Source organism: Rheinheimera sp. NSM, assembly GCF_052380015.1.
Taxonomy (GTDB): Bacteria; Pseudomonadota; Gammaproteobacteria; order Enterobacterales; family Alteromonadaceae; genus Alishewanella.
Genome location: NZ_JBQTCI010000004.1, coordinates 345,312 through 402,982 on the forward strand (window position 1 = coordinate 345,312; position 57,671 = coordinate 402,982).

General features: G+C 51.4%; 50 protein-coding genes and 1 tRNA gene (2 of these 51 cut by a window edge). 32 read left to right on the forward strand and 19 right to left on the reverse strand.

Going from position 1 to position 57,671, the window contains the following annotated elements:
* The 3 genes from ACTZWV_RS13845 to ACTZWV_RS13855 all read left to right on the forward strand — a co-directional run.
* Positions 1–2,310, forward strand: the 3' portion of a protein-coding gene (locus tag ACTZWV_RS13845) for an efflux RND transporter permease subunit (protein ID WP_444787112.1). The gene continues 804 nt to the left of window position 1, outside the view; only the last 2,310 of its 3,114 coding nucleotides appear in the window; the start codon falls outside the window, past its left edge; it ends in the stop codon at positions 2,308–2,310.
* Positions 2,303–3,334 carry an efflux RND transporter periplasmic adaptor subunit gene (locus tag ACTZWV_RS13850; protein ID WP_444787113.1) on the forward strand — a complete coding sequence of 344 codons (1,032 nt, stop codon included), beginning with the start codon at positions 2,303–2,305 and terminating at the stop codon, positions 3,332–3,334. Before ACTZWV_RS13845 ends, ACTZWV_RS13850 begins: the two co-directional genes overlap by 8 nt.
* Positions 3,335–3,461: 127 nt before the next feature.
* The gene (locus ACTZWV_RS13855) at positions 3,462–4,184 is read left to right on the forward strand and encodes a DUF6795 domain-containing protein (protein WP_444787114.1); all 723 of its coding nucleotides are present in this window, start codon (positions 3,462–3,464) and stop codon (positions 4,182–4,184) included.
* Between the two features lie 69 nt (positions 4,185–4,253).
* On the opposite strand, the gene rraB is transcribed toward ACTZWV_RS13855, so the two are convergent.
* The 9 genes from rraB to nudF all read right to left on the reverse strand — a co-directional run bounded on the left by rraB (position 4,254) and on the right by nudF (position 13,621).
* Positions 4,254–4,625 (reverse strand): ribonuclease E inhibitor RraB, encoded by a 372-nt coding sequence (gene rraB, locus ACTZWV_RS13860; RefSeq protein ID WP_444787115.1) that lies wholly within the window; start codon positions 4,623–4,625, stop codon positions 4,254–4,256.
* 4 nt (positions 4,626–4,629) lie between these two features.
* Positions 4,630–5,376: a 1-acylglycerol-3-phosphate O-acyltransferase gene (locus ACTZWV_RS13865; protein ID WP_444787116.1), complete on the reverse strand. Its 747-nt coding sequence runs from the start codon at positions 5,374–5,376 to the stop codon at positions 4,630–4,632.
* A gap of 87 nt (positions 5,377–5,463) precedes the next feature.
* Positions 5,464–7,752: a DNA topoisomerase IV subunit A gene (parC, locus tag ACTZWV_RS13870; protein ID WP_444787117.1), complete on the reverse strand. Its 2,289-nt coding sequence runs from the start codon at positions 7,750–7,752 to the stop codon at positions 5,464–5,466.
* A 3-nt stretch (positions 7,753–7,755) separates the two neighbouring features.
* On the reverse strand, positions 7,756–9,210 hold the full coding sequence (locus ACTZWV_RS13875) for a tetratricopeptide repeat protein (protein ID WP_444787118.1): 1,455 nt from the start codon (positions 9,208–9,210) through the stop codon (positions 7,756–7,758).
* A gap of 30 nt (positions 9,211–9,240) precedes the next feature.
* Positions 9,241–11,136, reverse strand: coding sequence for a DNA topoisomerase IV subunit B (gene parE / locus ACTZWV_RS13880; protein ID WP_444787119.1), 1,896 nt, complete (start codon positions 11,134–11,136; stop codon positions 9,241–9,243).
* A 35-nt stretch (positions 11,137–11,171) separates the two neighbouring features.
* A complete protein-coding gene (locus ACTZWV_RS13885; protein ID WP_444787120.1) occupies positions 11,172–11,744 on the reverse strand; it encodes a YqiA/YcfP family alpha/beta fold hydrolase in 573 nt (190 codons plus the stop codon).
* Positions 11,744–12,544 (reverse strand): metallophosphoesterase family protein, encoded by an 801-nt coding sequence (locus ACTZWV_RS13890; RefSeq protein WP_444787121.1) that lies wholly within the window; start codon positions 12,542–12,544, stop codon positions 11,744–11,746. Before ACTZWV_RS13890 ends, ACTZWV_RS13885 begins: the two co-directional genes overlap by 1 nt.
* Positions 12,544–12,984: a DUF1249 domain-containing protein gene (locus tag ACTZWV_RS13895; protein WP_444787122.1), complete on the reverse strand. Its 441-nt coding sequence runs from the start codon at positions 12,982–12,984 to the stop codon at positions 12,544–12,546. Before ACTZWV_RS13895 ends, ACTZWV_RS13890 begins: the two co-directional genes overlap by 1 nt.
* A 1-nt stretch (position 12,985) precedes the next feature.
* Complete coding sequence (nudF, locus tag ACTZWV_RS13900) at positions 12,986–13,621, reverse strand: ADP-ribose diphosphatase (protein ID WP_444787123.1); 636 nt, start codon at positions 13,619–13,621, stop codon at positions 12,986–12,988.
* Positions 13,622–13,739: 118 nt separating this feature from the next.
* Between nudF and tolC the strand changes: the two genes are divergently transcribed.
* The 3 genes from tolC to ACTZWV_RS13915 all read left to right on the forward strand — a co-directional run bounded on the left by tolC (position 13,740) and on the right by ACTZWV_RS13915 (position 16,684).
* Complete coding sequence (gene tolC, locus ACTZWV_RS13905) at positions 13,740–15,035, forward strand: outer membrane channel protein TolC (RefSeq protein ID WP_444787124.1); 1,296 nt, start codon at positions 13,740–13,742, stop codon at positions 15,033–15,035.
* A gap of 119 nt (positions 15,036–15,154) precedes the next feature.
* Positions 15,155–16,087 carry an LpxL/LpxP family Kdo(2)-lipid IV(A) lauroyl/palmitoleoyl acyltransferase gene (gene lpxL, locus ACTZWV_RS13910; protein WP_444787125.1) on the forward strand — a complete coding sequence of 311 codons (933 nt, stop codon included), beginning with the start codon at positions 15,155–15,157 and terminating at the stop codon, positions 16,085–16,087.
* A 3-nt stretch (positions 16,088–16,090) separates the two neighbouring features.
* On the forward strand, positions 16,091–16,684 hold the full coding sequence (locus tag ACTZWV_RS13915) for a TcpQ domain-containing protein (RefSeq protein WP_444787126.1): 594 nt from the start codon (positions 16,091–16,093) through the stop codon (positions 16,682–16,684).
* 3 nt (positions 16,685–16,687) lie between these two features.
* Here the strand turns inward: ACTZWV_RS13915 and glnE are convergent, their stop codons facing one another.
* Positions 16,688–19,501, reverse strand: a complete 2,814-nt coding sequence (glnE, locus tag ACTZWV_RS13920; RefSeq protein ID WP_444787127.1) for a bifunctional [glutamate--ammonia ligase]-adenylyl-L-tyrosine phosphorylase/[glutamate--ammonia-ligase] adenylyltransferase — start codon at positions 19,499–19,501, stop codon at positions 16,688–16,690.
* Positions 19,502–19,514: 13 nt separating this feature from the next.
* A complete protein-coding gene (locus ACTZWV_RS13925) occupies positions 19,515–20,417 on the reverse strand; it encodes a CYTH domain-containing protein (RefSeq protein WP_444787128.1) in 903 nt (300 codons plus the stop codon).
* Between the two features lie 133 nt (positions 20,418–20,550).
* On the opposite strand from ACTZWV_RS13925, the gene ACTZWV_RS13930 reads away from it, so the two are divergent.
* Positions 20,551–21,156, forward strand: a complete 606-nt coding sequence (locus ACTZWV_RS13930) for a TIGR04211 family SH3 domain-containing protein (protein ID WP_444787129.1) — start codon at positions 20,551–20,553, stop codon at positions 21,154–21,156.
* 57 nt (positions 21,157–21,213) lie between these two features.
* Here the strand turns inward: ACTZWV_RS13930 and ACTZWV_RS13935 are convergent, their stop codons facing one another.
* Positions 21,214–21,714 (reverse strand): Lrp/AsnC ligand binding domain-containing protein, encoded by a 501-nt coding sequence (locus ACTZWV_RS13935; RefSeq protein WP_444787130.1) that lies wholly within the window; start codon positions 21,712–21,714, stop codon positions 21,214–21,216.
* A 132-nt stretch (positions 21,715–21,846) separates the two neighbouring features.
* Here ACTZWV_RS13935 and putA point away from each other — a divergent pair, with 132 nt between their 5' ends.
* The 3 genes from putA to ACTZWV_RS13950 all read left to right on the forward strand — a co-directional run bounded on the left by putA (position 21,847) and on the right by ACTZWV_RS13950 (position 28,273).
* A complete protein-coding gene (putA, locus tag ACTZWV_RS13940; RefSeq protein WP_444787131.1) occupies positions 21,847–25,623 on the forward strand; it encodes a bifunctional proline dehydrogenase/L-glutamate gamma-semialdehyde dehydrogenase PutA in 3,777 nt (1,258 codons plus the stop codon).
* 181 nt (positions 25,624–25,804) lie between these two features.
* The gene (locus ACTZWV_RS13945; protein ID WP_444787132.1) at positions 25,805–26,935 is read left to right on the forward strand and encodes an HD-GYP domain-containing protein; all 1,131 of its coding nucleotides are present in this window, start codon (positions 25,805–25,807) and stop codon (positions 26,933–26,935) included.
* 111 nt (positions 26,936–27,046) lie between these two features.
* The gene (locus tag ACTZWV_RS13950) at positions 27,047–28,273 is read left to right on the forward strand and encodes an HD-GYP domain-containing protein (RefSeq protein WP_444787133.1); all 1,227 of its coding nucleotides are present in this window, start codon (positions 27,047–27,049) and stop codon (positions 28,271–28,273) included.
* A 10-nt stretch (positions 28,274–28,283) separates the two neighbouring features.
* On the opposite strand, the gene ACTZWV_RS13955 is transcribed toward ACTZWV_RS13950, so the two are convergent.
* Together ACTZWV_RS13955 and ACTZWV_RS13960 are read right to left on the reverse strand one after the other, a co-directional pair.
* Entirely contained in the window at positions 28,284–29,045 is a 762-nt protein-coding gene (locus ACTZWV_RS13955; protein WP_444787134.1) for a general secretion pathway protein GspB, read from the reverse strand.
* A gap of 27 nt (positions 29,046–29,072) precedes the next feature.
* Positions 29,073–29,999 (reverse strand): ExeA family protein, encoded by a 927-nt coding sequence (locus tag ACTZWV_RS13960; RefSeq protein WP_444787135.1) that lies wholly within the window; start codon positions 29,997–29,999, stop codon positions 29,073–29,075.
* A gap of 97 nt (positions 30,000–30,096) precedes the next feature.
* Here ACTZWV_RS13960 and ACTZWV_RS13965 point away from each other — a divergent pair, with 97 nt between their 5' ends.
* Positions 30,097–31,323: a multifunctional CCA addition/repair protein gene (locus ACTZWV_RS13965; protein ID WP_444787136.1), complete on the forward strand. Its 1,227-nt coding sequence runs from the start codon at positions 30,097–30,099 to the stop codon at positions 31,321–31,323.
* Here ACTZWV_RS13965 and ACTZWV_RS13970 read toward each other — a convergent pair.
* Genes ACTZWV_RS13970 through folB form a run of 3 tightly spaced genes read right to left on the reverse strand, consistent with a single transcriptional unit; the run spans position 31,320 to position 32,976 of the window.
* Complete coding sequence (locus tag ACTZWV_RS13970) at positions 31,320–32,132, reverse strand: undecaprenyl-diphosphate phosphatase (protein WP_444787137.1); 813 nt, start codon at positions 32,130–32,132, stop codon at positions 31,320–31,322. The two genes, ACTZWV_RS13965 and ACTZWV_RS13970, sit on opposite strands and share 4 nt — an antisense overlap.
* Positions 32,129–32,623, reverse strand: coding sequence for a 2-amino-4-hydroxy-6-hydroxymethyldihydropteridine diphosphokinase (gene folK / locus ACTZWV_RS13975; protein WP_444787138.1), 495 nt, complete (start codon positions 32,621–32,623; stop codon positions 32,129–32,131). Before folK ends, ACTZWV_RS13970 begins: the two co-directional genes overlap by 4 nt.
* Positions 32,623–32,976 carry a dihydroneopterin aldolase gene (folB, locus tag ACTZWV_RS13980; protein ID WP_444787139.1) on the reverse strand — a complete coding sequence of 118 codons (354 nt, stop codon included), beginning with the start codon at positions 32,974–32,976 and terminating at the stop codon, positions 32,623–32,625. Before folB ends, folK begins: the two co-directional genes overlap by 1 nt.
* Positions 32,977–33,114: 138 nt before the next feature.
* Between folB and plsY the strand changes: the two genes are divergently transcribed.
* A complete protein-coding gene (gene plsY / locus ACTZWV_RS13985) occupies positions 33,115–33,720 on the forward strand; it encodes a glycerol-3-phosphate 1-O-acyltransferase PlsY (RefSeq protein ID WP_305555975.1) in 606 nt (201 codons plus the stop codon).
* On the opposite strand, the gene tsaD is transcribed toward plsY, so the two are convergent.
* Entirely contained in the window at positions 33,721–34,734 is a 1,014-nt protein-coding gene (gene tsaD / locus ACTZWV_RS13990) for a tRNA (adenosine(37)-N6)-threonylcarbamoyltransferase complex transferase subunit TsaD (RefSeq protein ID WP_444787140.1), read from the reverse strand.
* A 180-nt stretch (positions 34,735–34,914) separates the two neighbouring features.
* On the opposite strand from tsaD, the gene rpsU reads away from it, so the two are divergent.
* The 20 genes from rpsU (at position 34,915) to ACTZWV_RS14090 (ending at position 56,473) form a co-directional block, all read left to right on the forward strand.
* Positions 34,915–35,130, forward strand: coding sequence for a 30S ribosomal protein S21 (gene rpsU / locus ACTZWV_RS13995; protein ID WP_027671378.1), 216 nt, complete (start codon positions 34,915–34,917; stop codon positions 35,128–35,130).
* A gap of 174 nt (positions 35,131–35,304) precedes the next feature.
* Positions 35,305–37,059, forward strand: a complete 1,755-nt coding sequence (gene dnaG, locus ACTZWV_RS14000; protein ID WP_444787141.1) for a DNA primase — start codon at positions 35,305–35,307, stop codon at positions 37,057–37,059.
* Positions 37,060–37,143: 84 nt separating this feature from the next.
* Positions 37,144–38,985 (forward strand): RNA polymerase sigma factor RpoD, encoded by a 1,842-nt coding sequence (gene rpoD / locus ACTZWV_RS14005; protein WP_444787142.1) that lies wholly within the window; start codon positions 37,144–37,146, stop codon positions 38,983–38,985.
* A 161-nt stretch (positions 38,986–39,146) separates the two neighbouring features.
* Positions 39,147–39,223 (forward strand) — tRNA-Ile (locus ACTZWV_RS14010).
* 508 nt (positions 39,224–39,731) lie between these two features.
* Entirely contained in the window at positions 39,732–40,085 is a 354-nt protein-coding gene (locus tag ACTZWV_RS14015) for a VOC family protein (protein ID WP_444787143.1), read from the forward strand.
* A 40-nt stretch (positions 40,086–40,125) separates the two neighbouring features.
* Entirely contained in the window at positions 40,126–41,289 is a 1,164-nt protein-coding gene (locus tag ACTZWV_RS14020; protein WP_444787144.1) for a DegT/DnrJ/EryC1/StrS family aminotransferase, read from the forward strand.
* Positions 41,286–41,558: an acyl carrier protein gene (locus ACTZWV_RS14025; RefSeq protein WP_444787145.1), complete on the forward strand. Its 273-nt coding sequence runs from the start codon at positions 41,286–41,288 to the stop codon at positions 41,556–41,558. Before ACTZWV_RS14020 ends, ACTZWV_RS14025 begins: the two co-directional genes overlap by 4 nt.
* Positions 41,555–43,447, forward strand: coding sequence for a beta-ketoacyl-[acyl-carrier-protein] synthase family protein (locus tag ACTZWV_RS14030; RefSeq protein WP_444787146.1), 1,893 nt, complete (start codon positions 41,555–41,557; stop codon positions 43,445–43,447). Before ACTZWV_RS14025 ends, ACTZWV_RS14030 begins: the two co-directional genes overlap by 4 nt.
* A complete protein-coding gene (locus ACTZWV_RS14035) occupies positions 43,444–44,208 on the forward strand; it encodes an SDR family oxidoreductase (protein WP_444787147.1) in 765 nt (254 codons plus the stop codon). Before ACTZWV_RS14030 ends, ACTZWV_RS14035 begins: the two co-directional genes overlap by 4 nt.
* The gene (locus ACTZWV_RS14040) at positions 44,205–45,509 is read left to right on the forward strand and encodes a beta-ketoacyl synthase N-terminal-like domain-containing protein (RefSeq protein ID WP_444787148.1); all 1,305 of its coding nucleotides are present in this window, start codon (positions 44,205–44,207) and stop codon (positions 45,507–45,509) included. Before ACTZWV_RS14035 ends, ACTZWV_RS14040 begins: the two co-directional genes overlap by 4 nt.
* A gap of 9 nt (positions 45,510–45,518) precedes the next feature.
* Positions 45,519–47,210 (forward strand): NAD(P)-binding protein, encoded by a 1,692-nt coding sequence (locus ACTZWV_RS14045; RefSeq protein ID WP_444787149.1) that lies wholly within the window; start codon positions 45,519–45,521, stop codon positions 47,208–47,210.
* 17 nt (positions 47,211–47,227) lie between these two features.
* A complete protein-coding gene (locus tag ACTZWV_RS14050) occupies positions 47,228–48,421 on the forward strand; it encodes a glycosyltransferase (protein ID WP_444787150.1) in 1,194 nt (397 codons plus the stop codon).
* On the forward strand, positions 48,418–49,380 hold the full coding sequence (locus ACTZWV_RS14055; protein WP_444787151.1) for a DUF1702 family protein: 963 nt from the start codon (positions 48,418–48,420) through the stop codon (positions 49,378–49,380). Before ACTZWV_RS14050 ends, ACTZWV_RS14055 begins: the two co-directional genes overlap by 4 nt.
* A gap of 62 nt (positions 49,381–49,442) precedes the next feature.
* A complete protein-coding gene (locus ACTZWV_RS14060) occupies positions 49,443–50,021 on the forward strand; it encodes a LuxR C-terminal-related transcriptional regulator (protein WP_444787152.1) in 579 nt (192 codons plus the stop codon).
* Between the two features lie 28 nt (positions 50,022–50,049).
* The gene (locus ACTZWV_RS14065) at positions 50,050–51,909 is read left to right on the forward strand and encodes an FG-GAP repeat domain-containing protein (RefSeq protein ID WP_444787153.1); all 1,860 of its coding nucleotides are present in this window, start codon (positions 50,050–50,052) and stop codon (positions 51,907–51,909) included.
* Positions 51,882–52,901, forward strand: a complete 1,020-nt coding sequence (locus ACTZWV_RS14070; protein ID WP_444787154.1) for a hypothetical protein — start codon at positions 51,882–51,884, stop codon at positions 52,899–52,901. Before ACTZWV_RS14065 ends, ACTZWV_RS14070 begins: the two co-directional genes overlap by 28 nt.
* A gap of 60 nt (positions 52,902–52,961) precedes the next feature.
* Complete coding sequence (locus ACTZWV_RS14075) at positions 52,962–53,936, forward strand: L-histidine N(alpha)-methyltransferase (protein ID WP_444787155.1); 975 nt, start codon at positions 52,962–52,964, stop codon at positions 53,934–53,936.
* Positions 53,933–54,835, forward strand: a complete 903-nt coding sequence (locus ACTZWV_RS14080; RefSeq protein ID WP_444787156.1) for an NAD-dependent epimerase/dehydratase family protein — start codon at positions 53,933–53,935, stop codon at positions 54,833–54,835. The genes ACTZWV_RS14075 and ACTZWV_RS14080 overlap by 4 nt, the downstream gene beginning before the upstream one ends.
* Positions 54,836–54,881: 46 nt before the next feature.
* On the forward strand, positions 54,882–55,250 hold the full coding sequence (locus tag ACTZWV_RS14085) for a hypothetical protein (protein WP_444787157.1): 369 nt from the start codon (positions 54,882–54,884) through the stop codon (positions 55,248–55,250).
* A 293-nt stretch (positions 55,251–55,543) separates the two neighbouring features.
* Complete coding sequence (locus tag ACTZWV_RS14090) at positions 55,544–56,473, forward strand: sulfite exporter TauE/SafE family protein (protein ID WP_444787158.1); 930 nt, start codon at positions 55,544–55,546, stop codon at positions 56,471–56,473.
* Between the two features lie 86 nt (positions 56,474–56,559).
* On the opposite strand, the gene ACTZWV_RS14095 is transcribed toward ACTZWV_RS14090, so the two are convergent.
* A protein-coding gene (locus tag ACTZWV_RS14095; RefSeq protein WP_444787159.1) for an NDP-hexose 2,3-dehydratase family protein crosses the window boundary here: on the reverse strand, positions 56,560–57,671 show its 3' portion. It continues 211 nt past the right edge of the window; 1,112 of the gene's 1,323 nt are visible here — the last part of the coding sequence; the start codon falls outside the window, past its right edge — the gene reads right to left on this strand; it ends in the stop codon at positions 56,560–56,562.

A 57,671-nucleotide genomic window follows, 5' to 3' on the forward strand; every position in this document is an offset into this window, starting at 1 on the left:
GAGACCGGCTTTAGTGATCGTACCGGCTTTACGCTGCGTAACGGCGCCCACGCTTATTATATTACGGTGGCGCGCAATAACGACGCCAATACCGTTGCCCTGCTCGACGACATTAACCTGGCCATTAAAGAGCTGAACGAGGGCGCATTGCTGGAAGCCGGCCTGATGATGGATTTAAGCTTCGATGCCTCTGTACATATCCGCAATGCGCTGGCGCTGGTGAAAAGCAATTTAGGCCTTGGCGTACTGCTGGCACTGGCGCTGCTGTGGTTATTTATGCGCGGCTGGCGCGCTACCGCCATTATTGCACTAACGATTCCGCTGTCACTGGCTATTGCCCTGCTGGCGCTACAACTGCTGGGCCGCAGCCTTAACGTTATTTCACTGGCCGGGCTGGCGTTTGCGGTGGGTTTGGTGCTGGATGCCGCCATCATAGTGCAGGAAAATATCCTGCGTTTAAAAAGCGGCGGTATGGATGATAAAAAAGCCGCGCTGCGTGGCGCAGCACAGGTTAGCGGCGCCCTGCTGGCCTCTACCGCCACTACAGTGGCGATCTTTTTACCCATCTTGTTTATGGCCGGTATTGAAGGTCAGTTGTTTTCCGATTTGGCGCTGACCTTATCCGTCGCGGTGTGCAGCAGTTTTGTTGCTGCCATTACCGTAGTGCCGCTGGCCAGTCGCTACTGGCTGCCGGCACAGCAGCAAGCAGACCCTTTTGCCGTTTACTGGCAACGCCTGAGCCAGCTGATACTGCGCCTGACCAACAGCAGCAGTAAACGGCTGAGCTGGGTCGCCGGCTTGCTGGCCGGCTCTGTGGCGCTGACACTGCTATTGCTGCCGCGCACCGACTTTATGCCACGGGCACCGATAGACGGCTTTTTCTTCAATTTCAGTTTGCCGCCAGGCGGCAATATCGAGTTTATCGAGCAGGAGCTGGCTAACCGCGTAGTAGAGCGGCTGCAACCTTATTACAGCGGCGGCAAAACGCCGGGCATTAAAAGTTACAATTTTTACTCCTACGGCCCTAATGCCAGCGGCGGCTTTATTTACGCCGCCGACCCGACTCAGGTTGAGCAATTAATGGAGCTGGTACGCAATGAAGTGTTTGCCGGCATCCCCGATACGCAGGTGTTTTTGTTTCGCGGTTCGATGATTAACGTCTCCGGTGGCGGCGATGGCCGCAATATTGAACTGAACCTGCAGGGGCCTGAGCTGGCCGAGCTGATAAAAGCCGCCCGCATTGGCGTTAATGCCGTACAGCAACACTTGCCGGGCGGCAGTGCCCAACCGGTACCGGCACTGGATATGGCCGAACCGGAGTTGCAATTGCTGCCCAACGACAGAGCTATCAGCCAGGCCGGACTGAACCGCGCCGACATTGCCGGCTATGTGCAGGCCTTTACCAGCGGCTTGTTTGTGTCGGAGTATTTTGACGGCAATGATCGCATGAATGTAATTTTGCGCGCCCAAGCCTGGCAAACACCGGAGCAGCTGGCCGCTATGCCTGTGGTTACGCCGCGGGCCGGTAACCAAACGCTGTCTGATCTGGTTTATGTGCGCCAGACTGTGGGGCCATCACAGCTGCGCCGTATTGGCGGTAAGCGTACTATCAGCTTAATAGTACGGCCACCGGAGGGAATGTCGCTGGATGAAAGCATGGATATTCTGCAGCAGCATGTGCTGCCGCCAATGCAACAGGCCCTGCCGCAAGGTGCCAGCCTGCTGCTGAGCGGTAATGCCAGCCAAATGAATTCAGCCATCGATGAAATGCTGCTGAATTTTGCCATGGCACTGCTGATCCTGTTGTTATTAATGACAGCCCTGTTCAAATCCTTGCGTGACGCTCTGCTGGTGCTGTTGGTCATGCCGCTGGCGATTGCCGGTGGTGTCGCTGCTCTGGCGCTGGTGAATTTGTTTGCGGTGCAGTCACTCGACCTGTTGACGATGATTGGTTTTATTATTCTGCTTGGTCTGGTGGTAAACAACGCCATTTTATTAGTAGACCAAACCCGCAGCGGCGAGCGCGCAGGTTTAAGCCGGCACGATGCGGTGCAGCAGGCCATATTACTGCGTGCCCGCCCGGTGTATATGAGCACCCTGACCAGCTTATTCGGCATGCTGCCGTTAATGCTGATCCCGGGCGTTGGCGCCGAAATATACCGCGGTCTGGCAACCGTTATCGTTGGTGGCATGGCGGTCAGCGCCATTTTCACGCTGATTTTGCTGCCGGCCGTGTTACAAATGCAGCGCCCGGCAGCGCTACGCCGCGTCGTTACCCCCGTTTCAGCCCAAGGAGCGCATAATGCGTAATACTTTACTTATCCTCAGTTGGTTTTGCTCTGGCCTGGCATCGGCGCAAACCGCACCGGTTACCTCAGTGCAACTTAGCCAAAGCCGCTTATCCTATGAGGTACCCACCATAGACGTGGCCGGCACGGTGTACAGCCTGAACAACACAGAACTGACCGCCGGCATAGACGGCCGCCTGAGCTGGGTGGCGGAGGCCGGCACCCTGGTAAAAGCCGGCGATTTACTGGCACAACTGGACCCGTTGCCGCTGCAATTGCAAAAAGCCGAGCTGGATGCCCAGCATACACGGGCCAAATTGCAGGCCGGCTACTTTGAACGTGAGTACAACAGGTTGCAGGATTTGCAGCAAAGCCAGAGCATCTCGCTGTTACAGCTGGATAAAGCCCGCTCGGATGCGCAGCTGGCACAAGCCGATGCCGATATTATGGCGGCGCGCATTGCTCAGCTGAATGATCAGCTCAGCCGCACAGAAGTAAGAGCGCCTTTTGCCGGTGTGGTTGCCCAAAGGCTGCGCGAAGCCGGCGGCGATGTGTCACGCAGCACAGCGCTGCTACGCTTGCAGGATATTTATCAGCTGGAAGTACGGGCCTATGTGCCGCTGCATTACCTGCGCTTTGTCCGGCCCGGTGATACGCTTAGCATCAGCAGTGCGCAGCAGCAAGGCAGCGCTGCCGTTAGCGCGCTGATCCCGGCGGCAGATGCGCAAAGCCAGCGCGCCGAACTGCGACTAAAATTGGGTAACACCTCCGGCGATTGGCTGGCCGGTGAACTGGTGAACGTAAAAGTAGCAACCCGCGATGCTAAAGCGGCGGTTACCGTGCACCGTGATGCTCTGCTGCTGCGCAGCGACGGCACCTATGTGGTTACCGTAGACGAGAATAACGTTGCCCATCGCAAAGCGGTGAAAGTCAGCGATGGTAACGGCGAATGGGTAACCATTGATGAAGGCTTACAACCCGGTGAGAATGTGGTAACCCGCGGTGCTGAGCGGCTGCAGGATGGCCAGACAGTATCGCAAAGCTAAAGCGGCCGCTGCCACGCGGCCCTTTTTTAACCACAAATAAAATCATTTGTTTTACATTTAGTTTAAATTAATGCAAACTCAGGCCTACCTGTTTAATCGAAGCAATGCGTTGCTTAAAGGAACCGGTATGACTTTGGGTTGGACTATCTTCGCCTGCATCGGCACTTTCTTTCTGTCTTATGTGGTATTAGCCATCGGCTTTGTTACCGCCTTTGGCTTACAACAATATGGCAAGTTGCTGAATTACTATGTGGTTAGCGCCTGGGCCTGGCTGCCGGGTTCAGGTATTCTGGCTATTGTGCTGGGGATCGGTAATTACCGCAGTGGCGCCGGTGCCGACGGCTACTGGATTTTTGCCTTGCCGTTTGCCACCCTGGCGGCATATTTTGCCGGCTTACTGCTGCTGGATAAAAAGCGTGAGCATCTGCTGTCACCCGAAGTTAAAGGCCGGGTTACCCGCGGCGGTGCGCCCTATCAGGGTGCCTGTGTAGTGCGCGCTTTAACACACGGCGAGACACACTATGTCGACGAAGCGCTTACCGATGAGCAGGGCCGCTTTCAGTTTGCGCCGAAAAGTGTGATAACACGCGCCTGGTTTAAAAACCACTTTCGCCAGGAGGTTTACCTGAAAACCGACGGCGAAGCGCTGGCGCTGTGGTATATCAGCGCGGATCAGGCCTTAACCCACAAGAGTATCGATATTCTGCTGCAACAACTGCAATGCGAGCTGGATAACCCGGAACTGGCATACGAGCTGGTGAACTTTGAACAACCGGAACAACATCTGACTGCCATCAGCCGCAGTATCTTTAACCAGCCGGAACTGATTAAAAATACCGCGCCTTACTAAGTTAACCGGCCGCCGGAACCAAAACACAAAAAAGCCGCTATAGAGCGGCTTTTTTGTGTTCAGTAAGCATTATTCTTCGTCGTCATCCAGCTCTACTTCATCTTCGTCGCTTTCAAAATAGGTGCCCCAGCCGTCGTACTCTACTTTATGCTTGTGCGCCAGCTCTTCTAATTTGATTGCGTCGGCCACTATGCTGTCGGCATCCAGCGGTTGCTCACGAATGGCATCGAATACCCAGGCATTGCCACCGTCTTCAAACTCTACTTCTTCAGCGTCGGTGACTTCGTAACCCAGCTTAAACAGCTCAACTGCCAGCTTTTCCAGCTTGGCAAAGTCTTTGTCGTAGAAGTGATGTTCGATGGTGTAAAGCGCATCCGGATCGCTGCCATCTTCTAACAAGGCGGCGATGGTGTCTTCGGTAAATTCCTGCCAGTTTTCCATAAAATTACTCTTTAGCTGCAATATTACCGGCAGTGTAGTCGTTGCTCAGTTCGCTATCAAGTTCAGCGATTTTTGTCTGCATCTGAGCGTGCATGTTTTGTGCAAACTCACGGATATTCAACTGCTCTTTCGGCAGTTCTACCGGCGCCATCAGCTCAATAATCACCTTGCCGTTATTCCAACGGTTTAGCCTGAACTTGTCATGGGTGCTGCTCATACAGACCGGCACCAGCGCTACTTTTGCTTCCAGCGCTATATGAAAGGCGCCGGTTTTAAACGGTAACAGGCCACGGCCGTAGCTGCGGGTACCTTCGGGAAACATCCAAACCGAAATATTGTGCTTACTGATCCGCTCGGCCGCACCCAGCATAGTGCCCAGCGCGCGGCTTTTATTCTGCCGGTCGATTAAAATATTACCGCTGAGCCAATACAGCTGGCCAAAGAACGGAATGTACTTCAGGCTTTTCTTACCAATGGTGACGGTACGCGGCTGCACACCGTTACTGATGGTAAATAAATCGAGGTTATTCTGATGGTTGGCAATATAAACATAGGGGGTGGCCGGGTCGATATCGGCATGACGACGCACTTCCACGCTGAGGCCGAAAATACGCGATACCCAACCGTACCAATGCGAAAAGATATACACATTATTCGGGTGAAATGGCCGCACCAGACAAATCAGTAAGCCCGCCACAGTACTGATAAGAAAAAACAGCACCAATAAAATTAACCTGACTACCGCTATCACCGCATACTCCGCTTTGCCGTTTTGTCCCGGCTGTTGTCACTGGCGCAACACAAGGGCGCCGTAAAAAAGGCGCCCAGTATAACGGCTTTACTCTGTAGTGCTGGTTTGATCACTGGCGCTTTCTGCACTTTGATTCAGCAATATTTCGTCAATACGCTGCAAACCACGCGGTAACTTATTGCCGCGCCGGCCACGCTCACCGTGGTAGTGCGCCAGGTCGTCGGCTTTAAGGCCTAACTTACGTTTACCGGCCACTAAAGTAACGCTGCCATCTGCCGGCACTATCGCCAGCTGACAAACATATTCTTCCCGGCTGGCGGCGCGGGCTGAAGGGATAGACATCAGCTTATTACCCTTGCCTTTGCTAAGTTTCGGCAAATCTGCCACCGGGAACACCAGCATGCGGCCTTCGTTAGAGATACACAGCACTAAGTCGGTATCCGGCTGTTTTACCACTAACGGCGGCAACACTTTGGCAGCGGTTGGCAAACTCAGCACCGCTTTACCGGCCTTATTGCGGCTGAGTAAATCACTGTACTGTGCGACAAAACCATAACCGGCGTCAGAGGCCAACAACAGCGTTTGTTTATCATCGCCCAACAACACATGGTCGAACGACTCACCGGCCACTACAGCAAAACGGCCGCTTAGCGGCTCGCCCTGGCCGCGAGCAGATGGCAACTCGTGTGCTTCAGTGGCAAAACTGCGGCCGGAAGAATCAATAAATACCGCCAGCTGGTTCGAGCGGCCACTGGCCAGCGCCTTAAAGGCATCACCGGCTTTGTAACTTAATGCATTGCCATCGACATCATGGCCTTTGGCACAGCGCACCCAGCCTTTTTCCGACAGCACTACCGTGACTGGCTCGCTGGGTAGCAGCTCTTTCTCGCTAAGTGCTTTGGCTTCACCACGCTGCACCAGCGGGCTGCGCCTGTCATCGCCGTACTTTTGTGCATCAGCTAGCAGCTCATCGCGGATCAGCTTGGTCAGCTTTTTCTCTGAACCTAAAATACCGGCTAGCTTGTCACGCTCTTTGGCCAGCTCATCCTGCTCGCCGCGGATCTTGGTTTCTTCCAGTTTGGCTAAGTGGCGTAACTTTAACTCTAAAATAGCTTCGGCCTGGCGCTCGCTGATACCGAAAAAGGCAATCAGCTCCGGCTTGGGCTCATCAAAGGTGCGGATAATACGGATCACATCATCAATATTTAAAAAGGCGATTAATAAACCTTCTAATACGTGTAAGCGATCCAACACTTTATCTAAGCGATACTGCAAGCGCCGGCGCACCGTATCGCGGCGGAAGACTAACCATTCGCTGAGAATTTCCAGCAGGTTTTTCACCCGCGGCCGCTGATCCAGGCCAAGAATATTGATATTAACCCGATAGCTTTTTTCCAGATCGGTAGTAGCAAACAGATGCTGCATTAACTGTTCAACATCAATGCGGTTGGAGCGCGGCACTATCACAATCCGCGTCGGGTTTTCATGATCCGACTCGTCGCGTAAATCGCTAACCATCGGCAGTTTTTTCGCCTGCATCTGGGCGGCAATTTGCTCTAACACTTTAGAGCCGGACGTTTGATGCGGCAGTGCGGTAATAACAATGTCGCCGTCTTCCTGCATATAAACAGCACGCATTTTTACGCTGCCACGGCCGGTTTCATAAATAGCTGCCAGCTCAGCTGCCGGGCTGATAATCTCAGCATCGGTGGGGTAATCCGGGCCTTTTACGTACTGCATTAAATCCGCCACGCTACTGTGCGGGTTATCCAGTAAGGCGGCACAGGCATGCGCCACTTCACGGGCGTTATGCGGCGGAATATCGGTGGCCATACCTACAGCAATACCGGTAATACCGTTTAGCAATATATGCGGTAATCTGGCCGGTAATACCTTGGGCTCTTCCAGGGTGCCGTCAAAGTTTGGCAGCCAGTCGGTGGTGCCGGCGCCTAACTCCGACAATAACACTTCAGAAAAGCGCGATAGTTTGGCTTCGGTGTAACGCATGGCGGCGAAAGATTTCGGATCGTCCGGCGCACCCCAGTTGCCCTGGCCGTCGACCAGCGGGTAGCGGTAAGAGAACGGCTGCGCCATCAGTACCATGGCTTCATAACAGGCCGAATCGCCGTGCGGGTGAAATTTACCCAGCACGTCACCGACAGTACGGGCCGACTTTTTAAACTTGGCCAGATGCGACAAACCCAGCTCTGACATGGCATAGATAATACGCCGCTGTACCGGTTTTAACCCGTCGCCGATATGCGGCAGGGCGCGGTCCATAATGACGTACATTGAATAGTTTAAGTAGGCGTCTTCGGTAAAGCGGCGCAGTGGTAACTGCTCTACGCCATCATGAGATATTACGGTTTCTGTCATAGCTTATCCTGTCTGCACCGGGCTATCTGCGCCCGCTGCGGTGTTTTTACCAGTGCGCCGCGTCAGCTGCCACAGCAATAAAATCAGCAATACCAGGGTAGTGCAACCCAGAATGCCCAACCATAAAAATTGTAACTGCCGGTCCCGCCCGGCCTGTTCCAGCCGCAAGGCTTTTAATTCGTTATCCTGCTCCAGCAAGCGCTGTAATTGTAATTGGCGTTCGTGATCAAAGTTCAGCCGCATTTGCTCAATTGCCAGCTCGTTTTCTTTGTTGCGCTCTTCCTGAAAAGCAAAGACAAAATCGTGCAATTGCTGATAAGCACGTTGGTATTCGCCCTGATCGGCCAGCAACTGCGCCTTTAAATACCATACATTTAACCGCGTTGGGCTGTCGACGGCTATACCTTCACCGGTCAAGCTGCTTTCGTACAACATCACCTGTTGTAGTGCCAGCGAGGTTTGCTTCAGCTTGCGGTAGATCAGTGCCTTTTCATAGTAATGCGTAGACATATGCGAGCTGGATTGCAATTGCGGCAAATACTCTTCGGCTTTGCTGATATAGGATAACGCTGCATCAGAGCGGCCGCTGTCACTGCTGGTAATGGCCAGGCCTAAATAGGCGTGGTACAGGTTGACGAAGTCTTGCATCTGCAGGCTTTTTTGCAGCATTTTATTGTAGGTTTGCAACGACAACTCATAGCGCTGTAAAAAGCTGTAAGTACGGGCCAGGTTAAACAACACGGTGATCTGATTTTTCTGCCAACCCAATTGCTCATACAGGCTAAGCGCATTTTGCAGCAGTTCTACCGCTTCTTCTTCATACGCCAACGAGGCATACAACAAACCGAGCTCGCCGTTTATCTCTGCCGACAGCTCAGTATCATTTAACCGCATAGCGCGCTGATACACATCTTGCAGCAGGGCCAGCGCCTGCTGTTGCTGATTTTGCGCACTGAAAATAGCCGCCTGATTAATTTGCCCCATCAGCAGCTGTTTTTTATCTTCCAGCAAGGTTGCCAGCGCTATGCCCTGCTGATAATGCGCCAATGCCGCCTGATAATCGGTTTGCATTTCTCTGGCAAAGCCCAGCTCATACCACAACTTTACTTTTAGAGCCGATTGTTCTTCTCCCAGCAAAACCAGGCCCTGTTCAGCCGCTTGCTGTTGTTGCTGATGCCGGCCCAAGCCATCAAAAATCGCGGCCTGCAGGTAATAGTAATAAGCTTGCTGCTGCGGGTTCAAGCTGTCCAATTTATGTTGATGCTGCTGCAACAGCGCCAGCATTGCTTCCGGTTGCCGGCGCTTTTCTGCTGCCACCTGTTGCAGCCAATCCGGCAAATCTGTCGTTATTACTGTTGCCTGAGATGTCGCTTGCACGGCGTCCTGCGCAGTTGCCGCAACCGGCGCACCAAACAGCGTGCAGCAGCCTAACAGCGTCAGAGTAAAATATGTTTTCACGGTATTCAGGGCCTTGTTGTCCGGTGCGCGTTACACACTGATAGCGGCTTTATCGCCTTTTAATTCCAACCAGTCACGCCGGTCTGTCGCGCGTTTTTTTGCCAACAACATATCCATCAACTCCATTGTTTGCGCCACATCGTCTATGGTGAGCTGCACTAAACGTCTGGTATTCGGGTCCATGGTGGTTTCACGCAATTGTAGCGGGTTCATTTCGCCCAAGCCTTTAAAGCGCTGCACATTCACCTTGCCACGTTTTTTCTCCGCCTCTATCCGGTCGAGAATGCCGTTCTTCTCATCCTCATCCAGCGCATAATAGACTTCTTTACCGATATCAATACGGTACAGCGGCGGCATAGCCACATACACATGGCCGGCTTCCACCAGGCTGCGGAAATGGCGCATAAACAGCGCGCATAATAAGGTAGCAATGTGCAAACCGTCGGAGTCAGCATCGGCTAAAATACACAATTTGCCGTAACGTAAGCCGCTTAAGTCCTCACTGTCCGGGTCCATACCAATGGCAACAGAAATATCATGCACTTCCTGCGAGGCGAGGATTTGGCCTGACTCCACTTCCCAGGTATTAAGAATTTTACCGCGCAGCGGCATCACTGCCTGAAACTCACGATCGCGCGCTTGCTTGGCACTGCCACCGGCCGAGTCGCCCTCTACCAGAAACAGTTCAGTGCGGTTAAGATCCTGCGCCGAGCAGTCTGCCAGTTTACCGGGCAGGGCCGGGCCGGAGGTGATCTTTTTTCGCACTACCTTTTTTGCCGCTTTTAAGCGCTTTTGGGCGTTGTTAATGCAGAAGTCCGCCAGACTTTCCGCAATATCCGTGTGTTCGTTCAGCCATAAGCTAAAGGCATCTTTAACAATACCGGAGACAAAAGCCGAAGACTGGCGCGACGATAAACGCTCTTTGGTTTGGCCGGCAAACTGCGGGTCCTGCATTTTTAACGATAAAATATAAGAGCAACGGTCCCAGACATCTTCCGGCGATAATTTAATGCCGCGTGGCAGTAAGTTGCGGAATTCGCAAAATTCGCGCAGCGCTTCAAGCAAGCCCTGGCGTAAACCATTAACGTGAGTACCGCCCTGGGCGGTCGGAATTAAGTTCACGTAGCTTTCAGTGACCAGCTCGCCACCTTCCGGCAGCCATAACAGCGCCCACTCTACCGCTTCGGTACTGGCACTGAAGCTGCCGGGAAAGGGTTTTTCCGGCAAGCAAATATAGTCTTTAACTGACTCGGCCAGATAATCTTTAATACCGTTTTGATAACACCACTGATATTGCTGTTGGTTAACTTTATCGTCAAAGCTGACGGTTAAGCCAGGGCACAGTACCGCCTTGGCTTTGAGCACATGCAACATGCGGCTGACAGAGAACTTTGGCGAGTCAAAATAAGACGGCGTCGGCCAAAACCTTACCCGGGTGCCGGTATTACGCTTGCCTACAGTGCCGGTAATGGTCAGCTCAGCTACTTTATTGCCGTGTTCAAACGCCATTTCATAAATATTGCCGTCGCGGCGCACTGTCACATCAACGCGGCTGGATAAGGCGTTAACCACGGAAATACCCACGCCGTGCAAACCACCGGAGAATTGATAATTTTTATTGGAAAACTTACCGCCGGCGTGCAGGCGGCAGAAGATCAGCTCGACACCGGTGACGCCCTCTTCCGGGTGAATATCAACCGGCATGCCGCGGCCGTTATCAATCACTTCCAGCGATTGATCATCGTGCAAAATCACCTGCACAGTATCAGCGTGTCCGGCTAAGGCTTCATCCACACTGTTATCAATAACCTCCTGGCCTAAATGGTTAGGTCGGGTGGTATCGGTATACATTCCCGGGCGACGTTGCACCGGCTCTAATCCGGTTAGTACTTCAATCGAATCGGCATTGTATTGTTGTGCAGTCATAGTCTCGTCACTGGCTGATAGGATTAAGCGCGTTTTTACGCGAGTTGGCAAAAATTGGCAATAGTCTGCAATTGGCCGGCATAGCCGACGTAGCTGTGATCGCCACCTTCGCTCAGGTTTATGTTTGCGCCCTGATAGTAACTAAGCGCAAGACGGTAATCTAACACTTCATCGCCGCTTTGCAACAACAGCAGGTAATTCTCTGGCTGCAGCAGGCGCGGCGGCATTAATTGCGCTAATACGCCAATTTGTTCTGCGCTGACATCATAGTGTTGTTGCAGTACCGGATGGTAGTAGCGACCCAAATGTTGATTTAATACAGTATGTGGTGCCACGGCCGGATTAATCAGGCAGGCACGGCAGTTAATCTGCTCAGCGATACAGGTGGCCAAAAAGCCGCCCAGCGAACTGCCGATTAACGCCACATCACGCCGCGTGCCGATAAGCTGTTGCAATAGCTGCATTGCCAGAGCCGGATCATAGGGTAAATCCGGCGCACTAAAGTCAATATGCGGGTAATGCTGCAGGAAAAAATCGCGGGTTTGTACGGCTTTATCTGACTGCGATGAGCTGGCAAAACCATGTAAATACACTACTTTGTTATTCATTATTTATTCTTACTACTTAACTTTTTACTTAACTTTCTACTTAACTGCAGCCGGCGAAACTGCCAGCTGACACTGCCCGTGGCGGTAAAATACCAATCGCACCACTGTGGCCCCTCGTCTTTAGTTTGCCAGTCCGGCGTTGCTAAAAACTGCACCGAGCTGGCCGGGCAGCCGACAATAGTGACGCCCTGCTGCTGCGACTGATAAGCATAGTGCGCATGGCCATGGCCTATGCCGGCAATACGCGGCTCTGCCGCAATCGCTTGCCATAATGCAGCGGCATCCTGCTGACCGTGTTTATCAATAAAGCAGTGTAACGGTGCCGGATGATGATGGCAAAACAACCAGATAGCCGCCGCACTGCTGTGCCGGCACTGTGCCTGCAACCAGGCTTGCTCTGCCACAGGAAAAGCACCGGCAGGGGTATCGCCTTTGCTGTTAAGCAACAGTAATTGCCAGTTCCCCAGCTGTATATTGCGCGCTGGTTGAAACGGTGGCTGGCGACATAATTGCTCCAGCATGGCGATATCATCATGGTTGCCGGGCAAGCAAAATACCGGGCAGCTAAGCGGCGCCAATAGTTGCGCCAGCAGCTGATAAGACGCCGGCGTATGATCCTGAGTTAAGTCACCGGTTAGCAGCACCGCATCGGCTTGCTCAGTAACCAGGGTGGCGACAATGGCTGCCAAATGTGCTGCCGGTTGTACCTGCTTATATATACCTTCAGCGCTGGCCAGCAAATGACAATCGGTGATTTGCGCCAGCCGGTACTGCGCTTTGGCACTGAACGAATACTGCATCAACCGAATGCCAACTCCCGGTTAATATAGCCCTGACCGGCACACAGCTTTAACCAGTCACGCAGCAACAGGTTTATCTGGCGTTTTTCGTCCGGTAGCAGCATCCCGGGGTTGGGATAATCGTAACGCGCTTTAAAGCGGCTGATATGCTGACACGACAGCACTTCAGCAACCTGCGCATCATGATACAGGCGCACGACAAACCCGGGGCGAAAATAGTGCTCGCGCGCGTCGGTCAGTTCAATTTGTAAGGTGGTGGTAAAGCGTGCCACTTCCGTTACGCTGATACGGTAATGATGCTGCTCAGTAACGCGGATCACCGTAGTATGGCCAGGCACAGTATCGTCCGCCAGGTAGCGGTTCAGCTGGGCATAGTTACGCTCGCACAACGCCAGAAAATCCGGCAGCTTGGGTACATATTTCCGGCGTTTTAACCACACGTTACGCCCTCCAGGCCTGCTGTACTTTATCAAGGTTAAGTGCCAGCCATTGCAGCGCAATGACACTGGCGGCGTTATCTATCTTTTGTTCAGCCAACAACTGCATCGCCGCCGGCCGTGTAACCAGATGTACTTTAATATCTTCATGCTCGTCGGCCAGGCCAAAAATGCCGCTTTGTACCGGCCGGGTCAGCCGGCCTAAAAACAGTTGAATGCGCTCGGTAGTGCCGCCCGGGCTCGACAAGTAGCTAAGCATAGGCCAAAGTTCGCTGATTGTTAACCCTGCTTCTTCTTCAGCCTCGCGCTGCGCCACCTGCTCTGCCGTTTCGCCCGGCTCTATCATACCGGCTATCGCTTCAAGCAACCAGGGACTGTTGCTGCTAAAGGCCGCGCCAAGCCGCACTTGTTCTATCAGCACCACTTCGTCAGTTTCGGCGTTGTACGGTAACACCACAGCAGCATGGCCACGTTCGAAAATCTCCCGCTGCATTGGTTCACTCCAGCCACCGTTAAACAAACGATGCCGCAGCGTATAACGGTCTAAGCGGAAAAAACCTTGAAAAACCGTGCTTTTGTCGAGAATTTCCAGATCCGTCGCGCCAAATGATGGATACTGCTGCGCATTGATTTCAGACATAACTGCACTCACATTCTGTTACACTCTTGCGGGTAACTTTACGGTTTAATGATTACTTAGTTTACAGTATCAGAGTATTATTCGTGCAGTTCCTTTTAGCTGGCCAGGATTGGTAAAAATGAAAAAAACCTTATTAAGCACTTTGTTAGCCTCTTCTTTCGCGCTGTTAAGCTGGCAAGCCGCTGCAGCAGATCTGCAGGAAATCTATCAGTTAGCCACACAGAAAGACCCAACCGTATTACGTGCTGCCGCATCGCGTGATGCCGCGGCGCTGAGCATTGATGTGTCACGGGCGTCACTGTTACCAAATATTACCGCCAGCGCCGGCTTTGGCCGCGACGACAGAACCAGTAGCAGCTTTGATGCTCCTAACAGCACCTCCGCCGGCATAACGTTGCAGCAAAGCCTGTTTAACTGGGGCGACTGGGGCCGTTTATCCCGCGCCGAGCAGGTTGCACTGCAAGTGCAAACCGTTTACGACAGCGAAGTACAAAATTTAATTGTCCGCGTAACCCAATCTTACTTTAATGTGTTGGGTGCTATTGATGATCTGGGTTTTGCTCAGGCCGAAAAACGCGCCATTGAACGTCAGTTGGAACAAACCAAACAACGCTTTGCGGTAGGTTTAACGGCTATTACCGACGTGCATGAAGCCCAGGCACAATATGATAGCGCCGTGGCGCGTGAAATTGCGGCTGAGAACGAGTTGGAAAATGCCCGCGAGTTTTTACGTGAAATTACCGGCCAGTACCACGAAGATTTAGCCCTGCTAAACACCGATAAATTTGCTCCGGGCGCACCATCACCGGCTGCGGTGCAAGATTGGGTAAAATTAGCCCAGGATTACAATTTAGTATTAAAAAGCCAGCGCGTACTGTTGGATATTGCTGATAAAGATATCGACTTAGCCAAAGCCGGTCATTACCCGACTCTGGGGTTAACAGCGCGTATGGGTACCGCTAAAGTTTCCGGTGGTGAGCGCGGCGATACCAGCTCCATCGGTGTTGAACTGGCTGTGCCTATTTACAGCGGTGGTGGAGTATCTGCCGGGGTAGAAGTGGCGAAGGCTAACTATGTTGAAGTAGGCCAAACGCTGGAGCTGAATCACCGTGCGGTGATCCGCCAGGTACGCAGCTCATTTAACGGTGTGAATGCGCAAATTTCCTCTATCCGCGCCTTAGAGCAAGCCGTAGTATCCGCTGAAAGTGCATTAAACGCTACAGAAGCCGGCTTTGAAGTAGGTACCCGTACTATTGTAGACGTGCTGCAAAGCACTCGTAACCTGTTTGAGGCACGCCGTAATTTATCCAGCGCCCGTTACACCTATATTGTGACTATGCTGCAGTTGAAACAAGCCGCCGGTAGCTTATCAGAACAGGACTTAGCGGCCATTAACCAGGCCTTGACCAGCTAATTCAGTATTCACTACCTTCAGAGTTCACCGCAGTTGCGGTGAACCTCTTACCAGTTTTCACTATCGCCGCCGCCGATTTTCGTTACAATAGCGCATTATTTTTTTGCTGAGGATAGCGCGTGGTTCAGGCTCCGCAGTTTAGCTGGCGTTTTCTACTGCCAAAATATTGGTTATTGTGGCTCGGTGCCGCCTTACTCTGGTTAATCAGCTGGTTACCTTACCCTGTATTAATGTGGTTGGGCAGCGGCTTTGGCCGTTTGCTGCACCGCAGCTTAAAATCGCGCCGCAAGGTGGCTGCACGTAATATTGCCCTGTGCTTTCCTGATATGCCCGCCGCCGAACAGGCTGCATTGGTAAAACGCAATTTTGAAGAAACCGGCAAAGCGCTGTTTGATACTGTGATTGGCTGGTGGTGGCCGGACTGGCGCATTAAAAAACTGGCCCATTTCAACGGTTATCAGCATATTGAGGCTGCCGTAGCACAAGGTAAAGGCGTGCTGCTGCTGGCGGCACATTTTCTGCATCTGGAAGGGGCTTGCCGCGTATTTGGCTTAACCCACCCCAGCGTCGGCTTTTACCGGCCGCACAATAATCCGCTGATGGATTACCTGCAGTATCATGGCCGCAACAAAGCCAACAAATATATGGTCGGCAAACGCGATGTTAAAGGCCTGATTGGCGCGTTGAACCAACAGGAAGTGTGCTTTTACCTGCCCGATCAGGATTATGGCCGCAACCGTGCCGAGTTTGTGCCGTTTTTTGCCGTTAGTGAAACAGCCACTACCACAGGTACACTGTTGTTCGCTAACGCGGCTAACTGCGTGGTGATACCGGTCGTCACCAGCCGCTTACCCGGTAATAAGGGCTATCATATTGATGTATTGCCGCCGTTAACCCCCTTTCCAACCGGGGATAACAAGGCTGATGTCACCAGAGTTAATCAATGGGTAGAGCAGGCAGTACTGCGCCACCCTGAACAGTATATGTGGCTGCACCGCCGGTTTAAAACCCGACCGCAGGCAGATGCGCCTTCGTTGTATAAAGGAGATTAAAGTATGTGGTTTTGGCTGCGTAATCTGACAATATTGGTGGTACTGGGTGGTTTAGCCTATCTTATTCTGACAAAACCGGACTTTCTGATCCGTAAAGACTCTGCCAATGTGGCAGCAGAAGGTTTCAGCCAGTTTTACAGCAAAATTCGTGGTTCTATTGCCGATGGCGCCCGCGAAATATCCGAATTCCGGCTGACATTGCCGGATACCAGCGATAAATTAACCGGCCAGTTAAAGCAGCGCGCCAAAGTGGTGGTGCCGGGCGATGAAAACTGGCGCGGCCAGGTAACCGACCGCCGCTTTCGCGAAGGCGATACCATTAAAACCAAACTGACCGAATATGCCAGAGCTGAAGGCGTTGAGCTGTTTTGGACCTTACCGCGCGATTACGTGGTAAAGCAGTATTTTCAGACCGACAGCACCTTAATAGAAACTATCTATGAGGTTGGCGTTGCCATAGCGCCGGATTTTTCTTCGCCGGTATTATCCTACTATTGCCCGCGCGAGCGTGCCGCCGTTATTACTGATAAAGCCAACGCGTACCTGCAGCAAAACTGTATTCCCGCCGATACCAGGCCCAAAGCCAAACAAGGCTGAGCTCTAAGCCACGCCGAATAACTGCTGCCAGACCTGTTCAACCTGCTGTTTGGCCTGTTGCAGACTGTCAAGGGATGGCAGCGTAGCAGGCGCCAGGGTATGGCGGTGGCCGGCACCACGCAATAACTGATACGCCTGCTGCAACTGTGTCACCTGCTCTGCGCTGAGTAACCCGCCGGCCGCTGCAGCATCCAGAATACGCATATTATCGCTGTAGCGGTACAAGCCGGCATCGCTGGCCGCATGCGCCAGTACCAGATATTGGCTGATAAATTCCAGGTCAACAATGCCACCGCTGCTGTGTTTGGGGTCCAGCGCATCAGCAGCATGGTGCTGGCGCAGCTTGTCACGCATTTGCACCACGTCACTGCGCAGTTTGACGGCCTCGCGCGGCAGGCTGAGAATTTGCTGCCGGATGTGGTCAAACTGTTGCACTAAGGCAGGGCTGCCATAGATCGCCCGAGCCCGCACCAGCGCCTGATGCTCCCAGGTCCAGGCTTCCTGCTGCAAATACTGTGCATAGGTATCAATATTAATTGCCAATAAGCCGGAGTTGCCGGACGGTCGCAGCCGGGTGTCGATATCGTACAACACGCCACTGTTGGTACGGGTGGTACAAAGATGCAACACCCGCTGCACCAGTTTTAAATAAAACTGTTTCGAGTCAATGCTGCGCTCACCGTCGGTGGCATCCTGGCTGTCACAATTGTGTACAAACACCAGGTCCAGATCCGAGCCATAGCCCAGCTCCAGCCCGCCCAGTTTACCGTAGGCAATAACAGCAAAGCCTTTATCTTCTGCCGTAGCATTGGCCGGCGCACCATAGCGCTCTGTCATTTGCTGCCAGGCCAGCTCAACCACTTGCGCCATTACTGCTTCTGCCAGCCAGGTCAGATGATCGCTTACCTTCATCAGGGGCAGTACACCGCTGATATCGGCAGCGGCAATACGTAACTGCTGCGCTTGTTTATACTGGCGCAGGGTTTCCATCAACAGCTCTAAATCATCTGCCGGTACGCGCAGCATATGCTGGCGCAGCCGGTCGCTGTAATCGGTGCGGCTGGCAACCTGATACAGTTGGGCCGGGTCTATCAGCTCATCCAGCAACATCGGGTAACGCGCCAGTTGCTCTGCCAGCCAGCCGCTTTGGTTACACAACAACACCAGTTGCTGCAGCGCGGCGGTGTTTTCAAACAACAGTTCCAGATAAGCCGTGCGGGTTACAATTTGCCGGAACACACCTAACACCCTGGCCAGTACTGTCGGCTGACATTGTTGCTGCTGCAACATATGCAGTAATAACGGCACTAATTTAGCGAGAAAATCGCGGCCACGCGGCCCGACGCTGCGCTTTTGGCAGTCTTGTTTAAACTGTTGTAATTGCGCTATCAGTGCCATAGCGTCCGGCAGCTGCAGCCAATCCAGCTGCGTAGCCAAATCCTCAGCCGGCTGCTCGCTGTCCCACAACAATTTCCCCACACTGGTGTCCTGCTGCTCCGGCTCTTCACCGTTATCAATCACCAGTTTAAACTGCTGATGCACCCGCGCCATCGCCGCATCAACCTGCTGTTGTAACTGTGCCCAACTACCCAGTTGTAATGACGCCAGCAACTGCGCGCGCAGCAAGGCATCTTGTGGCAGCGTTTGCGTTTGCTGATCGTCTATACCCTGCAGCGCCTGCTCAACACGGCGCAGCAGCAAATAATCTGTGCGCAGTTCAGCGGCCTGCTGTGGCGTTAGCACCGCTTCGTCTGCCAGTACTGTCAGTGCTGTTAATAACGAAGGTTGTTGCATCGCCGGAATGCGGCCGCCGCGAATAAGCTGCAGCGTTTGCACAATAAATTCCACTTCGCGGATGCCGCCGATGCCAAGCTTAATATTATCGCGCCGGTTTAAACGGCGGTTTTCCTGTTCAATTTGTTGCTTCATCCGCCGCAACGATTCAATGGCAGAGAAATCGATATAACGGCGGTAAATAAAGGGTTTCAGCAGCTGTTGCAGCTCGGTGCTGTGGCGGCCATCCGGGTTCAGTACCCGCGCTTTTAGCATGGCGTAGCGTTCCCACTCGCGGCCCTGCTCCTGGTAGTAATCTTCCATCGCAGCAAAGCTCAGCACTAAAGGACCGCTGTCACCAAAGGGGCGTAACCGCATATCCACGCGGTAGGCAAAACCATCGGCAGTAACCTGATGCAGCGCCGCGATCAGCTTTTGCCCAAGCTTGGTAAAAAACTGCTGATGTTCGGTGCTGCGCCGGCCACCACTGGTTTCGCCATTAGCCGGGTAAGTAAAAATTAAATCGATATCGGAGGAAAAATTCAGCTCGCCCCCGCCCAGCTTGCCCATTCCCAGAATAAGCAGCGGCATCGGCTGGCCACGCTCGTCCAGCGGTGTGCCCCACTGCGCGCTCAGTTGCTGATAGGCCCAGTGGTAGGCGGTATTGATCAGCAAATCTGCCAACTGCGATACCTGTTGTAAACTGGTTTCGATATGCTGAAATTGCAAAATATCAGCCGCCAGAATGCGACACAGTTGGGCGTTACGGTAGCGGCGCAGCGCGGCGAACACTGCAGCGTCGTCTGTCAGCACTGTATCTGCCGGCAACACCTCGCCGGACTGGCGCAACTGTTGGCGTAGCGTTGACGCATGACAGAACTCTGCCAGTAGTGCCGGTTGCTGCTGTAAAGTACGGCCGATAAAGCTGCTGGCACTGAGCAAGGTGCGCAGTTGCTGCTGCGCTGCGCTGCCAAAGGCATTCAGCTCAAACCGGCTGAGTATTTGCGCCAGATACGCGGTTAACGCCGCACTGTTATCAGTCATCACTGCCTCCGCTTCAGCCGTTGTGGTACAGGTATTCAGACACCGCCAACAGCAACAAGTGGTAATCTTGCTGTGCCAACACCTTGTCATCTGAGCGCAGCTGCGTAGCCAGCGCTGCCGCCCTGCGGCTCAACAGCTGTAATGCCGGCAGCGCTTGTATACTGTCAGCCAGGGCTGCCAGGGCTTGTGCTGCTGCAACTAAGGCACTGTTGCTACCCTGTTGTTGATAGCAAGCAGCGGCTTGTTGTAAGGCGTTAATTTGCGCCAGCAGGCTATCACCGCTATGCAGCGGCAATGTCAGCGGTTGTTGTGCTGCCAGGGCATAACCGCGCGCGGCTTTACTCTGCCAGCCGGTAACTAACGGCAAATGCTGCAACAGCTGTCGTGCCAGATTAAACAATTGCTGTGCGTCCCCGCTCAGCAGCTCTAATTCCAGCTCGGCAATCGGCTCAGTGCGCGTGCCGGCCAATACCTGGCCCTGGTCGTACACCAGTTCAACCATGCTGCCGTCTGAACACTGCAGCTGCCAGCTTTTGCGGTTAAAGTCGGTGCGAAACAACTCGGTTAATTGCTGTTGCAGCAGCGCTATATCAGTGCCGGCCGGCCAGATATGCGCAGGGAAAGCGCTAAGTTGCGGCTCCACGCCGGCGCAGGCTACATTGTATTCCGGCCGCATTTGCATAGCACCATGCTGGCTGCCGGCCAACTTGATGGTTTGTTCATAGCGGTCGCGCTTAAGGCGGCTACGCAAGCCCATATCATGGCGGCGAAACCATTTATCCTTCGTGTCAAAATAAGCATTCAGCAAGCTGGTGTCATCGCTGCTTTGCGTAGTACCCAACTGTGGCAGCATGGCGATAAGTTGCGCCAAATACTGCGGCGGCATTAAAAACTTCAGTTCCAGTTCAGTACTCATCTGCTACTCTGTTTGCTACGGTAACGGCGCTGTGCCCGCTTACCGTTTTAACCCTTGTCAATTGCCGCGCAACTCCCTATCATCCAAGATGTTGGCTGCAAAGCTGTTTTGTACAAATAAGCTCAGGATACCTATGTTCAGATTAATTAAAAGCTCCCTGCTGGTATTATTTTCGGCGTACTGCTTAGTCCTTGCCGGCGCAGCCAGCGCCCAGGCAGAAAGCAAACCGGCCTTTATCAGCGATGCGTTATTTGTCTACCTGCATTCCGGCCCCAGCAACCAGTATCGTATTATCGGTACGGTAAATGCCGGCCAGAGTGTGACCTTTTTGTCTGAAGATGCTGATACCGGTTATGCGCAAATTCAGTTTGAAGGCAACAAGACCGGCTGGCTGCCAAAAGAATATGTAACCTACACGCCGGGCCTGGTCAGTCAGTTAGAACAGCTGAAAGCCGACTACGCTAACCACAACGAGAATATTAACCAGTTAGAACAACAGCGTGATCAGCTGAACAGCCAGTTAAATAAAGCCGTGTCGGAGCGGCAAACCGCGCTGGAGCAGCTGGAACAGGCTAACCGCGCCTATGAGCAGTTAAAAGGCCAGGTGGAAGCTACCCAAAGCTCGATCTGGCAAAAACCTATGGTGCTGGGTTCATTAATCCTGCTGGCAGGGTTAATTTTCGGCTTATTACTGCCACTACTGATGCCCAAACGCCGCGACAGTGAGCGCTGGATGTAACAACAGACTGTTTTGCTTGTAACGCCGGCGCCCTGCCGTGCGGTTACAAGCAGAATATTAACTCTGCCCCGTCTCTGTGGTTTTTAACGGCAAGCCGGTATCACTCTTTACCTGTTCAATCACCACATAAGTATGGGTTTGCGCTACGCCCGGCAAATCGACGATTAATGCCAGGATGTTACGATAAGCATCCATATTCGGCAGTCGCAGCTTTAATAAATAATCAAAACCACCGGCTACCATATGGCACTCGGCCACCTGTGGAATTTGCACTACTGCATCACGGAACTTATCAAACACCTCACTGGTAGTTCTGTCCAGCGTAACCTGAATAAAAGCGGCGGTACCAAAACCCAACCTGGCGGCGTTTAATCTGGCACCAAAACCGTCGATATAGCCTTCTTTCTCCAGCCGCTTGACCCTGTCAATACAAGGGCTGGCGCTTAAATTCACTTTTCTGGCCAAATCAACATTAGCAATGCGGCCGTCACGCTGCAGCGTATCCAGAATGCTGATATCTATCCGGTCCAGCCCTTTACTTTTTACAGGTATACTCATAGCAGCAATTTTTCTGGTTTTGGTTAACATTGGCAGAATTATATAGGGTTAAAGCAAAAAAATAACCACCCTATGCGGCAGACTTTTCACTAGAATGCCGCATTCTCAAATCTTGTCAGGAAGCTTACTGCCATGCTGTATAACGGTTCCCTGGTTGCCACTCAACCGCTGCGTCAAACTATTCGTGATTTCTACCGTGCCGATGAAGATAAGGTATTGGATTATCTGCTACCACTGGCCGACATTGGCGTAAATGCCCGTAGCCGCGCCTGGGAGCGGGCGCGCCGGTTAGTACTCACTATCCGCCAGGCGCAGGTAGGAAAAGGCGGTGTTGATGCGTTGCTGAATGAGTTTTCGCTGTCAACCGACGAAGGTTTGGTATTAATGTGTCTGGCCGAAGCCTTACTGCGCGTACCGGACAAAACCACGGCTGACCGGCTTATTCGCGACAAGCTGGCGCAAGGTGACTGGAGTGCGCATTTAGGCAACAGCAGCTCATTATTTGTTAATGCTTCCGCCTGGGGCTTATTGTTAACCGGCAAGCTGGTGAACTACTCTGACGAGCAGAAAAAACAACAATTTGGTTTGCTCAAGCGCACCTGTGGCCGTTTAGGCGAGCCGGTGATCCGCCAGGCCGTGCGTTATGCCATGCAAATTATGGGCGCCCAGTTTGTCATGGGCACCACCATAGGCGCAGCACTGGAGCGCGCCACTGAGATGGAAAGCAAAGGTTTTCGTTACTCCTACGATATGCTGGGCGAAGGCGCCCGCACTATGGCCGATGCCGATCGCTATTTCGACAGCTATATGCAAGCGATTGATACCATTGGCAAAGCAGCTAAAGGTCGTGGCCCGTTTAACAGCCCGGGCATCTCGGTCAAACTGTCGGCCATTCACCCACGTTATGAATTCAGCCACCGTGACCGCGTTATCGCAGAGCTGATACCGCGGGTAAAACAGCTGGCGCTGGCGGCCAAAGCTTATGATATCGGCTTTACCATCGACGCCGAAGAAGCCGACCGGCTGGATCTGTCACTGGATATTATTGAAGCTGTGTTCAGTGACCCGGCGCTGGATGGCTGGGAAGGTTTTGGCTTAGCGGTGCAGGCCTATCAGAAACGCGGTATCCATGTGATTGAATGGCTGCGTGATTTAACGCTGAAAGTTGGCCGTAAAATGATGGTGCGGCTGGTAAAAGGCGCTTACTGGGATACCGAGATTAAACTCAGCCAGTTGGAAGGCTTCAGCGACTTTCCGGTATTCAGCCGCAAGCCCGCTACCGACGTTTCTTACCAGTCCTGTGCGAAAAAAATGCTCAGCTACCGCGACAGCATTTACCCGCAATTTGCCACCCATAATGCCTACACTGTTGCCACCATTATGGAGATGACCAAGGATTACAGCGGCTTTGAGTTCCAGCGTTTGCACGGCATGGGCGATGCGCTGTACGACGAAATCGTCATTAAAGACAAGATCCCCTGCCGCATTTATGCGCCTGTGGGTGAACACTCCGACTTGCTGGCCTATTTAGTGCGCCGTTTGCTGGAAAACGGCGCCAACAGCTCTTTCGTTAATAATATTGTCGATGAAAGCATCCCGGTAGAATCACTGCTGGGCGACCCGGTAGAAACGGTACGTGGCTGGAGCAAAAAGCGCAACCAACAAATTCCGTTACCTGCTGCCTTATACGGCACTGAACGGCCAAACTCCAATGGCCTGGATTTAACTGACATTGACCTGGTAGAGCCGGTTAAGACCGCGATGGCGCAGTGGTTCGACAGCATTAAGCAGTTGCCGGTAGAACACGATGCAATAGCGGTAACCAACCCGGCTAACCTCGATGAGATTATCGGTTATCTGCATTATGCCGACAAAAACCAGATGCAACAGATATTGGCCAACGCCGAAGCCGCCTTTGCCAACTGGTCTGCAAGCACGGTAACAGAGCGCTCGGCCTTATTGCGCCGCATTGGTGATGCGCTGGAAACGCACCGTGATGAACTGTTGGCATTGTGCGTAAAAGAAGCCGGTAAAACCTTAGGCGACAGCGTCGCTGAAGTGCGTGAAGCTGTCGACTTCTGCCGTTACTATGCGGCCCGTGCCGAAGAGCTGTTTGCTAAACCACAACAAGCCCGCGGCGTGTTCTTATGTATCAGCCCGTGGAACTTTCCGTTGGCCATTTTCTTAGGCCAGGTGGCCGCCGCCATCGTTGCCGGCAATACTGTCGTAGCCAAGCCGGCTGAACAAACCAGTTTAATTGCCATCCGCACTGTCGAACTGATGCGCCAATGTGGTATGCCGGAACACGTGGTACAGCTGGTTATCGCGCCGGGCCGCCAGGTGGGGGAACATATAGTACCGGACAGCCGCATTCAGGGCGTAATGTTTACCGGTTCTACCGAAACCGGCTGCTGGATAGCGCGCAAACTGGCAGAGCGTGGCGGTGAGCCGGTGCCGCTGATTGCCGAAACCGGTGGCCAGAACTGTATGATTGTCGACTCGACCGCCCTGCCGGAACAAGTGGTGGATGATGTTATCTCGTCGGGTTTCCAAAGCGCCGGCCAGCGCTGCTCAGCCCTGCGGGTGCTGTTCTTGCAAGAAGACGTGGCCGATAAAATTATCACCATGCTAAAAGGCGCTATGGCGCAGTTGCACGTTGGTGACCCAATGTGGCTCAGTACAGATTTAGGCCCGGTCATTGATGCCAAAGCGCTGGAGCGGTTAAACAGCCATGTGCAGTACCTGGCGGATAAAGCCACTCTGCACTACGAATGTGCGGTTCCGGCCGGCGACCGGCATTATTTCTTCGCACCGCGGCTGTACGAGATCAGCGATTTAACCGTACTGGAGCGCGAAGTGTTTGGCCCGGTGGTACATATTATCCGCTTTAACGCCAATCAGCTGGATAACATTATTAACCAGATCAATGCCACCGGCTACGGCCTGACTATGGGCGTACACAGCCGCATTGAACAGTTTACCCAACGTATTGCCCGCGATATTAAAGCCGGCAATATCTACGTAAACCGCAATATGATTGGTGCCGTGGTCGGCGTACAGCCGTTCGGTGGCCGCGGCTTATCCGGTACCGGCCCCAAAGCCGGCGGCCCCTTGTATTTAACCCGGCTGGTTAAAGATAACCTTGATGTCAGCTGCGCAGAACTAAGCGAACAAAAACGCCACCGCCTGCTCAGTGAAACTACCAGCAATGCCGTAGCCTACGCTATGCCAACAGCTGCTGTAGCACAGCAACAATGGGCACTGCTGAGCATTAATCAGCGTACTTCTGTACTGCGCCAGTTCCTCGCATCGCTGGCGTCGAACGCGGTAGTAAATAAGCTGGAACCGGACTTAGAGCAAGTGCTGACGTTGGCACAACAGAAACTGCAACGGGTAGAGCGCGAGCTGCAAAAACCGGTAATGCTGCCAGGGCCCACGGGTGAAACAAATATGCTGCTGCTGGACCCGCGCGGTATTTTGGCACTGGTACGTGATGAAACCAGCTCGTTCAGCCACTGGTTAGTAGTAATTATTACCGCGCTGGCAGCCGGTAATGCCGTAATAACAGCCGTAGAAGAAGCCGATGTAGCCGAAGCTGAAGCCTGTATTAAAGCATTGCTACAGGCCGGTATGCCGGCGCATCTGCTGGCGGTAGTGCGGTTAGACTGCCTGACCACCCTGTTGGCACATGCCGATTTGGCCGGCGCTATAGTGGAAGTGAGCAGTGCTGTAAAGCCGCTGTGCGCTGAGCTGTTGGCCAGCCGCGAAGGCGCGATTCTGCCGCTGATCACCGCCCCGGCCGGACAGCGCCTGTTGCAGCGTTTAATTACCGAAAAAACCGTTACCATCAATACCACGGCGGCCGGCGGTAATGCGTCACTGATGACAATGGCAGATAACGCCGGTTAAGCTTAACCACAGCGATACTCTGCTTCAATCTGGCGAAAGCCCGCAGTTGCGGGCTTTATGCTATGTTATACAGCATGCTATCGCAGCATTATGACAAATCAGCTCTTTGTTAATATGCAGTTAAGCAATATCAGGTATACTGCACGGCTGATGTAACGATGGGGTTCAGGTTAAACACAAGATGGCATATCAGGAAGTTAACATCGCCGATTTGCAGCCGGGAAGCTATGTGGTGCAGGTATTGCAGCAAACCGGTGAAATAGTCGTCAAACATGCCGGTTGGGTGCGTACAACACAGGCTGTTGACGTATTACGCCAAAAAGGCGTACGGGTATTGCTGATTGACCCTGATAAAAAACTCGTTAGCCAAATTACTGAATTACCCGCACCTGCCGCCCCGGTTACCGTGGATGAACCACCACCGCGTAGCTTATTCAGCACGGAATGGCCCAGAGCTGAGCGGATGTTGCAACAAACCGGCAAAGCACAGCGCCAGTTACTCGATGCGGTACGCCAGGAAAGAGCCATTGATCTGAGCTTAATTTATGAAGTCAGTGCCGGCTTATCTGAGTCTGTTGCCCGCAACCAGGACGTACTGTTGTGCCTGGCCCGTATTGCTGAACAAAGCGACACCCTGTTACAACACAGCATCAGCTGCGCGGTTTATATGGCAGCTTTTGGCCGTTACCTCGGCTTGCCACCACATAAGGTGCAAGCGTTGATCACCGCAGCGTTATTGCATGATATCGGTAAAACCACCAATCCGGATTACCTTAACGCTGAAGATCACGTTGCGATAGCGGCCAGCATGACGGCATTGCAAAAAACGCCGCATCTGGCCGGCGAAATCTCACTGTGGATCAGTCAGCACTGCGCTTATCTTGATGGCAGCGGCTCGCCGAAAATCAGCAGCAAGCAAATTGATAAAGGCAGCCGCATGCTGGCTATCGTCAATCATTATGAAAACCTGACATCAGCCCATCTTGGCAAACAAGGGCCGCTTAGCGCGTCACGCCAGTTGCTGGACCTGACTCCTAAGCAATTGGATGGCGACCTGCTGCAACTGTTTATTAAATGTATCGGCATTTATCCGCCGGGTTCAGTGGTAAAACTGAGCAGTGGCCGGTTGGCGCTGGTACTGGAAAATAACCCGAAAAAGCCGGTGCAACCCAAGGTAAAAGTGTTTTACCACAGCGTACATCAGCACCATATTCCGGCGAAAGTGCTCGACCTGGCGCGGCAGCAGGATGAACAAATTGAAGCTTGTGTCGATTTGAAAAAGTTTGGTCTGGACGTACGTAACTATTTGTAAAAACTGTTGTAAAAAACTGCCTGTAAGAACACTCATTCAACTCCGCCCTTGTTTAAGCAGGCGCCAGGCACTAGTATTCTGAGAATATACCATCACTGAAGTTTGCCCATCGTGAAGACAATTCCCATTGATCAACTGATCTGCGGTATGTTTATTGTCAAAATAGCCCAACAACAGCCCGGCGCCGGCCTGAGCGTACAGGGGCTGATAAAAGAGCCCGCGCAAATTGCTTTACTTAAACGTAAGGGCGTAACCGCAGTGGTGATTGACCCGGCCAAACAGCAGGTTGTTGCCTTAGATATTGCCGACAGCAGCAACTTTACCCATGCCTCTGCAGTGCCAACGCCCTCTGCAGCGGCGTTAAGTACACGGCAAGGTATCAAAAAAACCGGCATGATGCAGGAGCTGGCAAAAGCAGAAAAACTTTATGCCGAAGCGAAAAATCTGCAAAAGCGCGCCTTTCGTGATATCAGCAACGGCAAAACCATTGATATTGCTGACTTTCGTAATTGTGCCGATGGCATTATTGACTCAGTATTCCGCAATCAGGATGCATTGCTGTGCATGAGCCGGATCCGCGATAAAGACGCCTACCTGCTGGAGCACTCGGTTAACGTCTCTATTCTGATGAGCATCTTTGCCAAGTTTCTCAATATGGAAGAGTCGGTTATTGAGCAACTGGCTACCGGAGCGCTGCTGCACGACATCGGCAAAATTCAGGTGCCGGACGCCGTGTTAAATAAACCGGGCCGGCTGACGGAAGACGAGTTTGTGCAAATGCGCAAGCACGTAGAATACAGCCGCGATATTTTGCAAAAAACCGAAGGCATTTCAGACATCAGCCTGGATGTGGCAGCAAACCATCATGAACGCCTCGATGGCAAAGGCTACCCTGCCGGCTTAACGGGTGAGCAAATATCCTTGTACAGCCGGATGATCGCCATTGTCGATAGCTATGACGCCATCACCGCACAGCGGGTGTATAAAAGCGGCCAAACCAGCGTTAAAGCGCTGAAGATTTTACTCGCTGACAGCCCGCATCATTTCGACCCGGTGTTGGTAAAACAGTTTATCAGCGCCATAGGCATGTACCCGCCCGGCACCCTGGTAAAACTGGACAGCGAGAAACTGGCACTGGTGCTGGAACACAACCCGGCCAGCCTGACCTGCCCTATTGTGAAAGTGTTCTACCATGGCAGCAAGCGGCACTATTTAACCCCGGTGACGCTGGATTTAACCAACGCCCGTTGCAACGATGCCATTAACACCGCTGTAGACGCCCTCGAATATAAGATTGATCTGAAGAAGTTTTTTAATCAGTTTATGCTAAAAGTCTGACACCAGCGGGCTAGCCGCCGCTGCCAGGCCATTCGGTCAAGGCCGCCATACTGAACAGCTGATTACCCAGCTGCAGTAGCACAAATTGCGGCGTAATTTCTTTAATACGGATATCTGCCGTTACCCACTGGCCCTCCTGCAAGGTTTTACCATTTACTTTAACCCAGCGCTGGCTCACCGTAGTGGCATAAACATGAGCATCAAAGCGCAGCGGCGGAATTTGTTGCTGCAGTTGCCGCTCCAGGCTACCGATATCGCGCGCCGGCGCACTCTGGTTGCGCTGGCCGCCAGCCGCTACTCTGCCCTCTGTTGCCTCTATCGCCGAAGCAAATTTATCCCGCAACTCTGCTGACACCGCAGGCTCAGGCGTAGCTGCGACTAACGGCTCAGGTTCCGCCGCTGCAGTGCCGGCTGTCACCGTCGCCATCGCAGGTTTGCTGACCAGCTGCTCCTGCACCACCTGCGGCTGCGGCGTCAGTGCCTGCGCCAATTCGCTGACAACAGCCGGCTGTGCTTTCTCCGCCGCTAAAGCGTTATCGGCACGGCTTAATGCTGCCAAAATAGCATCGGGTTGCGCCGGTATCACCGCCTCTGCAGCGGGTGTTGCCGCGGGCTTGGCTAACGGCATTAACAGATAGGCGGCGACAGCACCGGTTAGCAGCGCCAACAACAAAGCCAGCGCCAGCGCCAGTTTACGCCAAAATGCACTGCCATCTGCCGCCAGCGGCGTAGCCTGATGCTGTTGTTTCAATGCTTGCATTAAAATTGACATAAAGTCCCCGGCCCGGTGGGCCCTACGTTATCCGTTTTGCATCAGCGGCAGTATAACCACCGCCAGACTAAAGCCCAGCACTATAGCGCAAAGGCCCAGCACAGGCCAGAACCAGCGCGGCACTGCCGCCGGCTTTAGCTGATCTGACAGCGGCAAAATCTCGCTTGCCGCTTGTTGCACCAGCTTGTCGCTGACCATAGCCTGCTGCTGGCTGTAAGCACCGAGCAAGGCGCGGTCGGCCATCAGATTCAGCAACCGCGGTATGCCGCCGCTGAGCTGATATAAGCACTTTACTGCGCTGTCGCTAAATACCGGCCGGCTGCAACCCGCTACCTGTAAACGGAACTTCAGATAGTGCCTTACTTCCTCCAGACTCAGCGGCAGCAAATGATAGCGCGCGGTAATACGCTGGGCTAACTGGCGTAAATCATTGCGTTTTAACAGCTGCTGCAGCTCAGGTTGGCCAATTAAAATCACCTGCAGCAACTTACGGGTATTGGTTTCCAGATTAGTCAGCAAACGCAGTTGCTCCAGCACCGCCGGTTGCAGGTGCTGGGCTTCGTCAATAATTAACAGTGTATGTTTACCGGCCTCATGGTTTTTCAACAAGCGGGCTTTTATTTTATCGCCCAGCAGCTTTAAGCTGGCATCGTTTTTTTTGTAGCGGATTTTCAGCTCATCGCAAACTGCCGCCAGCAGCTCCAGCTCGGATAAAGTGGGGTTTAAAATAAAGGCCACCTCAGCACGTTCGTCCAACTCCTGTAATAAACAGCGCGACACCGTGGTTTTACCGGTGCCCACTTCACCGGTCAGCAGCACAAAACCACCGGCTTCACCCAAGCCATAGCGCAAATGCGCCAGCGCTTCTGCGTGACGCGGGCTTAAATACATAAAGTCAGGGTTAGGCGCAATGGAAAACGGGGCACTGCTTAAGCCGAAAAATCCGGTATACATACTGCATCCTGCTGGTTAGGGCGCCGCCATCTGTTGCGACCGTGCATTTTGAAAGACGACAGGTATAATGGCAAAAAATCAGCCAACAGGAAAGCCGGTGCAACGATATCTGGTAGGTGGAGCAGTACGCGACAGTCTTTTGGGCTACCCGTTTCACGAGCGGGACTGGGTGGTAGTGGGCGCCACCCCACGACAAATGCTCGATGCCGGTTATCAGCAGGTGGGTAAAGACTTTCCGGTATTTTTGCATCCACAAACCAAAGAAGAACATGCGCTGGCCCGGACCGAGCGTAAAAGCGGTAAAGGTTACACCGGCTTTAGCGTCTATGCCGCTCCGGACGTTACACTGGAGCAGGATTTACTGCGCCGCGATTTAACGATAAACGCTATTGCGCAGGCCGATGACGGCACTTTAGTTGACCCCTTTGCTGGTGCAGCCGATATCGAAAATAAGATTCTGCGCCATGTCTCCGACGCCTTTGCTGAAGACCCGCTGCGCGTGCTGCGGGTAGCACGATTTTATGCCCGCTATGCCCATTTAGGCTTTACTGTTGCAAGCGAAACCCAAGCGTTAATGCAGCGGTTAAGTGATGAGCTTAGCAGCCTGACACCGGAGCGGGTGTGGCAGGAAACCGCCAAAGCGCTGAGCGAACAAACGCCGCAGGCGTATTTTCAACTGCTGTATGATACCGGCGCCTTGCAGGTGCTGATGCCGGAGCTGGCCGTCTTATGGGGCGTACCGCAACCACCGCAGTGGCATCCGGAAATTGATAGCGGCGTGCACACCTTAATGGTGCTGCAGCAAGCCGCGGCTTTATCAGCACGGTTGGATATCCGCTTTGCCGCCCTGGTGCATGACTTAGGTAAAGGTGCCACCAAACCGGAGCTTTGGCCGGCGCATCATGGCCATGAACACAGTGGTCTGCCACTGATCAAGCAGCTGTGCGACAGATTACGGGTACCTAATGATTGCCGTGAGCTGGCGTTACTGGTGTGTGAGTATCATCAGCTTATTCATCGCGCCCGCGAGCTTAAAAGCAGCACGGTATTAAAACTGTTTAATGCGATAGATGTGTGGCGTAAACCAGAGCGCTTAGAAGCGATATTGCTGTGCTGTACAGCAGACTTGCGCGGCCGTACCGGCTTTGAACAGGCAGAATACCCGCAGGCAGCCTACCTGCAGGCGCTGGCAAGCGCGGCGCGCCAGGTAAACGCCAAAGATTTGGTAGCACAGGGTTTGAGCGGTGAGGCGATAAAGCAGGGCTTACAGCGCTGCCGCCTTGCGGCCATAAAGGCCGCGAAGCAGCAATGGCTTAATGCTTAGCCGGCAAACCAGCCAAGGAAAATAATCAGGCCGGCACCTAATGCCAAACGGTAAATAACAAAAGGTAACATGCCCATACGGCTGATAATTTTCAGGAAAAAATGAATACAAATTAAGGCACTGATAAAAGCCAGCACTGTACCCAGTAAAATACCGGCTACGTCATACTGCTGCGGTTCAGCCAATAATTTACTGCCCTGATAACCGCCGCTGAGCACAATAATAGGAATAGACAATAAAAATGAGAACCGCGCAGCACTGACTTTATCCAGCCCGATTAACATAGCTGCAGTCATGGTGATACCAGAGCGTGAGGTGCCGGGAATAATTGACAACGCCTGCGCCGCACCAATAAACAGCGCTTGCTTCCAGCTTAATTTGTCCATAGCCTGTTGCTGCTTCGCGGTAGCATCCGCCCACCACAATGCCAAACCAAACACTATAGTGGTGCAGGCAATAACCCAGGGCGAACGCAGCAGGGTTTCAACCAAATCTGCTTTTGCTGCCAACAAACCGGCCAAACCGGCCGGGATAGTGGCCAGTATTACCCACCACGCCAGTTTACTGTCAGTACTGTGCCGGCCGCTAAAGCTGTGTACCCAGCCCACGGTTAAGCGACCAATATCCTGCCGGAAGTACAACATTACCGCCAGCAAGGTGCCAACATGCACCGCCACGTCAAAGGCAATGCCCTGATCCTGCCAGCCAAATACAGCAGAAGGTAAAATAAGATGGGCTGAAGACGAAATAGGTAAAAACTCAGTAAGACCTTGAATAATAGCTAAAATGATAACTTCCACTGTACTCAATGCTTGTCACTCCAGTTAAATGGCACCGGCCATAGTTTTTGTTGTTTACGATAGTTTTGCCACAGGCTGGCATAGCTTTGTCCGCTGCCCGGATGCAACATAGCCGGCGCTAACTCGGCCAACGGCCACAGCACAAAAGCATTTTCGGTTATTTCCTGCCGCGGCAAAATAACGGGGGTGTTACATATTACGTCGTCATAGGTCAGCAGGTCTAAATCCAGCGTACGGCCACTGAACTTTTCGCCGCCACGTACTCTGCCGTATTGATCTTCTATCTGCTTTAACAGCGCTACGCACTGCGCAATGGTTAAATCGGTATCGGCACCGGCCACCATATTGTAAAACGCATCACCGCTAAAACCGACCGCCTCGCTCTCATACACAGACGACAGCTGCACGGCGGTAAAGTGCTGCTGCAATGCCTGTACTCCGGCCCGGACATAATAGTCGCGCTCTATATTGCTGCCAATGCTGATATAAATACGCGCCATTAGCTGCGGCTCCTGACAATATGCACACCCACTGTTTGCGCCTGCTTAACCGCGCCGGGTTTGCTTACCGTTACTTCCACCTTAGTGGTGGCAAACTCGCTCAGCAGCAGCTGTGCCACACGTTCAGCGACGGTTTCAATCAGCTCTATCGGCGCAGCAGTAATCAGCGCTGTGACTTTTTCGGCAATCACCGCATAGTCCAGCGTTAATTTAATATCGTCTGTTGCTGCCGCACTGCGTTGATCTGCCGTTAGCGCCAGGTCGAGAAATAAGCTTTGCGTTATCGCCTTTTCCCAATCGTATACGCCAATCACGGTATCAACTTGTAGCTGTTTTATAAAAACTATGTCCATTCAGTTACATCCGCATTGCGTTATTTCTCGTTTCAGGTAGGCTGGTCGGATAGGCAAAACCGCGAAAACCCTATATTCTGCTGGCGCTACGCCATAGGGCAATCTTAACGTAAAAACTGGTGCTGAGGAACCGCCTTAATGACCCCGCTGATTGGAATTATGATGCTGGCTGCCTATTTATTAGGCTCCGTTTCGTCGGCAGTGCTGGTCAGCAAGCTGTTTCGCTTACCCGATCCCCGCTTACACGGTTCTTGCAACCCGGGCGCCACTAATGTGCTGCGTCTGGGCGGTAAATTGCCGGCCATTTTGGTACTGCTGTTTGATATTTTAAAAGGCACCATTCCGGTATGGGGTTCTTACTTTCTTAAAATTGAGCCGCTGTTTCTCGGCTTAATTGCTATTTGTGCCTGTGTCGGCCATATTTTTCCGCTGTTTTTTGGCTTTAAAGGTGGCAAAGCGGTGGCTACGGCCTTTGGCGCCATGATGCCGATTGGGCTGGATTTGGCCGGTTTGCTGATTGCCAGCTGGCTGATTATCGTGGCACTAAGTGGCTATTCCTCGCTGGCAGCTATTTTAACCGTCAGCTTAGCGCCGCTGTTTACCTGGTTTATTAAACCGCTGTATACCATACCGGTGTTGATGCTGAGCATTCTGATTATTGTACGCCACCGCGAGAATATCGTCCGGCTATGGCAAGGTAAGGAAAGTAAAGTCTGGGATAAGTCCAAGCGGATCCGGGAGTAGTTAAACCGCCGGCAAATCCTGCATTGGCCAGCGCGGCGTTACCCCAATAGTTAAATCCTGCTGCTGCCCGGCTGCTAAGCGGTAATACCCCGCCAGCGCTATCATGGCACCATTGTCGGTGCAAAACTCTTTACGCGGGTAAAACACCTCACCACCGTGGCGCTTAAGTAACTGCGCTAATTGCTCACGTAGCGAAGTATTGGCGCTGACACCACCGGCTATCACCAGGCGTTTGTAACCGGTTTGCAGCAGCGCCCGCTCGCATTTAATCACCAAAGTATCTACCACAGCCTGCTGAAACGACGCGGCGATATCAGCCTGCACCTGCGCACTGTTACCTTCTTTGGCTATTACATTCGCCGCCGAGGTCTTTAGTCCGCTAAAGCTGAAATCCAGTCCCGGCCGATCGGTCATCGGCCGCGGAAACTTATATTTTTTGCTGTCGCCCTGCACCGCCAACTTAGCCAGCAACGGGCCGCCAGGGTAATCCAGCCCCATTAACTTGGCCGTTTTATCAAAGGCTTCGCCGGCTGCATCATCAATAGACTCGCCTAACAGCTCATAACGGCCAATACCTTCTACCGCCACCAACTGGGTGTGGCCACCGGATACCAACAGTGCCAGAAACGGAAACTGCGGCGGGTTAGCTTCCAGCATCGGCGCCAATAAATGGCCTTCCATATGGTGCACCGCCAGCGCCGGTTTGCCCCACGCCATGGCTAATGAACGGCCGATAGCCGCGCCTACCAGCAAAGCACCGGCCAGGCCCGGGCCTGCAGTATAGGCCACGCCATCAATATCGGCGGCAGCGCAGTTGGCTTCGCGCAGTGCTTGTTTTATCAGCGGAATGGTTTTACGGATATGGTCGCGCGAGGCCAGCTCCGGCACCACACCGCCGTAATCGGCGTGCAGCGGGATCTGGCTGTACAGTACATGGCTTAATAAACCCAGCTTGTCGTCATACACGGCAATACCGGTTTCATCGCAGGACGTTTCTATACCTAAAACTCGCATCTGTGTCTCAAATCCGCTAAAATGGCGGCCATTGTACCGGCTCAGTTCACTCAGAGCCAGAGGATCGGATTTAGATCGCAGAACTGCTTTACATCGCCCAGTCTTTTTGCGTAAAATGCCGCACCATTTTTAATCGTATTGGTTCACAGATAACCAATTTGGCCCTGAGGTGAGAATTTAATGCCTGTTGTTAAAGTAAAAGAAAACGAACCGTTTGACGTAGCATTACGTCGTTTCAAGCGCTCATGCGAAAAAGCTGGTGTATTAGCTGACGTACGCGCTAAAGAATTCTACGAGAAGCCAACCTGGATCCGTAAGCGTAAAAAAGCAGCAGCTGTTAAGCGTCATGCTAAGAAGCTGTCTCGCGAAAACGCACGTCGCATCAAGCTGTACTAAGCCTAACCGGCTTTTAGTACCCGCTTAGCGACACCGGTGCTGTCTGCTGCGCACATTATTGCCAGCAACGCTAATAGCAAAGACCAGCCCGATGTAACAGCGCAAAGTCGACATCTGCATACCGTGCCCGCAAGGCACGGTTTGTCTTTTTCTGAATAACGCCGAAGGAAAAAGGTGGCAGGACAAATCCCCAGACAGTTTATCGACGAGTTGTTGGCCCGCACCGACATCGTTGAACTGATAGACCAGCGCGTACCGCTGAAAAAAGCCGGTAGAAATTACGCTGCCTGTTGTCCGTTCCATAGCGAAAAATCGCCCTCTTTCACCGTTAGCCCCGACAAGCAGTTTTACCATTGCTTTGGCTGTGGCGCGCACGGTAATGCCATCAGCTTTATGATGGAGTTTGAACAACTCGAGTTTGTTGAAGCCATTGAAGAGCTGGCGCAGCAGCACCATCTTGAAGTGCCGCGCGAGCAAGGTGCCGGCCCCAAACGCCCTGTGGCCCAAGCCGATGACTACCACTTAATGCAGCAAGCCGCTGAGTTTTATCAGCAACAACTGCAAAGCCACCCCAATGCTGCCATGGTGCAGCAGTATGTGGCCAAGCGCGGCTTAAGCAGTAAAACCCTGGCCGATTTTGCCATAGGTTATGCCCCGGATGGCTGGGATAACCTGTTAAAACGCTTAAGCCCGAACAATAATAAAGCGCTGCGCGATCAGCTGTTTGAGCTGCGGTTGATAAACCGTAACGACAATGGCCGCGAGTATGATTTTTTTCGCGAACGCTTAATGTTTCCAATCCGCGACAAGCGTGGCCGCGTTATTGCCTTTGGTGGCCGCGTATTGGGTGATGGCACGCCAAAATATTTGAATTCACCGGAAAGCCGGCTGTTTCACAAAGGCCGCGAGCTGTATGGCTTATATGAAGTACGCCAGCAACCGGGCCATGTCGAACAAATACTGGTGGTAGAAGGCTATATGGATGTGGTCGCGCTGGCCGAGCACGATATCCGCTTTGCTGTCGCCTGTTTAGGCACTGCCACTACGTCGGATCATATGCATACGCTGTTTCGCTACACGCCTAAAGTAGTGTGCTGCTACGACGGAGACCGTGCCGGCCGTGATGCCGCCTGGCGTGCATTGCAAAGCGCCCTGCCGCAATTAAAAGATGGCGTAGAGTTAAATTTTGTGTTTTTGCCGGACGGCGAAGACCCGGATTCATTAGTACAAAAAGAAGGTAAAGACGCCTTTTTACAACGTATCGCCGGCGCTATGCCGCTAAACCAATACTTTTTTGAGCACTTGGTACAAGAATTTGACCCGACCACAGACGGCGGCAAATCGGCGTTATCGGTAAAAGCAACTGAACTGATTAAACAAATTCCCAGTGAATTTTACCGCGACAGTTTAAGCGATAAATTGGCCAACCTGCTGGGCAAGCCGCGTGAGCGCAGCAAAGCCGCAGTAAGCCGCGCCTCAAACCGGGTAAAACCGGCGGCGATGAAAATAACGCCGATGCGCCGTGCTATTGGTTTATTGCTGCAGTACCCCAATTTAGTGAACGTGATGCCGGACGCGCCCGAGCTTGGCGATGCCAATATTCCGGGCATTGGCTTGTTACTGGCGCTGCAGCAACGGCTGCAACAACAAGCGGATTTAACCACGGCACAATTGATCGAACAGTGGCGTGATTTACCCGAGCACAATATTTTAATGACGCTGGCGGCCTGGGATCACCAGATAGCACCGGAACAGTTATCACAGGAATTTGTCGATACCTTTCACTCTATTGAGGATCAGTATCTGCAACAACGGCTGGAAGCCCTGGAACGGAAAGACAAGCTGCAACAGCTGAGTAAAGCCGAATGGCATGAATACAAACTGTTGCTGCAGGCATTAAAAAGCAAAAAACCAAAGCTTGCGACCTAATGCGGCTGGCTAGAAAAGCCGCGCTTTGTTATAATCGCTAGTTCGCAATTTTACATTAATCAAATTGGTGGAAGATAAGTCTCTATGGAGCAAAATCCTCAGTCGCAGTTAAAACTCCTGATCATTAAAGGTAAAGAGCAAGGTTATCTTACCTTTGCTGAGGTGAACGATCACCTGCCGCAAGACATTATCGATTCAGATCAGATAGAAGACATTATCCGCATGATCAATGACATGGGCATTCAGGTGTTTGAAAGCGCCCCGGATGCCGACGATCTGATCATGACCGATGCCACCACAGATGAAGACGCAGTGGAAGAAGCTGCGCAAGCCTTAGTCAGCGTAGACAAAGAACTGGGCCGCACTACCGACCCGGTACGGATGTACATGCGGGAAATGGGCACCGTTGAGCTATTAACCCGCGAAGGCGAAATTGACATCGCCAAACGGATTGAAGACGGTATCAACACCGTGCAAAGCTCAGTAGCCGAATATCCGGAAGCCATTACTTATCTGCTGGAACAGTGGGACAAGTACGAAGCCGAAGAAATTCGCTTAAGCGACATTGTTACTGCTTTTATCGACCCGAACGAAATTGATGAGGCACCGGTTGCCGGTAGCCATATCGGTTCTGACGTGCCGGAAGATAAGATGGACGACGATGACAGCGACGACGATGACGACGATGACAGCGATGCTGACGACGGCGACACCGGCCCGGATCCGGAAATGGCCCGGCTGAAGTTCGGCGAACTGCGTACCCAGTACGACGTTACCCGTAACTCTATTGTGAAAAACGGCCGCGAACACGCCACCACCAAAGTAGAAATTGAAAAATTAAGCGAAGTGTTCCGCTGCTTCCGTCTGGTACCAAAACAGTTCGATCGCCTGGTTAAAAACATGCGCGAAATGATGGACCGTGTGCGGGTGCAGGAACGCATCGTCATGAAGCACTGCGTTGAATACGCCAAGATGCCGAAGAAAAACTTCGTTAAAGCCTTTACCGGTTTTGAAACCTCTACCGCTTGGGTAGACGCTGAAATTGCTGCCAATAAGCCTTACTCCGCCAAGCTGAAAGAAATGCAGGAAGAGTTGGTTCGCAGCATTGAAAAACTGAAAAAAGTAGAAGAAGAAACCGGCTTAAGTATCTTTAAAATTAAAGATATTAACCGTCGCATGTCGATTGGCGAAGCCAAAGCCCGCCGCGCCAAGAAAGAGATGGTAGAAGCTAACTTACGTCTGGTTATCTCTATCGCGAAGAAATACACCAACCGTGGTCTGCAGTTCCTTGATTTAATTCAGGAAGGCAACATCGGCTTGATGAAAGCAGTAGATAAGTTTGAATACCGTCGTGGTTACAAGTTTTCTACCTATGCTACCTGGTGGATCCGTCAGGCCATTACCCGCTCTATCGCGGACCAGGCCCGCACCATCCGTATTCCGGTGCATATGATTGAAACCATCAACAAGTTAAACCGTATTTCCCGCCAGATGTTGCAGGAAATGGGCCGCGAGCCGTCACCGGAGGAATTGTCTGAGCGCATGCAAATGCCGGAAGATAAAATCCGTAAGGTGCTGAAAATTGCCAAAGAGCCGATTTCAATGGAAACGCCGATTGGTGATGATGAAGACTCGCATCTGGGTGACTTTATTGAAGATGCCACCGGTGAATCACCGCTGGATTCAGCCACCATGGAAAGCCTGAAAAACGCGACTAACGAAGTGTTGGCAGGTTTAACTGCGCGCGAAGCCAAAGTGCTGCGCATGCGCTTTGGTATTGATATGAATACCGATCATACGCTGGAAGAAGTGGGCAAACAGTTTGACGTAACACGTGAGCGTATTCGCCAAATTGAAGCCAAAGCACTGCGTAAACTACGCCACCCGTCACGCTCTGAAGTATTAAAAAGCTTCCTGGACGAGTAAGCTAAGTAGACAAAAAGGCGCCTTACGGCGCCTTTTTACTTTATACCGCACAAAAAATAAGCAGTTAAACCCGGCCGGACAGATAAGCCAGATGACAAAGCCGGCAAAACTTCTTATACTGCACGCCGCTGCTTATACCGTCTGGTATTCAAAGCGGAAATGGCCCCATAGCTCAGTTGGTTAGAGCGCTCGACTCATAATCGATCGGTCGCTGGTTCGAGTCCAGCTGGGGCCACCATTTTTAAAGGCTTGTCGTTTTACCCTACTTCCTGAAAATAGCTCGGTACTCCCTCTGTGCTACCGACCCCCTGGCATAACTCACTCTAATTGTTTACCGGCTTGGTTAAATACGACATTCCTTCATTTGGCAATATATGTGTGACGTCGCCATCATATAGCGCGATATGCACTGGAAGAAAGGAAACTGATTCAGTTTGAAAGTAATGCCCCCCTTCTTTCGGAGGGGCCGCGTACTTAGAAGCACGACTATCCTATAAGGCTAAGTATCTTTTAAAAGCATACTATGGATTACAAGCCTCTGGCTTAAAAGCGGATATGCATGTCCTTTTCGAACCCTGCCTTTGCAGCGCTCACTTTTCACACATAATTTAACATTAAATATCTTTTTATTTTTAATTTTCCAGTTGCAATTAACTTTTTTTGCGTTTAGCATCCAGTGCAACAACAATGTTTACATATACTTAACCCACAGATACATCAAGTTAATTTAATTAGGAGAGTCAGGAATGTCGAATAACAACTTTACTAGTGTCGTTTCCGTACTTCACGTGATTGATTTCGATGGCGCCGTCGAATGGTACGCCAAATGGCTTGGGCGCAAGCCAGATGTTACACCTGATGAGGGAATCGCCGAATGGCAGCTGGCAGAAAACGCCTGGATTCAAGTTTCGGTTGCTCCTGATCCAAGCCTTGCAGGTAAATCATTTGTAGTTTGCGGCGTCCGCAATATCGAAACACAGAGAACAACTTGTAAAAATGCTGGTGTTGCTGCTAGCGAGACTGAGGACCTGGGATTCATCAAGCTTGCGCAAGTCAGCGATCCAGCCGGAAACACCGTGCTGTTCGTTCAAGAAATGTAGAGCTGTCTTGATTGGCGACGTGAATTCTTAGGGAGTAGAAATGTTTCAAAACACGGACGTTGGCGTTTGGAGCTATAGAAGAGAATACGAAAATGATCGAGAGGAAATACTTGCGTCGGTTGACAGAGTATTTAGCTCGGGTCAATTGATTTTGGGCAGAAGCGTAGCGGGGTTCGAGGATGAATTCGCTTCGTACCATGGCTCTCGTCATTGTATCGGCGTCGATAATGGCACGAACGCTTTAATTCTATCACTAAGAGCTGTCGGTATTTGTGCTGGGGATGAAGTAATCACAGTAGCTAATACTGCAGCTCCAACAGCTGTCGCTATCAATTCAATTGGAGCTCAACCCGTACTTGTCGATATAGAGGAAAATGGCAGCTTTCTCGTCGATGCTTCTAAGATTGAGGAAGCCATAACGGCAAAAACAACTTGCATCGTCGTTGTCCATCTTTATGGGCAGGCGGCAGATATGAGTTCAATTTGTGAAATAGCGCAAAAATACGGACTTACTGTCGTTGAGGACTGCGCACAGGCTCACGGAGCCACCCATAATGGGAAAATTGTCGGCACCTTCGGGAACGCTGCAGCTTTCTCGTTTTATCCGACGAAAATCCTTGGAGCTTATGGTGATGGCGGGGCTGTTATCACCAATGATGACGAGATCGCGGAACGCGTTCGTCAACTACGCTACTATGGTATGAAGGACCGATATTTTGTAGAAGATACACCAGGTTTCAACAGTCGACTGGATGAAGTTCACGCTGAAATACTACGTTATAAGTTAAAGAAGCTGCCGGGCTATCTAAGCGCAAGGCGAGCGATTGCTGCACGTTATGACGAATGGCTGGCAGACACTGAAATTGGGATTCCGACAATTTCACCTGGAAATGAACACGCATACTATCTCTACGTTGTTAGACATCCCGAACGAGATGTGATTCTTAACGAGCTTAAGCAGGTCGGTATTAACCTTAATGTTTCCTATCGCTGGCCAATTCATTTGATGTCGGGATTTGGATATCTCGGTATGAAAGTCGGGGATCTTCCAATCACCGAGAGATCGGCAAATGAGATATTTTCTCTGCCAATGTACCCGTCGCTTCAAATTGACGACCAACTTCGCGTTATTGGCGAACTAAGGCGCATCACGGAGAGTCTCCGAAAACCAGTTAAATCCAAAGTGAGAGGGCTTAGTCTATGACAAACAATACCAGCGGAAAACTGGAGAAAGACCTTTGCGAGCTTGCGGCGACGCTGGCTTGGGTCGATCCTGAAGACGTCACACCAAATACCTCGTTGTCGGACATTGGATTGGACTCGCTTGGGAGTATTGAGCTTGTCGCGCGAGTCGAGGGTCATTTTGGTTTCATGTTTCCTGAAAAAAACATTCCGAAGCTCGATACAGTTAATGAGATCATCAATTACGCAGAACGCGTCGTGAAAGAAATTTCAGAGGCTTCCAGCGCATGAGTAGCAGAACACCGGTAATTACAGGCGTTGGCGTCGTTTCCAGTGCAGGAATTGGTGCTGAGCGTTTCTGGACAGGAATACAATCGCCAGAAGATCGATTCCGGGAAATTTCGCTATTCTCGCCAACCGGAATCCCAAATCGGATTGCTAGCGAAATCGGCCCCTGGGTTCCCGGTTTTGAAACGCTAGATAAAGAACTATTGTCTGAATCCCGAATTTGTGCGTTCGCGGCGGCAGCTCAAAAAGAGGCAATGGCTCAGGCAAACTGTAATGCATCAGATGTGGATCAAGTTTTGGTTGGGACAACTGTCGGCGACATTGCATCTCTCGAAGTGGAGATTCGGGCCCGCAAATCTAACGGTATCGACATCCCGATGCAGCTTAAAGTTGATCAAAGTTTGCAACGAGCCATTTCACTTTCTCGAGACAACCTACCTGTTCAAATGTTTCTAACTGCATGTTCCGCCGGAAATCTTGCAGTAATTCGAGCTTGTCAACTTGTCGAATCCGGTTTAGCAGAACTAGTCGTTGCAGGTGGCGCTGAAGAACTTTCACAGATGGCATTCGTCGGCTTCGCCCGAATGCGTGGCATGGCTGCGCAAAAATGTCGACCCTTTTCCGAAGACCGCGATGGCATGCTTTTGGGCGAAGGTGCAGCTTTCGTTGTAATCGAGTCGGCAGAACATGCAGCAGCCCGGGGGATCAAACCGCTTGCTGAAATCCTTGGCTACGGCATGACCTGCGATGCTAAGCATCCAACTGCGCCTGATTCAGAAGGCGAAGGCATTGTGCGAGCCATGCGGTCCGCATTGGGAAGCTTATCTTCTACTCAAGTCGACTACGTTTGCGCCCATGGAACCGGGACACCACAGAATGATGCCGCTGAAGCAGAGGGCTACACAAACTTCTTTGGCTCAAAATGCCCCCCCTTAAGTTCGCTAAAAGGCACAATTGGACATTCGCTTGGGGCTGCCAGTGCAATTGAACTGGTCGCGTGTGTTTTGGGCATTCAAAATCAGAAGTTAATACCTCAACTGGGTGTAAAAGACCAGACAATGCTGAACTTGAATTTCGTGTCAGGTAGCGAAACCAACTGCAAAATAGATCTGGTTCTCAACAATGCATTTGCGTTTTTCGGAAACAACACAAGCATAGCGCTTGGCCGCCCTCAACAGCGAGGCGTTCCTCGGGTAATTAGGTCCAAATCTGAACAGCCGAAAATTTACTACGCTACAGCTAGTATCGCATTTGACTACCCGCTCAATCAGGGGAGCGATGAATGCTTGCCCGAGCTCGACCGGGACAGGTTGCAGTTTCTCGTCCGGCGTTTTCGGTCTAAACGTGCAGCAATTGTCGTAGCGGCTATAGAGCGTTGGCTTGAAAATGCCGAGAAAGCTGTACTTCCCGATCCTCAAAGACGTGGAATTGTTCTTGGAACCGAAACAGGAGCCGGTGCAGACATTGAACTGTTCTTAACCGAGTCACTAGAAAAAGGCGACGCGCTCGTTAATCCGGGATTGTTTCCATGGACGGTTCACAATGCAGCTGTAGGCGCTGCGGCTATAGCCGCCGATTGCCGTGGCCCCAACATCGTGGTCTCGTCTGGAACGTTCAGCTATAGCTCTGCGTTTCAACAGTCGCTTGCGTTACTTGAGGCAGGCTGCGCTGACTTAGTATTTTGCGGTGTGTATGAGTCTGATGGCGATTCTGATGGGACAGTCGCTTCGATTACAGCGTTGGCAACAAGACCAGAATTCCTTGGAAGAAATTATGCTGGCTCAGTCGAACAGCTGACTTTAGAGGCGGCAATTGGCAGCGCAGAAAGCGTTATAAACTGGGCCAATAAATTCAATAAAAGTGAGCTCCGAACTGAGGAGCGCATTTCATGAAAGACAGTTCAAAGGATACATACAAGAAGCAGCCCGTGAGCTTTGTGATCGGAGCCAGCGGTGCAATAGGTCAGGCTGTTTTTGCTGAGCTTTCAGCAAAAGGTCAACGGGTTGGTGGAACCTATCACTCACGGAAAGAAGAACTGCTCACTTTAATCGCAAACATTGATCCAGAGAAGAGTCTGCACTGTGCAGTTCAATGCGATACCAGCAATCGTCAAAGCGTTGCAGAGGCCTATTCTAACCTTGTTGCCCGGTTGGGGGAGCCCGACAACTTAATATATTGCGCGGGAATTCGTAGGGACAGGCCACAAATCTTCCAAACAACGGAGGATTGGGACGCGGTCCTGAACACAAACTTAAGAGGTGCTGCAGACTTTGTTCGCTTGGCCTTGAAGTCGATGACACAGGCAAAGAGTGGTTGCATAGTCTTTATTACCTCTGTTTCGGGGAGCAACGGTCTGGCGGGACAAAGCAATTATGGAGCCAGCAAAGCAGGTATGGAAGCTTTCGTTCGTTCTGTCTCTCGAGAAGTCGGTCAATTTGGCGTTTCTATAAATGCTGTAGCACCCGGATTGATTGAATCCGAAATGACAGCCGACTTGCCTCCCGCAGCAACCCGACATTTCCTCGCCAATATTCCTTTCCGGCGTTTTGGGCAGCCCCATGAAGTCGCAACGCTTGTCGCTTTCCTGACTTCTGAACAAGCAAGCTACATCACAGGTCAGACGTTTACAGTCGATGGGGGCCTGTCGGCATGAACAGACCCCAACCTCGTCCAGTCATAACCGGCATTGGCATCGTCTCCGCTGCAGGAATTGGAATCGAGGAAACTTGGCAGAGCATCCGCACCAAGCGACCGTTAGCAACCGCAGTTAAGGTTCCCGGTCCAGCTGGAGCTATGACACAGTTTCAAGCCTACATGGCACCTGAATACTCAATTAGCGGTATGTTCGAAACTGCACTTTCAAGAGTTCAGCTTGAAAAAGAGTGCCTTGACTACCCTCGCGACCTGAAGCACCTGATAGCAGCTGTAGGTCTTGCGCTTGATGATGCCAACGTTCGGTCTGCCGATGTTGACTTTGATGAAATCGGTGTTGTTGTCGCTGATGAACATCCTGGCGTCGAGCAGCTCTCCAGAGAGCTCTACCAAGGTTTTTCTGACGCAAAAAGCGCATCTCTTTCAGATAAAGTCTTTGAACTTAATTCATTCCTTGTGCCGTACAGGGTTGCCCGCGTATTTGGATTAGGCGGCGAGTGCTTTCATGTTAATTCAGCGTGCACTTCCGGTCTAAACGCGATGGACTGCGCGGCATCGCAAATCCGCAATAATAGAGCTCCTATCGCAATAGCGGCAGGCTGCGATGATCCGCTAAGCTCCGGAAAATTTGAGTGGTTTGCGAAGCGAGGTCTTTACGAGCTTAGCGGTAAACTGTCGGCTTGCTCTTCGGATGCCAGTGGGACTGTGTTCGGTGATGGAGGTACGGCACTTGTGTTCGAGGACCGCGATCATGCTATAGCCCGTGGAGCTCGAATTTATGCCGAATACCTCGGTGCCGGATTCACCCAAGACGGTTGGCGTGTGAGCGCCCCCCACCCTCAGAAGGCCAATCAGGCACGTGCCATTCGAAGAGCTCTCAGTGCTGCTTTCGTTGATCCAGAGCATGTCAACGTTGTTATCCCACATTTTACGGGCATACGATCGACTAATCAGTACGAGCGACGTTGTTTACAAGATGTTTGGGCAAAGAGCACAAAAGCGCCCTATTGCCTGCCCCTGAAACCACTGTTCGGCCACAATCTGGGAGGCTCTTCAATTCTGGAAGCCGCAATCCTGGCAAAGATAATCGACGCCCAGCAACTTCCGCACAACGTTCCGCAAGATACTTCCCAAACAGACCTGTTATTTGCAGAGATCTGCGATTGGCGCTCTACCGAAATTAACGTGGCGGTGAAAGCATCCGCAGCTTTCGCTGGGTTCTATGGAGCCATCGTACTTGGCCGTTGCAATGCCAAATCTTACCAGCGTGATATAGCTAACAAACAGGAATCAAAAGGGTGAATTTCGACGATGTCTAGTTCTGACTTTGATCTAATAGTAGTTGGTGGAGGCCTTTCAGGTCTGGCAGCTGCATTCTATTGGTGTTCGCGGATTGATGCCTCAGCGAAAATTTTAATAATTGAAGCGAGCTCCAGGATTGGCGGGTCATCTGTTGCTCATCATTTCAAGGTCAATGGACATTCCATGGCGGCACCTGGTGGTGCGCAAGAGCTGACCTTTCCGGAGTCATTTTCTTCCATTGTCAGATCAACAATGACCACGATCGGCATCGACATTGACGACCTGTTGAAGAGCATTGATTTTTCGCACTATCGTAGCCGCGGGGCAAAAAATCATGCGTTTTGCTTTTCTGCAGATCAATGGGGGCGAGATGGTATAGCTTTATGGAGTTCCGAAGGCATCGTGCTTTCGGATGCCCCGCTCTGCGATGAAGCCAAGAGCCAGATTTCAAAGATTTTCAAGGGCGAAGTCCCTTGGTTCGAAGGACTTGACGAAACTGCAAAGCTTCAGGCACTTCAATCCCGGTCATGTACAGAAGTTCTAACTGACTTCGGTAAATGTCACCCTGAAGTTGAACGTTTCTTTGCATATTGGACTTCACCAAGTTCTGGCTTGCCTTTTAGCCTGCACCCTGCGCTTGATGCAGCGCTTGTTGGATATCCGCCAATAGGAGCGCTGGCACCTGACTTGCCGGGACCATGGCCAGGTTTAACCCAAGCTGGTTCACAGTTTTTCAACAGTTCTTCACGGGCGACCTATCGATTTCCTGACGGTAACGCCACAATTGCACGAGCCTTTTTAGCGTGGCTCCGCCCCGACATTTTCAACGGTGACTCTGCAGCCACCCGATTAGGCGAAACCATTGACTTCGAAAAATTGCGCAATCCAGCGGCGTCACGTCGCTTCCATGTCAATGAAACTGTTAGGAACATCAAGTCGGCAGGCGAAGAGAAAGTTATCGTTGAAACAACAACGTCAGATGGTCGTTGTGCCAAATACTGTGGTTCTGCTGTAATTGTAGCGACTTGGGCGACCGAGTGTGAAGCAATTATTCCAGCTTTAAGCAAAGAGCAAAAGACGACCGCGTCGGCAATGGGCCGGCTGCCGATTTTAACTGCCACAGTGGCAGTGTCAAATTGGAGGCCATGGGTTCAACTTGGCGTCTCTAGCCTGAGTTGGCCCGGCCACCCGTCTTGGCAACGCGCTGAACTTGGATTTCCAGTCAAAATTGGTGCTTTTACTCCGCCTGACTCGCCTGACAAACCAAACACTATTACTGCAATCGGCGCAACAACTTACCTTAATGAAAGACCTTCAGTCGCCGCAGCCATGGGGCGCGAATTTCTAAATCAGCCGAATCAAGCAGAAAAACTGCGCGATGAACTGATACGGTTACTGGAATGCGCACTTGGTCCTTATGGATTTGATGCGCAAAAAGACATTCACGCCTGTCAGGTTGAGCTATGGCCCAATGGCTACCCATGCTACACAACCTCGCTTGATTATAGAGACGAATCGGTCGCTTCTTTCGAAGAAAAAAAAGGACTTGCGCGCGGCGTCGGGCGCATAGCCATCGCTGGTGCGGACGTTACTGACCGGCCATTTCTCGACGGCGCCCTAGAGGCGGCTTTCGACGCTGTTACCATGCTACAAAATCGAATTACCTGCTCAGATTCACTTCGAAGCAACGTTGAACAATAAATATTAAGGTAAAAGTAATGAGAATTTTAGTAACTTGTCCACCCGCCCACGATCACCTGCTGGGATTACTTCCGATTGCGGAAGCAGCGATGCGTGAAGGCCACGACGTGGCAATCGCAGTGTTGGAACATTTTAAGGAAGTTGTGACTAGCGCAGGCTTGAAGCATTTCGATGCCGGCGAGGACTGGATACCCAAAGCGATTGATGACAGCGTGGATGAGATTCTCCCCGAAAAGATGGAGGAGTTTACACAAGACTTCATGGCCCAAATGCTATGCGGGCCGGCCGCCACCTCGATGGCAAAAGATGTCAAAGCAATTATCGATGGTTGGAAACCCGACATCGTTTTGCGTGACTCTGGCGAGATGGGAGGAATGTTAGCAGCCGAGATGGCCGATCTACCGCACATTTCTTTAGGCGTTTTAGATTTCAATGGCATGTTTCTGGGGGACCGCATTGTCGCAGCATTAAATGAACGACGAGCAGAACTCGGTTTGCCAGTTGATGCGGATGGTTCAAGACAATATGCATTTGGACACATCAATATGATGTGCCCAACATTTGCGCCTGAAGAACTAACGCTGCCGAACACTTTCTCTGTTCGAGTTGACGGTGTCGGCAGGGGAGATACTCTCCCTGATTGGATTGCCAACATTTCAGACGCCGAAAAACCATTGATTTATGCAAGTTTCGGTACTGCTGCTGCAACAATTCCTGGTTTTGGGACTGCGCTGCGAAACGTCGTCGACGGTCTCGGTTTGATTGACGCTAATGCAATTGTTTCGGTTGGCAAGAGTCTAAACTGGAACGGTGAACAGGTTATTGATGAACATGAGATTCCCAAAAACGTCCACGTGGTCGATTGGGCGCCGCAACCGCTCTTGATGCGAAACATCGACCTTTTGGTAACGCATGGTGGCCCATCAACAACACGACAAGCCATCGTCTGCGGCGTGCCGATCGTTGCAGTTCCCCTGCTCTTTGATGGCTTTGAGATTGCAAATAGACTTTGCGAAAAAGGGTCGGCAGTTCAACTTGACTGGACAACACTGAGTTCTTCTGAAGTTGCTGACGCCGTGAAACTTGTTTTGGAGAATCCAAAATTCCGGCGACAAGCACGTAAGCTTCAAAGGGAGGCGTTGGCTGTCCCCCCAATCGACGATGATGCGGTCCGGTTCATTGAAAACGTCGCAACAAAGGCAAACCGATGACGGACGCTTCAGTATTAGGCGAAAATTCACTGCCGGCCAAGCTTCCTGGTATTCTAAAATGGATCGTGGAGCGGCGCGTTTCTGCCTTTCGTTGTACCAATTCGAATAGGAGCTTAGTTACAAAGATAGCTTCGACGTTCTTTTCTGGCTTCAGCGAAACCATTACAACCGGCGATTCAGGCGCTTCGATTAGGCACGTTGAAGGCAACTGCGAGGAATTCTTCAAGCCTTTCTACGTTGAAGGAGCCTCGTTGGCACTCACTGCTTCTCGTGTATTGCCTGTTTTTAAGGCTTCTGAAGGGCCGGCTGAATTACTTTACCATCTACCCGGATTCAAGCATGTTATATACGCCGGATGGGGTTGGTGGTACGCGTTTATGCCACGTTACACACAAAGTTTTCAAAACTCAATTAGTGCAGCTAGTGTCTTCAGTGCGATTACAATTGATGGTGCGGCCTTTGCGCGTGCCTTCCTTTTCGCCCGCCCTCCATACTTTGATTTAAAGATCCCGTCTGTTTCAAACGCAAAGAAAAGGCTGTGGGTTCAGGGATACGGCAGAGCTTTATGGTTCCTCACAACTGCGAACGTTTCAATTATTGAACGCCAGAGGCAAAGAGTGGGAAAAGAGTTATCCGCAGACCTCGATTCTGGTCTTGGTTTAGCCTCAGGCTTCGCAGGGATGGTTTCGCCGACTTCCACATTCCCATCCACGATCTGTGCTAACAAATCAGCTTATATGCAGGGCTATGCATTTGGATTAACTGCCAGGGCCATGTCAACTCCGGCTATTTTTTCCAGCTGGCTTTCGTCGATGACTCCCTGCAAAAAACAGTTCGCCCAGGGACTCATTTCGAGATGTTTAGTTGAACCGCGCTCAATCAATGACTGCCCAACAAATGTTTATACAGACTGGCAGGATGAACTTCGGGCCGACTTCCAACAATACGAGATCTCATGATGAGTTTTGAACGGTACATTTGCGCTGTCCGAGACGTGATACCAGCCTATCGCCGCGGACTTATGGATGCCCTCAAAATCGCCGGCTACGAGGTAGCCGAGCCCGAGGATGTCCTGAGTTGGCTCGCACAATTTCGGGCAGCCCAAGGCGTTAGTGATTGCCGTTTCGCGATTCTGCACTCTATTAGAGAAGAGGAAGATTTTGTGACCCTGGGTCGTATTCAGAAATTCGACCCGAGGGTTCAAACGATCGCTCTTCTACTCGAAAACACCAGTGATCGTTACGCCCGCGTTTTGAACGCGGGAGCATCCGGAGCGGTCTGCTACGGCGCTAATCCCGCGGAGATTATCAAAACCCTCGCAGCCACTTTTGAGGGGGCTGTGCGACTGCCACATTCAATCGTCGGTGAATTCTTGAGTCAACTTACAGACAGTCGGCCAGTCGTTCTAGACAACCGATCTGTCAGAACTCTCAACAAATTAGCTGCGGGGCTCAGTATCGCGGAAATCTCCCGTGAAGAACACGCCTCAGAACGCACCATGCACCGTCGGATGAAAGCTCTTTATCGCAGTCTCGGAGCAGAGAACCGTTACGAGGCAATCGTCGCCGCCGTAAAGCACGGATTTATTAAACAGATGTGAAATAACAGTTACTTGGAGGAGATTTTTTTTGAAAACTATTAAGTTTCTTGTGCTTGCATTGGCGTTGGCATTTGGATTTTTCGCAACCACTTATCCGGTTGCGAAAACTTCAAAGTCACTTCCATTAACGTTGCGTCCGCTGCCTCCGGCCACTACTCCTTTGCAAAAAGAGCGATTAGTAAACCCTTCTGTCAAACACATTGCGTCTTGGATCAGTGCCGCCGGGGCTAGTGCTGCATTAGGTGATCTGGATGGTGATGGCCTTATGAATAACTTGTGCCTTGTGGATCCTCGTTCTGATACGGTTTCGATTGGCACTGTATCTTCCGATCCAAGTAAACCTGCGCATAGTGTCCATGGTTTTCTGCGCCCGCCCGGCGCTGCAGACGCAATAGCGCCAATGGGGTGTCGAATCGTCGATCTAAATAGCGACGGCTGGTCCGATGTGTTGGTTTATTACTGGGGACGTGCGCCAGCCCTCTTCGTAAACAGAGGTAATTGGAGTTTCTCCGCATCGGATATCCTTGATACTCAAAAACAAGCATACGATTGGTATACAAACACTGTGCACATCGCCGATTTTAACGGCGATGGATTATTGGATATCTTCGTCGGCAATTACTTCCCAGACGGTTCAGAACTGCTCGATACTAAATCGCGCCGAAGGGTCTCGATGCATTCTTCTTTCTCGCGGGCTTTTAATGGCGGCATGAATCGAATCCTGCTCCAAAAGCCGGGAGAGCCTGGAAATTTCGAGATGGCTCTCGACATTTTTGCACCCGACTATGGGCAAGGTTGGACTCTTGCTTCAGCATCGGCGGATCTTACCGGCGACCTCTTGCCGGAACTTTTTGTCGCCAATGATTTTGGTCCAGATCAGATTTTTCTCAACAGGTCAGGCAATGGAAAGTTGCAGCTGGAGCCACGCAAAGCACGGAGCAAAAAATTCGGCGAACCACTTTCCCATGGTCTGGGCAGAGATTCCTTCAAGGGCATGGGCGTATCAATTGACGATCTCAACAACGACGGGTTCTTGGACATTGTAGTAAGTAATATTACGCAACGTTGGGGGCTCTTTGAAACTCAAATGCTTTTTCTGAATTCTGGGTCCGAAGACGACCCGCTTGAATTCTACAACGCCAGTGAAGAGCTCGCAACCGCGCGTACTGCCTTTAGCTGGGATAACAAGATCGCAGATTTAGATAATGACGGAATTCCGGAAATTCTCCAGGCCACAGGGTTTGTTCGAGGAAAAATTGACCGTTGGCCTGAAATTCAAGAAATAGCTCTTGCAAATGACGCGCTGGTTCCCAACGCGGAAAACTGGCCTAACTTAGTCGGCGGCGACATAAGTGGTGAAGCACCGCGAGTGGTTTTAAGTCGGGCAGACACGAAAAGTCCATTTCAAAATGTCGCCGAAGCCTCTGGTCTCGATGACGCTGGAATTAGTCGAGGGATTGCTCTGGCCGATATTGATGGAGACGGCGATCTTGATTGGGTCGAAGCAAACCATTTTGCCGATTCTCGGCTGGTGGTTAACGAATGCGCGCCATGCGGAGCGTATGTAGGGCTTCGATTACTTCGAGTTCGTGAGCAAGATCTCCCAATTAAACTCGACGGGCTGAAACCCGCTCATTCCGTCGGCGGGTCGACTGCAATTGGTGCAACTGTCTCTTTAGAGTCACCGTCTGGGGACCGAAAAATTGCGTTTGTCAATGGCGGCAACGGTCACAGCGGGCAACAAAGTACCGACATCCATTTGGGTCTCGCTGAAAAAACAACATCCCCCCTAATTGTGACAATTACATGGCGGGATTTTGAAGGAAACGTCCGTTCAACTACTATCGAGGTAAATCAAAAATGGCAAACGATACTACTGCCGTCGTAATCCCAAATAAAGGCGCATGGACACGGTTGGTTGAAAGACTTCGTCCGGCCACTCCTGCCGCTCTTCGTGTAGCAGCGCTGCGTCGATTCGCAACCGGGATAACATTGCTCACAATTGCCGGTCATGCTTTCCTCGGTTTTGAGCAAAGCATCGCGCAGCCGCTTGTCGCCGTGCTTACTTGCTACATAATTGAGCTCTTTATGGAGACCGTGGCATCACGCCATGAACAACGTCGCCCCTTGTATGCTTCTGTTGCCGGCTCTTCGGTTCGGGTCAAAGCGATTACCCTTTTCGACTTTCTGCTTCCTGCCCATATTTCGGGACTAGCACTGGGTATGCTCCTGTACGCAAGCAATCGCTTGGATCTTTTTATCGTCGCTGCGGTTGTCGCAATGAGTAGCAAGTACTGCTTTAGAGTTTGGACTGGACAGCGCAGCAGCCATTTTTTCAATCCTTCCAACTTTGGAATCGTGGTTATGATTTTGCTTTTTCCTGAAACAATCAGCATTGCGGCGCCATATCAATTTACAGCAGAACTTGGAGCCAGAGCCGACATAATGCTTCCTATCTTTGTTGCGGCTATCGGTTTGTTTCTGAACATAGTTTTTACCGCACGCATCCCCCTCATTGCTGCTTGGCTCGGTGGCTTTGTACTTCAAGCGGCGTTGCGCTCAAGCTTGGATCCAAACGTTGACTTCGATGCCGCGCTAGCACCGTTAACCGGTATGGCACTCATTCTGTTCACCCTCTATATGGTAACTGACCCGGGCACTACACCACGTTCGACTCGTGGCCAAATTGTATTTGGGCTTTCAGTAGCCTTTGTTTATGGCTTGCTCATGGAGTTTCACGTGGTTTTCGGTGTTTTTGTCGCGTTGATGATTGTATGTACCGGCCGCGGAATTCTCTTGGCAATAACTAACAGGCGTGTCGCTGAAGCGCTCTCTGCGCCTGATGTGCAAAGTAACGCAGTTCAAAGTTGGCTTCGTTGATACGAATGTTAATCAGTGGAAACGGAAACTAAATCTATGCAAGGAAGACCGTAACGGCCTATGAAAAATGGAAATCTAGCAATTGTTGATAGTCTCATAGATGAAGAGTACCTGCGACTTATTGAAGCTGCATGGGTAAAAGTAAGCGGCTATGCGCGAGACATAGTTTCAGAATTTGGAGTCAATGAATCCGCAACCACCTCCAGCGCGCAAGCTTTGGAATGGCTGCAATTGGCTTCGGCACGTGAAGTAACACTCAAATCCTCTGCATTACCAAGCGGATCGGCGATGTCTTTTATGAAACTGGCACGAGATGCCTACCCAAGTTTCCTTGCGGGTGAATCGAACGGAACTAATTTACTTTTTTCTGGCGATGGGCTTCAAATCTGGCAGGATTACTACAGTTCGTCAAATCCATTCTATGCTCCTCTAAATCAAGCGGCGGCGACCGCTCTGGCGGGAAGAGTAAAAGAAGGTGTTCCAATGCGGGTACTCGAAATCGGTGCCGGTACCGGTGGTGCGACCACAACCGCATTGAATGTTCTCGAACAGGTTGCAACCGCACCCGTTAGCTATCTTGCTACCGACATAAGTACTCGTCTTCTCCGTTCAACTGCGGACACACTGAATCAACGCGCTACCGAGCTGATAGAAGTCAATTTCGAACCTTATGATTTTAATGCTGCGCCAACGAGGAAACAAGTTTCAACAGGAGGCTTCGATGTTGTGTTTGCAGTCAATGCACTTCACAATGCTCATTTTCTCCCGGCTTCACTTCGAATTTTGTCTTCGCTTCTCAATGAAGGAGGTGTCATTGTAATTAGCGAGTCGATTTGTTGCTTGGGTGAACAAGTCCATCAAGAGTTTTTTCTGAACCTACTTCCCCTTCCTGAACATAGACGAGGTTGCTCCAGCCGTTTCCTCTCTTCGGAAGATTGGCAGCTAGCAATCTGCGATGCAGATCTCAAATCTGACATTGCAATCAACAGCGTCGGGTCCGAGCTTGTTCTTTTGGCAACGGTCTCAAAGAAATGATTGTGAAGAAAGCACCGAGTCTCGTCTTAACTGGCTCCAACGGCTACCTTGGCAAACAAGTTTTGGCGGCGCTTAAGGCGACCAATGTAAAAATTGAATCAATTTCTTTTAGTAAATTCTTAAGAGGCGCAGCCGAGCCAACTGCTTTGCGCATGCTGCAACAAGCTGACGTGGTTTGTCACCTCGCGGGCGTCCATCCTCACCAGACAATAACTCAGTCTGATAATTTATATTGGGAAGCAAACGTTGTTGGAACGAAAAAGCTGCTCGCTGCAGCCCAGAATGCCAGTCGAATTGTATTTGCCTCCAGCGCAATGGCTTCAGAGGAAAAGATACTGCCGATGGCTAATCAGGGTCTCTTGGCTTACGCGAGTTCCAAGAGAGCAGCTGAGGCCTTGGTCGCAGATTACGCGGGTTACAAAGCAAGTAGTTTATCTCTGCGTTTTCAAGCCTTAGCAGGTGCACATCGCGAACCGTGTTTCGGACTAATCGGCAATGCGCTTCGCGCAGCCCGCGAAGGCACGCCGCTCAAGATTTTTCGGCAAGCGCCACCTCGAGAGTATCTCCATGTCGCCGATGCAGCTTCAGCAATCGTTGCTGCCTGCTTAGCTCCCATAGAGGGACATTCTGTAATAGATATTGGCACTGGGTTACCACAACACGTGTCAACAGTTGTAGAAACAGTTGAGCGAATAACGGGAGTTGAAATCAAAAAGCGAAGTGTTAGTTGCCGCATAGAACCTGCTCCGCGAACCAGTGACCTCTTGGCCGCAAGAAAGTTGTTGAATTGGGGAGCCTCTAGAAGCAGTCTGCCGCAAATAATCATTGACCAGTTGGAGGGTCAACATCACCGCGCAACGATGTGCATTCCGACGGTCACAGGAAATAATTTCTTTTAATACTATGAACTACGATGCAACAGAACTCATACCACACAGAGGCGAGATGTTGTTTGTAGACAACATCTTGTCGTTGGAACCAGGTGTTAGTGCAACAGGCGAATGGCAACCTTCACGTATCTGTTGGCTGAGGTCACACCCAAATTCCACCAATCTGTTACTAACTTTGCCAATGGAGGCTCTTGCGCAGCTTGGGGCTTGTGCAGTTTTTGCTATTGAACGCTACCGTGGCCGCAAACCGTTTCTGGTCGGCCTTGAAAAGGTTGAGTTCCTCCAGCCTTACTCTGTCGACAGCACGGTTTACCTATCTGTCGAGATCATAAGCTTAGGAAGCCGGTATGGAAAAGCACGAGGAACAGCAAAGGTAGGAAAACAAACAATTTGCCGTGGAGAAATCTCCTTTGTTGTCGTTTAGAAACTCAAGGTGGGCGATAAGGACGTTGATGGGTGTTTATGTAAATTTCCTTGTTTGGTTGAAAATGTTTTTTAAGTTTAAAAAGTACCGGGTGGTGGCGACTCGATCCGATAATTAATCGAGAAACTACCACAGTGCAGTGCCCTTGGCGTTTATGATTTGTTGGTAACAATTGATGAGCGTTGGGTATTTAAGGTTTAGATAACAATAATATGGAGCGCTGAATGATATTGAATAAACGATTTGTCCCCATCTATTGGGCACTATTTACTTGGGCAATCTGGGGAGCGTATATGACATACGCCGATGCTTGGAATCTATTTGAGGGTAACTGGTTTATGAGTGTGACCATGGCATTAGGTTCCTTCATTGCCGGAGCAACCAGTGAGGGGGGGGGGGCCGTTGCCTTTCCGATGATGGTACTGGTTTTTGAAATACCCCCCAGTACTGCCCGCGATTTTTCATTGATGATTCAGTCAGTTGGCATGGTAGCCGCGGCTGTGTCGATCATCATGCTGAGAATACCAATTGTGTGGCGGGCGGTAGTGCTGGCATCAGTGGGTGGAGTTTGTGGCGTAATCTTCGGCATCGAAGTTATACAGCCAATGATGGCCCCACCGCTGGTAAAGCTTTTCTTTACCAGCCTCTGGCTTTCGTTTGGCTGTGTTCTATTCTGGACCAACCGACATGCGGATCGCCAGGTTGTGAGGGATATGGGGCCGGCAACAAATTCAGATATTATTAGGCTGCTTGCTGTTGGTTTTATTGGCGGGACGGTAAGCGGACTCACAGGCAGTGGCTTGGATATCATCACCTTTTCGCTGCTAGTGCTGTTTTACCGTACCTGCGAAACCGTGGCCACACCCACTTCAGTGGTATTAATGGCGATCAATTCAGTCATGGCGTTTCTCTGGATGGAGGGGTTTGGCTCGGGTGTTGCCGAGGCCGCCTGGGATTATTGGCTGGTTTGCATCCCGATTGTGGTGATTGGCGCACCATTAGGAGCTTGTTTTATTCGCAATAAGTCACGTAAGTTTATTGCGAGAATTCTGTATGCTTCTATTGTGTTCCAATACCTTGGCGCCTTGATAATACTACCCATGGATATGAAGCTCGCGCTGTTTAGCGGTTCAGTGATTATTGTTGGATTGCTTTGTTTTTGGACGGCAATTCATTTCGGCAATAGACGCTTAAAGCCTGTCAGGTTTGGGTGTGAGGTCTAAGGGCTTTCTACTTGCGACGAAGGCCTGTTAGTTAGAATCCCTGCATTTATCATAGTTCAAAACAAGGGGATTCTAACCGAATCGCGTCAAACTTGAGTAAGAAATAACAGAAAAGCCAATGTATCTCTGGCTTGAATATTTAGGAGGTTTCCCTGCTGTGCAATTGAAATGAGCGTTTTGACGTCACACCAACGGTACTCATCGCTCGGAGGTGGGATGTCACAGTTAACTAAGACGTAACGGACTGCACTTTGAAAAAAGCGCCCGCCTTCATCAGAGTGAAAATTATCATAAAGAATTCGCGCTTTTTGTATTTTTCCGCAGTCGGGCGCCAGTGCACGTTCCAGCTGACTCTGCATTTTGTCAGAAGGCTGGTCTCCGCCAGAAATTTGGACCGTTGGACCGATTTCCGCAAAATCCAGAATGCCCGGCTCAACACAAGTTCTGAACAAAGCCTGAAGTGCGCCTTCGCGTTCACGAACCGCAAGAATGACTAGTCCAACCGCCTTGGGTTTTACCATGAGTTGATCCCAGAAATCGACTTCTCTGCCGATCGCGTCGACGCGAACACCGATTACCTCGTGCCCGGAGCCGTCAATGCGATGGAGCTTGTCAAGCTGCCGGCGCCAGCCCATCAGATCACTCAGAGGAACGCGAGTTGCCGAATATGCGATTCTGGAACGATGATGGCTGAGCCATTTTTGAATTCGATCAGCTTCGACGACTAGAGTTGGTGCATTTCGGCTTTGCCAGAACGGACCTAAAGCAAGAATTGTTCGCAGATCTGAGTGGATCAAGTTGCTCACCGAAAGGTGCCTGATAAGATCATTGATTTCTACCCAGCGAAATCCAACAGGCGGCTCAAAGTAAGGCACTTCGACTATCATCGATTGATTGCGTTTTTGCCAAAAGACGCTGCCGTGTTCGGATTGAACAGTGTCGAGCAATACCACGCGCGGAGCATGAAAAAGTTCAAGAAAGAGAACAGGCTTACCACCGTGCGCCCGGAGCTGGTTGCTTCGTGTTGCCTGAACGGTTGGCGAAATCTGACAACCGTGTATAGTTCCCGGTTCTGCTTTGGCCTGGACCAAGGCAAACAAACCAAAGCTGGCTCTCGCAACTGCAAGGCCAAGAAGTCCGACCTCTGGCTGATCGATCATTGCGGTGGCGGTAGTGCACTCCTCACCGTGAAAACCGT

What these genes read in the sequence shown, in the direction of transcription:
- ACTZWV_RS13850 (WP_444787113.1), top strand. Translation starts at nt 2,303, where the DNA reads ATGCGTAATACTTTACTTATCCTCAGTTGGTTTTGCTCTGGCCTGGCA.
- ACTZWV_RS13855 (WP_444787114.1), top strand. Translation starts at nt 3,462, where the DNA reads ATGACTTTGGGTTGGACTATCTTCGCCTGCATCGGCACTTTCTTTCTG.
- rraB (WP_444787115.1), bottom strand. Translation starts at nt 4,625, where the DNA reads ATGGAAAACTGGCAGGAATTTACCGAAGACACCATCGCCGCCTTGTTA.
- parC (WP_444787117.1), bottom strand. Translation starts at nt 7,752, where the DNA reads ATGACAGAAACCGTAATATCTCATGATGGCGTAGAGCAGTTACCACTG.
- parE (WP_444787119.1), bottom strand. Translation starts at nt 11,136, where the DNA reads ATGACTGCACAACAATACAATGCCGATTCGATTGAAGTACTAACCGGA.
- ACTZWV_RS13885 (WP_444787120.1), bottom strand. Translation starts at nt 11,744, where the DNA reads ATGAATAACAAAGTAGTGTATTTACATGGTTTTGCCAGCTCATCGCAG.
- ACTZWV_RS13890 (WP_444787121.1), bottom strand. Translation starts at nt 12,544, where the DNA reads ATGCAGTATTCGTTCAGTGCCAAAGCGCAGTACCGGCTGGCGCAAATC.
- nudF (WP_444787123.1), bottom strand. Translation starts at nt 13,621, where the DNA reads ATGTCTGAAATCAATGCGCAGCAGTATCCATCATTTGGCGCGACGGAT.
- tolC (WP_444787124.1), top strand. Translation starts at nt 13,740, where the DNA reads ATGAAAAAAACCTTATTAAGCACTTTGTTAGCCTCTTCTTTCGCGCTG.
- ACTZWV_RS13915 (WP_444787126.1), top strand. Translation starts at nt 16,091, where the DNA reads ATGTGGTTTTGGCTGCGTAATCTGACAATATTGGTGGTACTGGGTGGT.
- glnE (WP_444787127.1), bottom strand. Translation starts at nt 19,501, where the DNA reads ATGACTGATAACAGTGCGGCGTTAACCGCGTATCTGGCGCAAATACTC.
- ACTZWV_RS13925 (WP_444787128.1), bottom strand. Translation starts at nt 20,417, where the DNA reads ATGAGTACTGAACTGGAACTGAAGTTTTTAATGCCGCCGCAGTATTTG.
- ACTZWV_RS13930 (WP_444787129.1), top strand. Translation starts at nt 20,551, where the DNA reads ATGTTCAGATTAATTAAAAGCTCCCTGCTGGTATTATTTTCGGCGTAC.
- ACTZWV_RS13935 (WP_444787130.1), bottom strand. Translation starts at nt 21,714, where the DNA reads ATGAGTATACCTGTAAAAAGTAAAGGGCTGGACCGGATAGATATCAGC.
- putA (WP_444787131.1), top strand. Translation starts at nt 21,847, where the DNA reads ATGCTGTATAACGGTTCCCTGGTTGCCACTCAACCGCTGCGTCAAACT.
- ACTZWV_RS13945 (WP_444787132.1), top strand. Translation starts at nt 25,805, where the DNA reads ATGGCATATCAGGAAGTTAACATCGCCGATTTGCAGCCGGGAAGCTAT.
- ACTZWV_RS13955 (WP_444787134.1), bottom strand. Translation starts at nt 29,045, where the DNA reads ATGTCAATTTTAATGCAAGCATTGAAACAACAGCATCAGGCTACGCCG.
- ACTZWV_RS13960 (WP_444787135.1), bottom strand. Translation starts at nt 29,999, where the DNA reads ATGTATACCGGATTTTTCGGCTTAAGCAGTGCCCCGTTTTCCATTGCG.
- folK (WP_444787138.1), bottom strand. Translation starts at nt 32,623, where the DNA reads ATGGCGCGTATTTATATCAGCATTGGCAGCAATATAGAGCGCGACTAT.
- folB (WP_444787139.1), bottom strand. Translation starts at nt 32,976, where the DNA reads ATGGACATAGTTTTTATAAAACAGCTACAAGTTGATACCGTGATTGGC.
- plsY (WP_305555975.1), top strand. Translation starts at nt 33,115, where the DNA reads ATGACCCCGCTGATTGGAATTATGATGCTGGCTGCCTATTTATTAGGC.
- tsaD (WP_444787140.1), bottom strand. Translation starts at nt 34,734, where the DNA reads ATGCGAGTTTTAGGTATAGAAACGTCCTGCGATGAAACCGGTATTGCC.
- rpsU (WP_027671378.1), top strand. Translation starts at nt 34,915, where the DNA reads ATGCCTGTTGTTAAAGTAAAAGAAAACGAACCGTTTGACGTAGCATTA.
- rpoD (WP_444787142.1), top strand. Translation starts at nt 37,144, where the DNA reads ATGGAGCAAAATCCTCAGTCGCAGTTAAAACTCCTGATCATTAAAGGT.
- ACTZWV_RS14015 (WP_444787143.1), top strand. Translation starts at nt 39,732, where the DNA reads ATGTCGAATAACAACTTTACTAGTGTCGTTTCCGTACTTCACGTGATT.
- ACTZWV_RS14020 (WP_444787144.1), top strand. Translation starts at nt 40,126, where the DNA reads ATGTTTCAAAACACGGACGTTGGCGTTTGGAGCTATAGAAGAGAATAC.
- ACTZWV_RS14025 (WP_444787145.1), top strand. Translation starts at nt 41,286, where the DNA reads ATGACAAACAATACCAGCGGAAAACTGGAGAAAGACCTTTGCGAGCTT.
- ACTZWV_RS14030 (WP_444787146.1), top strand. Translation starts at nt 41,555, where the DNA reads ATGAGTAGCAGAACACCGGTAATTACAGGCGTTGGCGTCGTTTCCAGT.
- ACTZWV_RS14035 (WP_444787147.1), top strand. Translation starts at nt 43,444, where the DNA reads ATGAAAGACAGTTCAAAGGATACATACAAGAAGCAGCCCGTGAGCTTT.
- ACTZWV_RS14040 (WP_444787148.1), top strand. Translation starts at nt 44,205, where the DNA reads ATGAACAGACCCCAACCTCGTCCAGTCATAACCGGCATTGGCATCGTC.
- ACTZWV_RS14045 (WP_444787149.1), top strand. Translation starts at nt 45,519, where the DNA reads ATGTCTAGTTCTGACTTTGATCTAATAGTAGTTGGTGGAGGCCTTTCA.
- ACTZWV_RS14050 (WP_444787150.1), top strand. Translation starts at nt 47,228, where the DNA reads ATGAGAATTTTAGTAACTTGTCCACCCGCCCACGATCACCTGCTGGGA.
- ACTZWV_RS14055 (WP_444787151.1), top strand. Translation starts at nt 48,418, where the DNA reads ATGACGGACGCTTCAGTATTAGGCGAAAATTCACTGCCGGCCAAGCTT.
- ACTZWV_RS14060 (WP_444787152.1), top strand. Translation starts at nt 49,443, where the DNA reads ATGGATGCCCTCAAAATCGCCGGCTACGAGGTAGCCGAGCCCGAGGAT.
- ACTZWV_RS14070 (WP_444787154.1), top strand. Translation starts at nt 51,882, where the DNA reads ATGGCAAACGATACTACTGCCGTCGTAATCCCAAATAAAGGCGCATGG.
- ACTZWV_RS14075 (WP_444787155.1), top strand. Translation starts at nt 52,962, where the DNA reads ATGAAAAATGGAAATCTAGCAATTGTTGATAGTCTCATAGATGAAGAG.
- ACTZWV_RS14080 (WP_444787156.1), top strand. Translation starts at nt 53,933, where the DNA reads ATGATTGTGAAGAAAGCACCGAGTCTCGTCTTAACTGGCTCCAACGGC.
- ACTZWV_RS14085 (WP_444787157.1), top strand. Translation starts at nt 54,882, where the DNA reads ATGTTGTTTGTAGACAACATCTTGTCGTTGGAACCAGGTGTTAGTGCA.
- ACTZWV_RS14090 (WP_444787158.1), top strand. Translation starts at nt 55,544, where the DNA reads ATGACATACGCCGATGCTTGGAATCTATTTGAGGGTAACTGGTTTATG.